The sequence below is a fragment of the Pseudomonas sp. Irchel 3H3 genome (assembly GCF_900187635.1).
GTDB lineage: Bacteria > Pseudomonadota > Gammaproteobacteria > Pseudomonadales > Pseudomonadaceae > Aquipseudomonas.
Map to the genome: position 1 here is coordinate 1 of NZ_FYEC01000014.1, position 54,755 is coordinate 54,755.

60 protein-coding genes and 5 pseudogenes (1 of these 65 running past the window's edge) are annotated in these 54,755 nt (G+C 57.8%); 23 read left to right on the forward strand and 42 right to left on the reverse strand.

Features of this window, described 5'->3' with window-relative positions; all coding sequences use genetic code 11:
* A partial coding sequence (locus CKW24_RS16075; RefSeq protein WP_095169168.1) for a dipeptide ABC transporter ATP-binding protein occupies positions 1 to 824 on the forward strand: 824 nt, incomplete at its 5' end.
* 16 nt (positions 825 to 840) lie between these two features.
* Here the strand turns inward: CKW24_RS16075 and CKW24_RS16080 are convergent.
* Positions 841 to 1,758 carry a carbohydrate kinase gene (locus CKW24_RS16080; protein ID WP_095169169.1) on the reverse strand — a complete coding sequence of 306 codons (918 nt, stop codon included), beginning with the start codon at positions 1,756 to 1,758 and terminating at the stop codon, positions 841 to 843.
* 104 nt (positions 1,759 to 1,862) lie between these two features.
* Positions 1,863 to 3,428 carry a carbohydrate porin gene (locus CKW24_RS16085; protein ID WP_095169170.1) on the reverse strand — a complete coding sequence of 522 codons (1,566 nt, stop codon included), beginning with the start codon at positions 3,426 to 3,428 and terminating at the stop codon, positions 1,863 to 1,865.
* A gap of 169 nt (positions 3,429 to 3,597) precedes the next feature.
* Here CKW24_RS16085 and CKW24_RS16090 point away from each other — a divergent pair, with 169 nt between their 5' ends.
* From CKW24_RS16090 to CKW24_RS16115, 6 genes are all read left to right on the forward strand, one after another.
* The gene (locus CKW24_RS16090; RefSeq protein ID WP_095169171.1) at positions 3,598 to 4,872 is read left to right on the forward strand and encodes an ABC transporter substrate-binding protein; all 1,275 of its coding nucleotides are present in this window, start codon (positions 3,598 to 3,600) and stop codon (positions 4,870 to 4,872) included.
* Positions 4,873 to 4,892: 20 nt separating this feature from the next.
* Positions 4,893 to 5,855 (forward strand): carbohydrate ABC transporter permease, encoded by a 963-nt coding sequence (locus CKW24_RS16095; protein WP_095169172.1) that lies wholly within the window; start codon positions 4,893 to 4,895, stop codon positions 5,853 to 5,855.
* Positions 5,852 to 6,694, forward strand: coding sequence for a carbohydrate ABC transporter permease (locus CKW24_RS16100; protein WP_095169173.1), 843 nt, complete (start codon positions 5,852 to 5,854; stop codon positions 6,692 to 6,694). Before CKW24_RS16095 ends, CKW24_RS16100 begins: the two co-directional genes overlap by 4 nt.
* Before the next feature lie 27 nt (positions 6,695 to 6,721).
* Positions 6,722 to 7,867, forward strand: coding sequence for an ABC transporter ATP-binding protein (locus CKW24_RS16105; protein ID WP_095169174.1), 1,146 nt, complete (start codon positions 6,722 to 6,724; stop codon positions 7,865 to 7,867).
* Entirely contained in the window at positions 7,864 to 9,363 is a 1,500-nt protein-coding gene (locus CKW24_RS16110) for a sucrose-6-phosphate hydrolase (RefSeq protein WP_095169175.1), read from the forward strand. Before CKW24_RS16105 ends, CKW24_RS16110 begins: the two co-directional genes overlap by 4 nt.
* Positions 9,364 to 9,438: 75 nt before the next feature.
* The gene (locus CKW24_RS16115) at positions 9,439 to 10,467 is read left to right on the forward strand and encodes a LacI family DNA-binding transcriptional regulator (RefSeq protein WP_095169176.1); all 1,029 of its coding nucleotides are present in this window, start codon (positions 9,439 to 9,441) and stop codon (positions 10,465 to 10,467) included.
* An 84-nt stretch (positions 10,468 to 10,551) separates the two neighbouring features.
* Here CKW24_RS16115 and CKW24_RS16125 read toward each other — a convergent pair whose 3' ends face one another.
* Complete coding sequence (locus CKW24_RS16125; protein ID WP_095169178.1) at positions 10,552 to 11,439, reverse strand: LysR family transcriptional regulator; 888 nt, start codon at positions 11,437 to 11,439, stop codon at positions 10,552 to 10,554.
* A gap of 116 nt (positions 11,440 to 11,555) precedes the next feature.
* On the opposite strand from CKW24_RS16125, the gene CKW24_RS16130 reads away from it, so the two are divergent.
* From CKW24_RS16130 to CKW24_RS16170, 7 genes are all read left to right on the forward strand, one after another.
* Entirely contained in the window at positions 11,556 to 11,975 is a 420-nt protein-coding gene (locus tag CKW24_RS16130) for an ester cyclase (protein ID WP_095169179.1), read from the forward strand.
* 3 nt (positions 11,976 to 11,978) lie between these two features.
* Positions 11,979 to 13,034: an SDR family oxidoreductase gene (locus CKW24_RS16135; RefSeq protein WP_095169180.1), complete on the forward strand. Its 1,056-nt coding sequence runs from the start codon at positions 11,979 to 11,981 to the stop codon at positions 13,032 to 13,034.
* Positions 13,035 to 13,102: 68 nt separating this feature from the next.
* The gene (locus tag CKW24_RS16140) at positions 13,103 to 13,645 is read left to right on the forward strand and encodes a histidine phosphatase family protein (protein WP_095169181.1); all 543 of its coding nucleotides are present in this window, start codon (positions 13,103 to 13,105) and stop codon (positions 13,643 to 13,645) included.
* Positions 13,646 to 14,050: 405 nt separating this feature from the next.
* Entirely contained in the window at positions 14,051 to 15,043 is a 993-nt protein-coding gene (locus CKW24_RS16150) for an HNH endonuclease (protein ID WP_095169182.1), read from the forward strand.
* Between the two features lie 497 nt (positions 15,044 to 15,540).
* The gene (locus tag CKW24_RS16160; protein WP_095169184.1) at positions 15,541 to 15,897 is read left to right on the forward strand and encodes a type II toxin-antitoxin system RelE/ParE family toxin; all 357 of its coding nucleotides are present in this window, start codon (positions 15,541 to 15,543) and stop codon (positions 15,895 to 15,897) included.
* Positions 15,894 to 16,196, forward strand: coding sequence for an XRE family transcriptional regulator (locus CKW24_RS16165; protein ID WP_095169185.1), 303 nt, complete (start codon positions 15,894 to 15,896; stop codon positions 16,194 to 16,196). The genes CKW24_RS16160 and CKW24_RS16165 overlap by 4 nt, the downstream gene beginning before the upstream one ends.
* Positions 16,197 to 16,259: 63 nt before the next feature.
* Positions 16,260 to 16,535 carry a hypothetical protein gene (locus tag CKW24_RS16170; protein ID WP_095169186.1) on the forward strand — a complete coding sequence of 92 codons (276 nt, stop codon included), beginning with the start codon at positions 16,260 to 16,262 and terminating at the stop codon, positions 16,533 to 16,535.
* Between the two features lie 114 nt (positions 16,536 to 16,649).
* Here the strand turns inward: CKW24_RS16170 and CKW24_RS27925 are convergent, their stop codons facing one another.
* Positions 16,650 to 16,913, reverse strand: a complete 264-nt coding sequence (locus tag CKW24_RS27925) for a hypothetical protein (RefSeq protein ID WP_143501222.1) — start codon at positions 16,911 to 16,913, stop codon at positions 16,650 to 16,652.
* 260 nt (positions 16,914 to 17,173) lie between these two features.
* Positions 17,174 to 17,416: pseudogene (locus tag CKW24_RS16175) on the reverse strand (transposase domain-containing protein); the annotation flags it as partial.
* Between CKW24_RS16175 and CKW24_RS16180 the strand changes: the two are divergent.
* The 5 genes and pseudogenes from CKW24_RS16180 to CKW24_RS16200 all read left to right on the forward strand — a co-directional run.
* Positions 17,408 to 17,762, forward strand: a pseudogene (locus CKW24_RS16180) (tyrosine-type recombinase/integrase); the annotation flags it as partial. The pseudogenes CKW24_RS16175 and CKW24_RS16180 overlap by 9 nt on opposite strands.
* A 325-nt stretch (positions 17,763 to 18,087) precedes the next feature.
* On the forward strand, positions 18,088 to 18,297 hold the full coding sequence (locus tag CKW24_RS16185) for a hypothetical protein (protein WP_095169187.1): 210 nt from the start codon (positions 18,088 to 18,090) through the stop codon (positions 18,295 to 18,297).
* 221 nt (positions 18,298 to 18,518) lie between these two features.
* Positions 18,519 to 19,406 (forward strand): hypothetical protein, encoded by an 888-nt coding sequence (locus tag CKW24_RS27930; RefSeq protein WP_143501223.1) that lies wholly within the window; start codon positions 18,519 to 18,521, stop codon positions 19,404 to 19,406.
* Positions 19,407 to 19,781: 375 nt separating this feature from the next.
* Positions 19,782 to 20,150, forward strand: a complete 369-nt coding sequence (locus CKW24_RS16195; RefSeq protein ID WP_256585486.1) for a hypothetical protein — start codon at positions 19,782 to 19,784, stop codon at positions 20,148 to 20,150.
* 29 nt (positions 20,151 to 20,179) lie between these two features.
* Positions 20,180 to 20,787, forward strand: a pseudogene (locus CKW24_RS16200) (SOS response-associated peptidase).
* A 236-nt stretch (positions 20,788 to 21,023) separates the two neighbouring features.
* Here CKW24_RS16200 and CKW24_RS16205 read toward each other — a convergent pair.
* The 36 genes and pseudogenes from CKW24_RS16205 to CKW24_RS16380 all read right to left on the reverse strand — a co-directional run bounded on the left by CKW24_RS16205 (position 21,024) and on the right by CKW24_RS16380 (position 52,060).
* Positions 21,024 to 22,511, reverse strand: coding sequence for a hypothetical protein (locus CKW24_RS16205; protein ID WP_095169309.1), 1,488 nt, complete (start codon positions 22,509 to 22,511; stop codon positions 21,024 to 21,026).
* Positions 22,512 to 22,882: 371 nt separating this feature from the next.
* Positions 22,883 to 23,344, reverse strand: a pseudogene (locus CKW24_RS16210) (DUF2514 family protein); the annotation flags it as partial.
* Entirely contained in the window at positions 23,341 to 23,835 is a 495-nt protein-coding gene (locus CKW24_RS16215) for a glycoside hydrolase family protein (RefSeq protein WP_095169191.1), read from the reverse strand. The pseudogene CKW24_RS16210 and the gene CKW24_RS16215, both read right to left, overlap by 4 nt.
* A gap of 66 nt (positions 23,836 to 23,901) precedes the next feature.
* Positions 23,902 to 24,045: pseudogene (locus CKW24_RS28455) on the reverse strand (glycoside hydrolase family 19 protein); the annotation flags it as partial.
* Positions 24,046 to 24,053: 8 nt separating this feature from the next.
* Positions 24,054 to 26,738 carry a tail fiber domain-containing protein gene (locus CKW24_RS16220; protein ID WP_095169192.1) on the reverse strand — a complete coding sequence of 895 codons (2,685 nt, stop codon included), beginning with the start codon at positions 26,736 to 26,738 and terminating at the stop codon, positions 24,054 to 24,056.
* A gap of 56 nt (positions 26,739 to 26,794) precedes the next feature.
* The gene (locus CKW24_RS16225) at positions 26,795 to 29,851 is read right to left on the reverse strand and encodes a host specificity factor TipJ family phage tail protein (RefSeq protein ID WP_095169193.1); all 3,057 of its coding nucleotides are present in this window, start codon (positions 29,849 to 29,851) and stop codon (positions 26,795 to 26,797) included.
* On the reverse strand, positions 29,817 to 30,224 hold the full coding sequence (locus CKW24_RS28460) for a C40 family peptidase (RefSeq protein WP_095169194.1): 408 nt from the start codon (positions 30,222 to 30,224) through the stop codon (positions 29,817 to 29,819). Before CKW24_RS28460 ends, CKW24_RS16225 begins: the two co-directional genes overlap by 35 nt.
* Positions 30,225 to 30,226: 2 nt before the next feature.
* The gene (locus CKW24_RS16235; protein WP_095169195.1) at positions 30,227 to 30,706 is read right to left on the reverse strand and encodes a DUF1833 family protein; all 480 of its coding nucleotides are present in this window, start codon (positions 30,704 to 30,706) and stop codon (positions 30,227 to 30,229) included.
* A complete protein-coding gene (locus CKW24_RS16240) occupies positions 30,703 to 31,155 on the reverse strand; it encodes a transposase (RefSeq protein WP_095169310.1) in 453 nt (150 codons plus the stop codon). The genes CKW24_RS16235 and CKW24_RS16240 overlap by 4 nt, the downstream gene beginning before the upstream one ends.
* A gap of 12 nt (positions 31,156 to 31,167) precedes the next feature.
* On the reverse strand, positions 31,168 to 35,319 hold the full coding sequence (locus CKW24_RS16245; RefSeq protein ID WP_095169196.1) for a tape measure protein: 4,152 nt from the start codon (positions 35,317 to 35,319) through the stop codon (positions 31,168 to 31,170).
* 78 nt (positions 35,320 to 35,397) lie between these two features.
* On the reverse strand, positions 35,398 to 35,559 hold the full coding sequence (locus CKW24_RS28265; protein ID WP_177440671.1) for a hypothetical protein: 162 nt from the start codon (positions 35,557 to 35,559) through the stop codon (positions 35,398 to 35,400).
* Between the two features lie 95 nt (positions 35,560 to 35,654).
* Positions 35,655 to 36,170: a hypothetical protein gene (locus tag CKW24_RS16255; protein WP_095169198.1), complete on the reverse strand. Its 516-nt coding sequence runs from the start codon at positions 36,168 to 36,170 to the stop codon at positions 35,655 to 35,657.
* A 47-nt stretch (positions 36,171 to 36,217) separates the two neighbouring features.
* Positions 36,218 to 37,387 (reverse strand): phage tail tube protein, encoded by a 1,170-nt coding sequence (locus CKW24_RS16260; RefSeq protein ID WP_095169199.1) that lies wholly within the window; start codon positions 37,385 to 37,387, stop codon positions 36,218 to 36,220.
* 60 nt (positions 37,388 to 37,447) lie between these two features.
* Positions 37,448 to 37,846: a phage tail terminator-like protein gene (locus CKW24_RS16265; RefSeq protein WP_095169200.1), complete on the reverse strand. Its 399-nt coding sequence runs from the start codon at positions 37,844 to 37,846 to the stop codon at positions 37,448 to 37,450.
* Complete coding sequence (locus tag CKW24_RS16270) at positions 37,843 to 38,187, reverse strand: HK97 gp10 family phage protein (protein ID WP_256585487.1); 345 nt, start codon at positions 38,185 to 38,187, stop codon at positions 37,843 to 37,845. Before CKW24_RS16270 ends, CKW24_RS16265 begins: the two co-directional genes overlap by 4 nt.
* A 45-nt stretch (positions 38,188 to 38,232) precedes the next feature.
* Complete coding sequence (locus CKW24_RS16275) at positions 38,233 to 38,616, reverse strand: glutamate 5-kinase (protein ID WP_095169202.1); 384 nt, start codon at positions 38,614 to 38,616, stop codon at positions 38,233 to 38,235.
* 2 nt (positions 38,617 to 38,618) lie between these two features.
* Complete coding sequence (locus CKW24_RS16280) at positions 38,619 to 38,996, reverse strand: hypothetical protein (RefSeq protein ID WP_095169203.1); 378 nt, start codon at positions 38,994 to 38,996, stop codon at positions 38,619 to 38,621.
* Between the two features lie 3 nt (positions 38,997 to 38,999).
* A complete protein-coding gene (locus CKW24_RS16285) occupies positions 39,000 to 39,278 on the reverse strand; it encodes a hypothetical protein (protein WP_095169204.1) in 279 nt (92 codons plus the stop codon).
* A 49-nt stretch (positions 39,279 to 39,327) separates the two neighbouring features.
* Positions 39,328 to 40,296 carry a major capsid protein gene (locus CKW24_RS16290; protein ID WP_095169205.1) on the reverse strand — a complete coding sequence of 323 codons (969 nt, stop codon included), beginning with the start codon at positions 40,294 to 40,296 and terminating at the stop codon, positions 39,328 to 39,330.
* 9 nt (positions 40,297 to 40,305) lie between these two features.
* The gene (locus CKW24_RS16295; RefSeq protein WP_095169206.1) at positions 40,306 to 41,052 is read right to left on the reverse strand and encodes a DUF6651 domain-containing protein; all 747 of its coding nucleotides are present in this window, start codon (positions 41,050 to 41,052) and stop codon (positions 40,306 to 40,308) included.
* Between the two features lie 133 nt (positions 41,053 to 41,185).
* Positions 41,186 to 42,247 carry a phage minor head protein gene (locus tag CKW24_RS16300; protein ID WP_095169207.1) on the reverse strand — a complete coding sequence of 354 codons (1,062 nt, stop codon included), beginning with the start codon at positions 42,245 to 42,247 and terminating at the stop codon, positions 41,186 to 41,188.
* 3 nt (positions 42,248 to 42,250) lie between these two features.
* Positions 42,251 to 43,630 carry a DUF4055 domain-containing protein gene (locus tag CKW24_RS16305; RefSeq protein ID WP_095169208.1) on the reverse strand — a complete coding sequence of 460 codons (1,380 nt, stop codon included), beginning with the start codon at positions 43,628 to 43,630 and terminating at the stop codon, positions 42,251 to 42,253.
* Between the two features lie 2 nt (positions 43,631 to 43,632).
* The gene (locus CKW24_RS16310) at positions 43,633 to 45,120 is read right to left on the reverse strand and encodes a terminase (protein WP_095169209.1); all 1,488 of its coding nucleotides are present in this window, start codon (positions 45,118 to 45,120) and stop codon (positions 43,633 to 43,635) included.
* A gap of 2 nt (positions 45,121 to 45,122) precedes the next feature.
* The gene (locus tag CKW24_RS16315; protein WP_095169210.1) at positions 45,123 to 45,722 is read right to left on the reverse strand and encodes a hypothetical protein; all 600 of its coding nucleotides are present in this window, start codon (positions 45,720 to 45,722) and stop codon (positions 45,123 to 45,125) included.
* Positions 45,723 to 46,149: 427 nt separating this feature from the next.
* On the reverse strand, positions 46,150 to 46,455 hold the full coding sequence (locus CKW24_RS16320; protein ID WP_095169211.1) for a hypothetical protein: 306 nt from the start codon (positions 46,453 to 46,455) through the stop codon (positions 46,150 to 46,152).
* A complete protein-coding gene (locus tag CKW24_RS16325) occupies positions 46,456 to 46,644 on the reverse strand; it encodes a hypothetical protein (RefSeq protein WP_095169212.1) in 189 nt (62 codons plus the stop codon). It abuts the gene before it with no gap.
* A gap of 57 nt (positions 46,645 to 46,701) precedes the next feature.
* On the reverse strand, positions 46,702 to 46,896 hold the full coding sequence (locus tag CKW24_RS16330; protein ID WP_095169213.1) for a hypothetical protein: 195 nt from the start codon (positions 46,894 to 46,896) through the stop codon (positions 46,702 to 46,704).
* Positions 46,897 to 46,899: 3 nt separating this feature from the next.
* On the reverse strand, positions 46,900 to 47,229 hold the full coding sequence (locus tag CKW24_RS16335; protein ID WP_095169214.1) for a phage holin, lambda family: 330 nt from the start codon (positions 47,227 to 47,229) through the stop codon (positions 46,900 to 46,902).
* Between the two features lie 504 nt (positions 47,230 to 47,733).
* Positions 47,734 to 48,315, reverse strand: a complete 582-nt coding sequence (locus CKW24_RS16340; protein WP_095169215.1) for a hypothetical protein — start codon at positions 48,313 to 48,315, stop codon at positions 47,734 to 47,736.
* On the reverse strand, positions 48,312 to 48,893 hold the full coding sequence (locus tag CKW24_RS16345; protein ID WP_095169216.1) for a recombination protein NinG: 582 nt from the start codon (positions 48,891 to 48,893) through the stop codon (positions 48,312 to 48,314). The genes CKW24_RS16340 and CKW24_RS16345 overlap by 4 nt, the downstream gene beginning before the upstream one ends.
* A gap of 199 nt (positions 48,894 to 49,092) precedes the next feature.
* Positions 49,093 to 49,557, reverse strand: coding sequence for a recombination protein NinB (locus CKW24_RS16355; RefSeq protein WP_095169217.1), 465 nt, complete (start codon positions 49,555 to 49,557; stop codon positions 49,093 to 49,095).
* A 1-nt stretch (position 49,558) separates the two neighbouring features.
* On the reverse strand, positions 49,559 to 50,365 hold the full coding sequence (locus CKW24_RS16360) for an ATP-binding protein (RefSeq protein ID WP_095169218.1): 807 nt from the start codon (positions 50,363 to 50,365) through the stop codon (positions 49,559 to 49,561).
* Positions 50,355 to 51,161, reverse strand: a complete 807-nt coding sequence (locus CKW24_RS16365) for a phage replication protein (protein WP_095169219.1) — start codon at positions 51,159 to 51,161, stop codon at positions 50,355 to 50,357. The genes CKW24_RS16360 and CKW24_RS16365 overlap by 11 nt, the downstream gene beginning before the upstream one ends.
* A gap of 195 nt (positions 51,162 to 51,356) precedes the next feature.
* A complete protein-coding gene (locus CKW24_RS16370) occupies positions 51,357 to 51,569 on the reverse strand; it encodes a hypothetical protein (RefSeq protein ID WP_095111156.1) in 213 nt (70 codons plus the stop codon).
* Between the two features lie 19 nt (positions 51,570 to 51,588).
* Entirely contained in the window at positions 51,589 to 51,783 is a 195-nt protein-coding gene (locus CKW24_RS16375) for a hypothetical protein (RefSeq protein ID WP_256585488.1), read from the reverse strand.
* 37 nt (positions 51,784 to 51,820) lie between these two features.
* On the reverse strand, positions 51,821 to 52,060 hold the full coding sequence (locus CKW24_RS16380) for a YdaS family helix-turn-helix protein (RefSeq protein WP_095169220.1): 240 nt from the start codon (positions 52,058 to 52,060) through the stop codon (positions 51,821 to 51,823).
* 101 nt (positions 52,061 to 52,161) lie between these two features.
* On the opposite strand from CKW24_RS16380, the gene CKW24_RS16385 reads away from it, so the two are divergent.
* The 4 genes from CKW24_RS16385 (at position 52,162) to CKW24_RS16400 (ending at position 54,691) form a co-directional block, all read left to right on the forward strand.
* A complete protein-coding gene (locus CKW24_RS16385) occupies positions 52,162 to 52,965 on the forward strand; it encodes an XRE family transcriptional regulator (RefSeq protein WP_095169221.1) in 804 nt (267 codons plus the stop codon).
* Between the two features lie 3 nt (positions 52,966 to 52,968).
* Complete coding sequence (locus CKW24_RS16390; RefSeq protein ID WP_256585497.1) at positions 52,969 to 53,103, forward strand: hypothetical protein; 135 nt, start codon at positions 52,969 to 52,971, stop codon at positions 53,101 to 53,103.
* A gap of 140 nt (positions 53,104 to 53,243) precedes the next feature.
* A complete protein-coding gene (locus CKW24_RS16395; RefSeq protein WP_095169222.1) occupies positions 53,244 to 54,236 on the forward strand; it encodes a hypothetical protein in 993 nt (330 codons plus the stop codon).
* Positions 54,233 to 54,691 (forward strand): Panacea domain-containing protein, encoded by a 459-nt coding sequence (locus CKW24_RS16400; protein ID WP_095169223.1) that lies wholly within the window; start codon positions 54,233 to 54,235, stop codon positions 54,689 to 54,691. Before CKW24_RS16395 ends, CKW24_RS16400 begins: the two co-directional genes overlap by 4 nt.
* A gap of 47 nt (positions 54,692 to 54,738) precedes the next feature.
* Here the strand turns inward: CKW24_RS16400 and CKW24_RS16405 are convergent, their stop codons facing one another.
* On the reverse strand, positions 54,739 to 54,755 hold the final stretch of the coding sequence (locus tag CKW24_RS16405; protein WP_095169224.1) for a DUF1654 domain-containing protein. It continues 301 nt past the right edge of the window; 17 of the gene's 318 nt are visible here — the last part of the coding sequence; its start codon lies off the right edge, out of view; the stop codon is at positions 54,739 to 54,741.

A 54,755-nucleotide genomic window follows, 5' to 3' on the forward strand; every position in this document is an offset into this window, starting at 1 on the left:
GCTCGTTGAAAATCGCCGGCCAGGAAGTCACCGGGGCCAACAAGGCCGAGCGCAAGCAGTTGCGCAAAGACGTGCAGATGGTGTTCCAGAGCCCGTACGCGTCGCTCAACCCGCGGCAGAAAATCGGCGACCAATTGGCCGAGCCGCTGCTGATCAACACCAACTTGAGCGCTGCCGAACGGCGCGACAAAGTCCAGGCGATGATGAAGCAGGTCGGCCTGCGTCCCGAGCATTACCAGCGTTATCCGCACATGTTTTCCGGTGGCCAGCGCCAGCGGATCGCCCTCGCCCGGGCAATGATGCTGCAACCGAAAGTGCTGGTGGCGGACGAACCGACCTCGGCGCTGGACGTGTCGATCCAGGCCCAGGTGCTGAACCTGTTCATGGACCTGCAGCAGGAATTCAACACCGCCTACGTGTTCATCTCCCACAACCTGGCGGTGGTGCGCCATGTGGCCGACCACGTGATGGTGATGTACCTCGGCCGGCCAGTGGAAATGGGCCCCAAAGAGGACATCTACACCCGCCCCCTGCACCCCTACACCCAGGCCCTGCTGTCGGCCACACCGACCATCCACCCGGACCCGGACAAACCGAAAATCAAGATCGTCGGCGAACTGCCCAACCCGCTGAACCCACCGTCCGGCTGCGCCTTCCACAAGCGCTGCCCGTACGCCACCGAGCGTTGTAGTACCGAAGAGCCGGCCTTGCGTTTGCTCGACAGCCGCCAGGTAGCGTGTCATTACGCCGAGCAATTTCTCGAGGGGGCGGCCCGACAAACTGCTGCACGGGTATCTGTAGCTCTGCCACTCAACGCGTCCTAGCTTGCCGACAGACTGTTCACCTTGAGTCGTTGCGGTCGAGCAGTTGCAGCAGACTGTGCACATCCGTCAGCGCTGGCGCATGGGCGCCGGCATGGCGGCAAGATATGGATGCGCAAGCCGCTGAAAATCGCAGGCGCGCGCGCAGGTCGGAGATCCCCAGCAACTGCGCCGCCAGCCAACCGGCCATGCACGCGTCTCCTGCGCCCACCGTGTCTGCCACGTTCACGGCAATCGCCGGCTGCTCGAATTGGCTGTCCGGGGTGTGGAGAATCATCCCGTGCTCGCCTCGAGTAAACAGGATCTGCGCGTGAGGATTGAGCGCACGCAGCTCATCCATTGCCTGTTGTTCGGACAGTCCTGGATAGATATGCCGAAGGTCTTCGTCGGAGAGCTTGATCATGTCGGCAAGGGCGGTCATCGTCGGGAAGGTCTGCTCGCGATAATGGCTGTCCATCAAATTGCGCCAGTTTGGGTCAAAACTGATCCGCTTGCCCGCTGCCTTGGCCTGCTGAGCTATGTTCACCAGCCTGCCGGCCAGTGGCTGTCGCGCCAGGCTGATGCAACTGAAATGACACAGTTGCGCCTGGTCAATCCATCCTTCAGGCATCAACTGCGGATCAAAAAACAGATCGGCCTCTCCCGCAAAAAAATACTGTGGGGGGCGGCTGGATGGAACGATGGCGACCAAAGGCGTGCGGTCTACCCGTTGGATAAACCGCCTATCCAGCCCTGCCGCTTGCGACTGCGCCACGATCTCGTCACCCAGTGAATCCATGCTCACCGAACCTGCAAAAGCGCAGCTAACACCCAAGCGACTGAGCGCGCGTGCCACGTTCCAGGGCGCACCACCCGGGTAGCCCTGCCACTGTCCAGGAGTGCCCTGGACAAGGTCGGTCAGCGCTTCGCCAAATACGACTGCGCGAGGCAATCCCATGCTCATTTCCTCAATGCTGTGTTGTAGGTAACTGCTGGCCAACTAGCTTGGACCGTTAATCACTGACGCACTATGCCTTGCTGTTGGCCGGACGGGTTCAGATATTAAAACCAGGTTTCCATCTGGATGCCGTACTGCCATACGCCACCTGCATTGAAGTCCGACTTGCCGAAGGAGTCAGCGGTACTGTAGCTGTCCAGGTCCGACGACCAGTCCATGACACTGGCGAACACGCGCAATTCTGGACGTGTGAGCAGGTCGCCAACATCCGGTTTGAACGTCGGGGCAATGGTGAACTTCCAGAAGTCACCGTCGACCGCATTCCGTTGCAGGTAGCCCTTGGGGTCGAGGTCCATGGTTTGCCAGCTCACTTCGTAGGCCATCTCGAAGTTGCGGTTGATTTCATTGGCCAACCGTACGTTCAGGGTCATCCAGCGGTAATCGTCACCCTTGACGTACCGGTCCTTGCTTTGCTCGGCCAACAGGCTGGGGCCGATGCGCCAGCCTTGTGCGATTGGCGTCTCACCGTAAACCGCCAGTCGCAGAGCGCGGGCGTCGTCGATCAGTTCGCCATCCGAGCCGATATTCTTGACCTCTGCCCCCAGGCCTTGCCCGTAGAGCAGCGCCGTCTTGAAGAAGCCTTGCCGGCCGAAAAAGTCTTTCTGGTGATTGGCCAGCATGCTCTGCAAACCGGAATCCGCAGGCGACAGACCCGCTTCATTGCTGCGGATGGAAATGTCGTTTTTCTTTGCCCCAATGGCATTGAACATCCACTGCCACTGCCCCCTGTCGAAGAACTGGTTGGAGGTCAGGATGTAGCTTTCCACATCGGCATCGACACCGTCCTCACTGAAATCGCCGTAGTTACGCCCGACCAGGGAGTAATTCGAACGCCAGTCCTGGTTCATCTGCACATCGTAGATGCCACCGCCGGTGCCGGCCAGGAAGACCACGTCCGAGTCCAGCCAGTGGATATCGAAGTTATCCCGGTCGAATCGTTTGCCTGCCCACAAGGTGGAGTTCTCGAACACTGAGTTGCCCTTGAAGGCGGCGAGATGATCGAGTTCGGTGAACACCTGACGCACGTTGAGGTTGCTCTCGTCGGCCGTCCAGTCATTGGAACTCTCCACACCGTCGGCGATGGACACGGTGAATTTGGCCCGGGTGCCGTTTTGCGCATAGGTCTCTTTCGACAGGTCTATGCGCATGTACGTGTCGTCTTCGTTGCCAAGTCGTCCGACGGCACCACCGACTGAACCGGCCGGGGTTGTGTAGGGACCGCCGCGACCACCACCGAGCCCATCGTTGACCAGCAATCCGGAACGGGCATAGCCCTTGAAGCTGAAGCCGTCGGTGAGGTGTCCGCTGCTGCCCTGCTTTTCCAGGCTTTGCTGACGGGCTTCGAGTTTTGCCACACGGGTATCCAGGGCCGGCGCCGAACTGGCTGCAGCCGTCGACGCTGCTGGCTGCAAGGCGGGAGTGGCAAGCTTGAGCTGTTGCAATTCCCTGGCAAGTGCCTGGGTTTGCTGCTCGGCAGCGGCAGCGCGTTTTTCCGCGGCACTGGCACGGGCTTCAAACGCGGCCATGCGTTGTTCCAATGTCGCGGCCTGGGAGGTTGCCGCCGAGGTGCCAAGCACACCTGCGAGTAGCCAGCTTGATGCTTTCTGCATGTCGATTTCCTGTGTTGTTTTTATTGTCGTTGCTGCCGTGACTGGGCTCTTTTTCGCGAAGGGTGATTTGTCAAAAACCACGAAAAAAAAGATGCCTCATCGCAAATTCGCTGTTACATTTGGCGATGTTAACGTTAACTTTTATAAAAACAAAAATAAAGGGGCCTTTATGAAACTGCTCAAATCGATCTTTCCAGCAGCACTGTTCACCCTCTGTGCCGGGCTTCCATCCCTCTCGAACGCAGCCGATCTGACGATCTCCTGCGGTGCGGTGGGTGCGGAGTTGCAACTGTGCAAGGAGGCTGTCGAGGCGTGGTCAAAACAGACCGGTCACCACGTCGAGGTGGTTTCTACGCCTAATTCGGCAACCGAAAGGTTGTCGTTCTACCAGCAGATCCTCAGTGCGCAGTCCGCCGACATCGACATCATTCAAATCGATATGGTCTGGCCAGGGATGTTGGCCAAACACCTGATGGATCTGCGCGAGGTGCTTGCAGCCAACGCCACCCAAGGCTATTTCCAGGCACAGGTGGATAACGCCACGGTGAACGGACGGCTGGTGACGATGCCGTGGTTCACCGACTCGGGCCTGCTGTATTACCGCAAGGACTTGCTCGAGAAGTACCACCTGCCGGTTCCCCAGACGTGGGAGGAAATGACCGCGACCGCCAGGAGTGTCCAGCAGGCAGAGCGCACGGCCGGGAATCCCAATGCCTGGGGTTACATCTTCCAAGGGCGTGCCTACGAAGGCCTGACCTGCAATGCGCTGGAGTGGATCAGCAGCCATCCGGAAGGCGGGCTGGTCAATTCACGAGGCGATATCGTGGTCAACAGCCAGGCCTCGAGAACGGCGTTGACCCTGGCCAAAAGCTGGGTCGGCGACATCTCCCCACGGGGCGTGCTCAATTACACCGAGGAAGAAGGTCGCGGCGTATTCCAGTCGGGCAATGCGCTGTTCATGCGTAACTGGCCGTATGTCTGGGCCTTGGTACAAAGCCAGGACAGCGCAGTAAAAGACAAGGTTGGCGTCGCTCCCCTGCCCCGCGGCGGCGACGCTGGCAGCCATGCATCGACCCTCGGTGGTTGGGGCCTGGCGGTGTCGCGGTACAGCGCCCAGCCAAAACTTGCCGCCGAGCTGGTGAGCTACCTGAGCAGTGCGCAAGAACAAAAACGTCGTGCGCTGATCGGCGCCTATAACCCGGTTATCGAGTCGCTCTACCAAGACCCTGAATTGCTCGCGGCAATGCCTTACTACAGCCAGCTGCACAGCATTCTCAACGCTGGAGTGATGCGCCCCGCCTCGATCACTGCCGATCGCTATCCACGAGTCTCCAATGCGTTCTTCGATCGAGTACATGGCGTACTGGCGGACGAGTTGCCTGTCGATCAGGCGCTGGTCGACCTGGAAAGCGAACTCACGCGCATCAAACGCCGGAACTGGTAAGTCAAAGGAAGGAAATCAGCATGTCTGTCTCTGCTACCCACGCCCCCGGTGACGAGCTCCTGCTCACCCGGGAAACGCCCGTACAACGTCGCCGAGTGCGCGCCGCCTGGTTGTTCCTGACACCCATGCTGCTGTGTCTGGCCCTGGTGGCAGCCTGGCCACTGCTGCGCACATTCTGGTTCAGCCTGACCGACGCCAACCTGGCGGACACCGATGGCGGATCCTTCGTTGGCTTGAGCAATTACCTGTTCCACAACGGTTCGTCCTGGTCGGGCATCCTGGTCGATCCTCAATGGTGGAACGCGGTGCGTAACACCTTGCATTTCACCGTGGTGTCGGTGGGCCTGGAAATCGTCCTGGGACTGCTGGTGGCGTTGCTGCTCAACATCAAGTTCACCGGACGCTCAATGGTGCGTGCGTTGATTCTGATTCCCTGGGCGATTCCGACCATTGTCTCGGCGAAAATCTGGTCGTGGATGCTCAACGACCAGTTCGGCATCATCAATCACATGATGCTCAGCCTCGGCCTGATTGACGCGCCCCTGGCCTGGACGGCCGATGCGGATCTGTCGATGTGGGCGGTGATCATCGTCGATGTCTGGAAGACCGTGCCTTTTGTCACGCTGCTGATGCTGGCGGCCTTGCAGATGTTGCCGAGCGATTGCTACGAGGCTGCCAGGGTCGATGGCATTCACCCGCTGAAGGTGTTCTGGCGTGTCACGCTGCCGCTGCTGATGCCCGCGCTGCTGGTGGCGGCGATCTTCCGCATCCTCGATTCGCTGCGGGTGTTCGACGTTATCTATGTGCTGACCTCGAACTCATCGAGCACCATGAGCATGTCGGTCTACGCCCGCCAGCATCTGGTGGAGTTCCAGGACGTTGGCTACGGCAGCGCGGCTTCGACGCTGCTGTTCCTGGTGGTTGCGGTCATCGCCCTGCTTTACCTGTACCTCGGACGTCGTCAATTGGAGGTGCGCGCATGAGCCCGCGTCTACTGAAAAAAGCCCTGTTGCGCCTCGGGTTCTGGTGTCTGATCGGGATATTGCTGCTGTATGCGGTCTTCCCTTTCTACTACGCCATCGTGACGTCGCTGAAGCCGTCCAGCGCCTTGTTCGAGGTGAGCTACTGGATCAAGAACCCCGACTTCTCCAATTATTCGGCGGTCCTGCATCAAGCCTCATTCCTGCAGGCCATCGGCAATTCGCTGGTGGTTGCCCTGTGCGTGGTGGCGCTGGCGCTATTCCTCAGCCTGACCGCCGCCTACGCCTTGGGCCGGGTCAAGTTCCGTGGCCGTGGCACGGTGTTGATGCTGGTCCTGGGGGTGTCGATGTTTCCCCAGGTCGCGGTGCTGTCAGGGCTGTTCGAGGTGATCCGCGCGCTGGGCCTGTACAACACGTCCTGGGCGTTGATCCTGAGCTACACGATTTTCACCCTGCCCTTCACTGTCTGGGTGCTGACCACGTTCATGGGACAACTGCCCCATGAACTGGAGGAAGCGGCAATCATGGACGGCGCGTCCCCCTGGGTCACGCTGACCCGAGTGCTGTTGCCGCTGCTCTGGCCCGCACTGGTTACCACTGGCTTATTGGCGTTCATTGCCGCGTGGAACGAGTTCCTGTTTGCCCTGACCTTCACCCTCACCGACACGCAACGCACAGTGCCGGTCGCCATCGCCTTGATTTCCGGCGGCAGCCCCCACGAGTTGCCTTGGGGGTTGTTGATGGCGGCCTCGGTGATAGTCACCGTCCCACTGGTGATTCTGGTGTTGATCTTCCAGCGCCGAATCGTTTCCGGTCTCACTGCCGGCGCGTTAAAGGGTTGATGCCCAACAAAGACAAGGAACAGCATCGTGATCAAACTGAAACTAGACAACGTCAACAAACAATTGGGCGGCGCGCGGATTCTGCGCGACGTCAGCCTCGAAATCGCGGCGGGTGAATTCGTGGTGTTCGTCGGTCCTTCGGGCTGCGGCAAGTCGACCCTGCTGCGACTGATCGCCGGACTGGATTCGATCTGCGGCGGCGACCTGCTGATCGATGGGCAGCGAGCCAACGACCTGGAGCCACGCGAACGTGGGGTCGGCATGGTGTTTCAGTCGTATGCGCTGTACCCGCACATGAGCGTCTACGACAACATCAGTTTTGGTCTCAAATTGGCCAAGACGGAAAAGAGCAGCCTGCGCGAACGCGTGCTGAAAACCGCGCAGATCCTGCAATTGGACAAACTGCTGCAACGCAAGCCAAGGGAACTGTCTGGAGGACAACGCCAGCGTGTGGCCATGGGCAGGGCCATGGCGCGGGAACCGGACATTCTGTTGTTCGATGAGCCGCTCTCCAATCTGGATGCATCCTTGCGCGTACAGATGCGCAACGAAATCGCCCGGCTGCATGATCGGCTGGGCTCGACCATGATCTATGTGACCCACGATCAGGTTGAAGCGATGACCCTGGCCGACAAAATTGTCGTGCTCAATGGGGGTCGCGTCGAACAGGTCGGTTCACCGCGCGAACTCTACGAGCGCCCGGCCAGCCGCTTTGTCGCCGGCTTCCTGGGTTCGCCCACGATGAATTTCCTGCCCGCGCTCCTGCAGGCACCCGGTGAACACAGCCAGGTCGATACCGGTATCTGGGGCGCCACGTCCCTGCCCTTCGACAGCTCAAACCTGGCGCCGGGCACGCCGCTGAGCCTGGGGATTCGCCCGGAGCACATGTCACTCAAGGCAGCCACGGGCAGCAGCGGCATCGCCGTGACCGGGGTTGAATACCTGGGCAGCGAAACCTATGTGCACCTCAAGACAGCGCAGGACGAACCGCTGGTCTGTCGTTGCGAGGTCAGCGCCGGATGGCAGGTCGGCGATCGGGTCGAGCTGCGACTGGAGGTCGCCCATCTGCACCTGTTCGACGCCGACGGCAGCGCCTTGAAGCGCTACCCACAGACGATTGAAACCCCATCGGATGGCGTCCCGTTGCGCTCGGCACGAGCAGGCGCCCTATGACTGAGTCCTTGAATCCCATGAACGCTCCCATGCCTGGCGCCCTCGAGCTTGCGCAGCATGCGCTGCGTGACGGCCTGTCTCGCGTCATCCACGATTATCGACCCGGGTATCACATTGCCCCCCCTGTGGGCTGGATGAACGACCCTAACGGGGTGGTGTACTTTCGTGGCGAATATCACGTGTTCTATCAGCACTACCCCTTCGAAGCGAAATGGGGCCCGATGTATTGGGGGCATGCAAAGAGTGCCGACCTGGTCCATTGGCAGCATCTGCCCATTGCATTGGCGCCCGGCGATGAGTTCGACCGAGACGGTTGTTTTTCCGGGAGCGCGGTAGTCTGCGGCGATACCCTGGCGCTGATCTACACCGGGCATACCTGGCTTGGGGAAGTCGGTGACGAGCGTTGCATCCGTCAAGTCCAGTGCCTGGCCACCAGCAGCGACGGCAACCGGTTCGTCAAGCATGGCGTCGTCATCGAGAGCGCGCCGCAAGAAGATATCATGCACTTTCGCGACCCCAAGGTCTGGCAGGAGAATGACTGCTGGTACCTGATTGCCGGCGCCCGCCTGGGCAATGTGCCGTTGCTCCCGCTGTACCGTTCCACGGACCTGCATACCTGGGAGTTCCTCGACTATGTGTCCAGCGGCAGCGAGGGTGATGGTTATATGTGGGAGTGCCCGGATCTGTTCCGCCTGAACGGACGCGATGTGCTGCTGTACTCCCCGCAAGGCATGCATCCCCAGGGCTACGAACGGCTCAATAAGTACCAGACCGGTTATCGAGTGGGCCGACTCGACAGCGAATGGCACTTCACGGGCGGGCCGTTTATCGAGCTGGATCACGGCCATGATTTCTATGCCGCACAAACCCTACTTGCCGCCGACGGTCGGCGCCTGGTGTGGGCGTGGCTCGACATGTGGGAAAGCCCGATGCCGAGCCAGGCCCATCACTGGTGCGGCATGCTCGGTTTGCCGCGCGAGCTGGAACTGTGTGCCGATCGCCTGTACATGTATCCGGCACGGGAACTCACCGCTCTGCGCCAAGCGCCATTGCCGGGCACGCCGTGGTGGGATGAATCGGGAACCCGCTGGGTGCCGGAAGTGAAGGGTGACATGCTCGAAATCCATGTGCATCTGGATCTGCTCGGCTGCACCGGGCAGGTGGGAGTCGCCTTGCGTTGCAGTGAGGACGGCCAGGAGGAAACGCTGCTGTACTACGATGCGGCCCTGCATCGTCTGGTGCTTGACCGCAGCCGCTCGGGTGCGCAAGTCAGCGGGCAGCGCAACGTGGCGATAGACCCGGCACAAGAGCACCTGGAACTGCATGTGTTCCTCGATCGCTCGTCCATCGAGGTGTTCGACGAAAACGGTCAATTCACCCTCAGCAGTCGCCTTTATCCGCGGCCAGACAGTCTGGGCGTGAAGCTGCTTGCCAGTGGCAGTGGCGGGCGCGTCTCCATCCCCAACGCTTGGCCTCTTGCCTCGGGCTGGTTATGAGCCGCGTCATTGGAGTCGCGAGAAGCGCGGGCCCTGTGGCATGATCGCGCGTCAACCTGACAGGTTTCGCCTCGCATGACTTCAGTGAAAGACGTTGCACAGCTGGCCGGCGTGTCCCTGATGACGGTTTCTCGAGCGCTCAATAATCCGGAAAAGTTGAGCCCCGAAACCCTGCAGCGGGTGCGCCAGGCGATTGATCAACTGCAATTCGTGCCGAGTTTGTCGGCGCGCAGAATGCGCGGTGACAATCTGCAGTCGCGAACCATTGGTGTGTTCGCGCTGGACACCGCGACCACACCGTTTGCGGTCGAGTTGCTGCTGTCCATCGAACAGACCGCACAGCAAGCCGGCTGGAACGTCTTTATCCTCAACCTGTTGAGCAACCCGCCCACCGACCAGAACATCGACCTGATGTTGTCGCACCGTCCCGACGGCTTGATCTTCAGCGCCATGGGCTTTCGCCAGGTGAGCATTCCGGAGCGTTTGAAGAGCAAACCCCTGGTACTCGCCAATTGCCTGGCAGATGACAGCCACCTGGTGAGTTATGTGCCGGACGACGAATCAGGCCAGTATCGAGCCGTACACCATGCGTTGAGCCAGGGCTATCGGCGCCCGCTGTGTATCAATCTGCCCAAGCAAAGCCTGGCCTGGGGCCTGCGACAGAAAGGCCTGCAGCGTGCCTGTCAGGCATTCGGCCTGGCGCCTGACTCACTCCTGCAATACGACCTTTCCGATCATGACGCCTATGGTGAAACCGCAGCCATCCTCGACCGGCACATCCTCGACGGTCGCCCGCAATTCGACATTCTGATCTGTGGCAACGACCGTATTGCCTTTTGTGCCTATCAGTTGTTGTTCGGCCGCGGCCTGAAAATCCCCGACGATGTCGCCGTGCTCGGCTACGACAACATGATCGGTATCGCCGAGCTGTTCATCCCGCCCCTGACCACGGTGCAACTGCCCTACTACGAGATCGGTCGCCAGGCTGCCCGGCACCTGATCGAGACCCTTGAGGTATCGGGAACCCAGCCGGTTGATTGTCCATTGGTGGTCAGGTCATCTCTCCAGGAAACTCAACTTCCCTCCCCTGCTGGAAAAGCATGAGTTGGCGACTGGGATTCTCGGCATGATCAATGGTTATCTGGGTGACCGTGACTCGGGGCTGTCGCGGGAAAACACCCGGCGACTTCAGAGTCGCACTGGGTCGCTTTCAACGCACAGGGCTTCGAGCAGTACCTGCTCCAAGATAGCGAAGAAGCATTTGATGTGGGGCTGCTTCAATGCCTGAGGGCGGGTCACCAGGTAGACGTCCATATCGGGTAGATCGATATCCGCAAATAACTCAATCAAGTCTTTCGCCAGGACTCGAGGCAGCACGGCGACTCCCAATCCCTCTCTCACCGACTCGAGTTGCACGGCGAATGAACTCACGCTGATCTGCGTACGTTCCAAACCCGCCGCCTTTGCTGCACGCATTTGCGGCAACATGTCTTGAGGAGGAAGCAAGGCGATATTGCCTGCTGTGGCCGGGGTCAACTCAGGAAAGCGCTTCAGGTACCCTGCAGCAGCGAAGATGCCATAGGCAAGCTTGCCTATGGGTCGATAAATCAACGATGGCTCGCCCAGATGTACCGTGCGTACAGCAATGTCGGCCACACCGCGGACAATCTTGTGAAAGTCGGCTGAGACCAGCAACTCTACCGAGCAAAGCGGATGCGCAGTGGTGAAACGACGCGCAGCCTCCAATACCCGAGAAGAGAACCCCTCTCCCGCACTGACCAGAACACTGCCAGATAGCTCGGTCTGCACACCGGACAAATCAGCCACTGCTTGACGCCTCAGGCCTGCCTCCGCAGCGAGTGCGACATCCACCAGAGATAAACCCCGCGAGGTCAACCGACATCCCTCGACACCACGTTCGAGGAGTGGCTCGCCCAGAGCCGCCTCAAGTTGGCTCAGGCGACGAGACAGGGTAGACGCCGCGATACCTAGCAACTGGCCCGCTTGAAGAAAGCTGCCACGCCGCGAGACTGCCAACAACAGCCGCAGATCATCCCAATTTGCTTGCACCGCCATGCGCTCTTCCTTCCTTGGTTTGCAGATATGCAAATCCATTATGCCGTAGTGGTTGTTTTTCAGGAGAGATCTCAACGGTATATCTACTGGCCTTTGAAACAACGGGAATGGACTGTATGACTACTGGCCCCAACGACTATGCGCAACGCGCCGCGGCAGCCTTCAATCGCCGCGATGTAGAGACAATGCTTGCACTGGTGCATGAAGACTTTATCTACCTCGATAGCATGGGGATTCAAGTCGGTCGCCAATCCATGCGCAAACGCGAGACCGCGATTTTCGACGCACTGCCCGATGCGCAAGTGACTCTCACCCCATTCATGGTCGCGGACGATCGTTTGGCGTTGACGGCCTTGCTGAGCGGCACCTTTACCGCCCCGCTGGTGCTGCCTGGCCGGGTGATTGCCCCCCACGGACGGCCTATCACCCTCCACTATGCTGCGCATTTCACCTTCAAGGATGGGCTGGTGATCCGTGAGGAGGCGTTCTTCGACAGTGCTGTGTTGATGCCGTTAGCCCAACAGGGGGAGAGTTAATCCATGCGCAACGCATTTGTTACTGGCGCAACCGGCTTGCTGGGCAACAATCTGGTACGAGAACTGATCGCTCGTGGCTACTCCGTCAAAGCCCTGGTCCGCTCCAGAGCCAAAGGTGAACAGCAGTTCAACAAACTGCCGAAGGTGGAACTGGTCGTTGGGGACATGGCCGACGTCAGCGCATTCGCACCATCGTTGCAAGGTTGCAATGTGGTGTTTCATACCGCGGCCTTTTTTCGCGACAACTACAAGGGCGGCAGCCACTGGAAAGAACTGGAAAAGGTCAATGTCATTGGTACGCAGGACCTGATTGATCAGGCCTACCGCGCCGGTATACGACAGTTTATCCACACCTCTTCGATTGCCGTGCTCGACGGTGCGCCTGGCACCTCCATCGATGAGACGTGTCTGCGCGCCGACGCCGACGCAGACGACTACTACCGCAGCAAGATACTCGCCGACCAAGTCATCTTATCGTTCCTGGAAGCACATCCTGATATGCATGCCTGCATGGTGCTGCCTGGTTGGATGTGGGGCCCCGCCGACATCGGTCCGACCTCCTCGGGACAGTTGGTACAGGATGTCGTGAACGGCAAATTGCCCGGATTGATCCCCGGTAGCGTCTCAGTGGTCGATGCACGTGATGTCGCTCGGGCGCTGATAGCCGCCGCCGAACATGGGCGGCGCGGCCAGCGCTATCTCGCGGCAGGCCGGCACATGACGATGCGCCAGTTGGTACCTATCCTGGGCCGTATAGCGGGGGTCAAAACACCCTCGCGCGAACTACCGCTCGTGCTTCTATACACCTTGGCGGCTGTGCAGGAGATCTATGCGCGTCTTACCGGCAAGCCCATACTGTTGAGCATGGCCACCTTACGCCTGATGATACGAGAGGAGTACCGCACCCACTTCAATCACAGCAAGAGCGAACAAGAACTTGGCCTCAGTTTCCGGTCGCTAGAGCTGACAATCACTGACACCGTAGCGTGGTACCGCGATCACGGCTGGTTTGAAAAACACAATGCGCGGACCTCGAACAAAAACGCTCGTTCGACATAGTCGAAAAGTAACTTTCAAAGCGCACCAGACAAGGAAGTAAATTCACTGTGAACAGGGAAATAATTCTGATGCGACATGGCCAGCCACAACTGGCAAACGTCGATAAAGTCTCAGCACTCGAGATGCAAGACTGGATCGAACACTACAACCGATCCGAAATCACCCAGCAGCCGGTTCCGGATGCCAGTCAACGACTCGCTGCATCCGCTACGGTGATTGCTTCAAGCACGGCGCCTCGTGCGCGTAGCTCCGTGCAAGCGCTCGGGCTGAAACCGGTACTGGTCGACGCCGTTTTCTGCGAAGCCCAACTACCTTTTGGTCATTGGAAACGACCACGGCTCTCGCCCTTTACCTGGGCATTTATCCTTCGAATCTTATGGCTTTGTGGCTACTCAGGCAGCGTCGAATCGGCTAACACTGCGAGGCTGCGGGCCAGCAAAGCCGCTGAACTATTGCAGTGTCTTACTGGCGAAGGATCCGTCCTGCTGCTCGGTCATGGCTTCATGAACCGAATGATCGCCAAACAACTGGTGAAAGATGGTTGGGTTCGCCATACGCGTAACGGTAGCCAGTATTGGAGCGCAGCGGTGTACCGGCATGTTGGTGTGTAAGTAGCGCTAGTTGATCGAGCGTAAGTGCCTGCCGAACCCCGCCCCCTTCCACACGGGCCTGGTCCAGAACAGTGCTGGATTCGCAGGCATTTAACTAAATGGGCTCGCAAGCATTTCCCGCACGGCACTTACAAAGCAAGACTCACCAGGACGAGCAGGTAACAGACTGAACTCGACATCCGGCAATTCCGGTAAGTGCTGTGCCGATCGACATACCCCTGCCCCAACCGGAATAGCCGACACATTCAAACAGGCGACTCCCAACCCTGCCAATAGCGCTGACTGCAACCCCGGGCCGGATGCAAAAAGCCCAGCGCGGGGCTGAGTTGGGGATTTCTTGGTTGGATTTCGGTCAAAAACAGCTAACCTAGTTTTCCAGGTATTTATTACTCGTCAAGGAACGTCATGCGCACAGACGATCGCTTCAAGCAATCGGTCATTACAGTATTGGCCAAGAGAGCAGGAAATCGATGTGCCAATCCTGGATGCGGCGCCCTCACAAGTGGCCCTACTAGCGAACCCACCGGCTCTGTCAACTTGGGTGAAGCCGCACATATATATGGAGCTAACCCCGGTTCAGCGAGGTATGACGAAAAAATGGCGTCCTCTGAACGAAGCGCTATTACAAATGCCATATGGTTATGTGGGAACTGCCACAAAAAAATTGATGACGACCCAAGTAGGTATCCGTCAGGCCTACTATTTGAATGGCAGCGCGAGCATGAAAAGCTTATTGCTGACGAGGTTGGTAAAGCCGCAGCAGAGGTTAGGCATAGGTACGAAAAGCGCCACCTTGAAGAATTTGGTAGGTTGAGTTATTTGGCCGAACGCCTAATCATCGATAAAGACCCATATTGGGAATACTTACTCACAGCCGAAGTTTTACGATTTGAAATAGCCCCTTCATTGCAGCGATGGGAGGCATTAAAGGGTGGGCTATACACAAAGCCCACCCAGCGCGTACATAAAGATGAGTCACTTTTATGGCTCAGTGACAAATCTGAAGAAATTCAACTAATCGTAGAGGCCTTTCGCAAGCTAACCAATAATGAACTAATGAAAACCTGGGGAGAGCCCGGTATTGCAGGAAGCGACGTAGATATCGTCAGAATATGCAGACTCTACGGAGAGCTTTGCGCTAACACTTTACTTTGGGAAGAGTCCGTTTGTTTTACAAGTGTAGATGAAGACTTCTCGACCGTTCGAGACCTATACATTGGCGTAGCCGGTTCGGTCATTGAACAAACGGCCAAAATACCTAAATTCTTAACCGACATGATAGCTTCTCGCCCCACTTCGGGGACATATGAGCTAATTTTTATTATTGAGTTGCCTGAAGGGTGGGCCGATAAGGTTGCAGCAGCATTCAAAAGGGTCGAACGATCTTTTCGTCACTAAATATAATATCAGCCAAAATGCCAGCTATTTAACCGCAAGACTTCCAATATTACGTATAGGTAACAAGGGTTTGCACGGCTAACAACTCTACACTCGCACAAGCTGGAGAGCATATGGTAGACACCAACTTCACCTTCAAATGCCTAGGCCACACAAAGCGAGATGACGGCTTGATTGGGCGATACCACCTGGAAGTGACCGACAGTCGGAGCGGCAAGACCGCGACGATCTCTGTTGAGCCCAGGCACCTTGCCTCTGCCCGGAGCATGAAAAGGATCCTTCTAGATCGATGCATGTTCTACAGGGCAATACGCGCTGAGCATGACAGGATGCTACTTGAGATTCTTGATCCGCAGTCTGCAGCAATCCACGAGTAGCCGGGCCCGCCGGGCTTTTTCACGCATCACTAGCCGAATTCGCCGCCGAATTAATCACCGCATTCATCTCCGCATTCAACTCCAGGTTGAACAAAGCACCATTTTTGGTACACTCACCGCATGAGCGAAAAGCCACCAACACTGAACGTCAGTTTTTTTCGCACGGAAGCGGGTAACGAACCGGTGCGCGAATGGCTGACCGAAATCCATCGCGATCACAAGCGAATGATTGGAACTGAAATCAAAACCGTTCAATACGGATGGCCAATCGGAATGCCGGTTGTTAGAAAGCTCGAAAAAGGCCTGTGGGAAGTCAGGGTAACCCTGATCGACACCATAGCTCGCGTGCTCTTCACCGTAGACGGAAACATCATGGTTCTGCTTCACGGTTTCATCAAGAAGAGCCAAAAAACACCAGCGTCTGACCTGGAAACCGCCAGACAGCGCAAAGCGATACTAGAGAGGAACAAGCAATGAACCAGCACATCGGCTCCGATTTCGACGACTTTCTTGCAGAACAAGGTCTCGCAGAGGAAGTGTCTGCTGCTGCCCTCAAGCGCGTCATCTCTTGGCAGATCGCTGAAGCCATGAAGAGCCAGAAGGTAACAAAGAAAGCCCTGGCTGCACGCATGCACACCAGCCGAACTGCTGTGGACCGTGCACTCGACCAAAATGATCCAGGAATGACGCTGGCAACCCTGTCGAGCGCTGCCCGAGCACTTGGACAGCGCGTAGAGGTGCGACTAGTGCCTGAGCACGAAGCAGCCCACCCATAGCCTCGCGATCCAATCCGATTAAGACCAACCCCGCTGGGCTTTTTCATTCCCAGAGGTCGGCATATGCAGCATAATTTCGCGAAGCTTAGACAAGCACTTCAAGATCCAGCCGACGGACCCTACGCGCTCATCAAAATGCGTGAGCGTCTCATCGAGGCGCTTCGTGACTTTCCAGCAGAGCGCTATCAGGTCGCCGACCTGCTACTGGCACAGGGACGACCTATTAGCCAGAATTCGCGCAGGGTGATCGGCTACCTCATCGAAGCGCTCGAAAATAATACGATTGATCCTGGCGACATCCTTGATTTGGCCGAAATGCTTAGACTCATGTACGGCTAAACTGCCAGATGCAAAAAGCCCAGCACTAGTCTGGGCTTTTTCACATCAGGACATGCTGATTCTCAGGCCACCGCAGCTATCAGAATTCGCATGTCGTAGCTCTCGTTTTTTTGATCATTGCCCGGCGCCCGCGAGATTTACGGTACGGTTGAAATCCAATAGTGCCTGCCAGGCATTTGGCTGGCAGCCAAACATGTTGTCACACCAAAGCCTTGCAGAGATTTTGTGCTTTCCAGAACCCAGCGCATCTTGGGAAATTTGCGCCGCCAATGCAGGGCTGTTTGGTATCGGGTTGTACGTATCGAAGTAGTCGGCACCGTAATTTTGAATTTTCGTGCCGGCATGCCTCAGCACCCAGCCGCGCGCCGCCGACCACATTACCTGACACTGGTTTTCACTGGTGCAAACAGGCGTTGTTCGTTGGGCCCCCGCCCTCTAAGCATCAACCTCTTGTGTATTTGCGCAGCCGGTCAGAAAAGCACACCCCAAGACGAAAGCTACCGTGCGGAACATTTGTCACCTCCTTGATTTTGGGTGCACTGTAGCACTGCGCCATCATAAGATCGAACTGCTCGAAACCTCCCAGCAGCGCGTCACCTGGCCAGGCATCCAGTGTCCGGGCATCCCGTCTTGCGCAACTAAACCGATCGCCACCTATGCGGCAGCAGCTCCGCAATCTCACTTGCCCGCTGCGTCGGCAGACGCGTGAGGATGTCCTTCAAACAAGCATACGGATCATGCCCGTTGAGTTCCGCCGACTGGATCAAACTCATGATCGCCGCTGCCCGTTTTCCGCTGCGCAGTGATCCTGCGAAGAACCAGTTCTTGCGCCCCAACGCCCAAGGCCGGAGCTGGTTCTCTGCCCAATTATCAAGGAGTGGGTTTTCCCTTACAACGGCAACGCGATTCACCGGATGAATGACTCAGCCTGGAAGAAAGCGCGGGTGAGAGCGGCGAAACTCTGGCAGGAGGAAAACCTTCGCCCTTCTCACCCAGGTTATGCATCCATAAGGATCCACGATCCTCAAGCACACATTTGGCCGACGGCTACGAGCAGCAGGCGTCACCGAGGAAGACCGAAAGGCACTTCTGGGCCACAAGAACGGCAGCATCACCAGTCACTACTCGGGCGCTGAGCTCGGGCATCTGATTGAAGCTGCAAACATGGTATCAGCAACCGATTCGCGTGGACCGGTCCTGACAATCTTGAAGAGGAAGCAGGCGTGAAAAATCGAGAAGTCACGCAAAAGTCACGCGCATGAAAAAGGCCAATGCTGTGAACATTGGCCTAAGTCATTGAATTATATGGTCGGGACGGAGTGATTCGAACACTCGACCCCTAGCACCCCATGCTTGAAAATGGGCGCAATCCACAGCAATCGTTGAGTCTTCTGCTGGTGCTCGCTGCAAACGGTGCCGTACAGAGCCAGACCAACATTTGCGAATCCCCGAGAAAGTCCCCACACCTTTTTATCCCTCCCATCGGCGTCCTGCCGAACGAACACCACTTCAAATCCCCCTGCTACGCTGAAAACTCCACGGAGGATTCGCGATGCCCAACTCAGACCTGCTCCCTTCCCTGCTCTACAATATCAACGAAAACCAACACGCCTTGGAAGCCGCCATCATGGAGCTCACGCTCTGGGTCGAGCAGCGCGGCTCAGCAGAAGTCGCCGGTAACGTGCGCGGCGCGTTGCAAACGATCGATAGAAATGAAGAATTCATCAAGATGACGCTCGCGGTACTCATTACACCGGATTGAGTGCAATCAGCGAGAAGCGGATATCCACTAGGGACAACTACCGGCCATGAACAGACGATCACCAATTTTGTTTTCGGACGATGGCGCAGGTGGTGGGATGACGATTCGCGAACGTTGGCTGCAGGGAGTTACGAGTGAATTACAGTCTGACTAGGAATCTTGACGTTGACATAGCCAAACCGACTAAAATTACCACTTCACCTTTTCTATGATGCTGATCTATGACTATTGAACGCACGAGCAGAACCAAAATACGTGAGATAGTCACTGCACTAAACCGTGCCGACCTGACTGCTATCGATTACGAATATCTCCTGACTCAAGTGGGGGTCTTGATCAAGGGCATTCCCATGATGGCGCAATCTGTGCCTGTAGGAACCTCTCTGTATCGGGGGGTAATTTACCCCGAGAAGCCAAGTAAAGTGAGTTATCTAGGTAGTCCACCCGCCGAATTGGTGACCAGTTTTCAACGTTGCAATGGTCCAGGCAAACCAATGTTCTATGCAAGTGCCGACACCGCTGCAGTATTTTCTGAACTGAATGCGAATATTGGCGATATAGTTTATCTATCAAGCTGGACTGTTGATCGAGAATTTTTATACTTCCGAATTCCACCCGGAGCAGGCAAGGAAATGGAGGAGGATGCCGCTTTCTCAAAAATCGAGACGTTTTTTGAGACGCGGTTCGCTCAACCTATTCATGAGACGTTTTCAGCACAGTACAAAATGACTGCCGCTATAACCGAGAGATTATCCACTGGTGGCGTCTCCGGCCCTTTTGAATCGCTGAACGGACTGACCCTAGGTGCTGTTGTATACCCATCGGTTGCACATACCACACGCTCCGATAATATTGCAATTCAAACGGTTGTAGCACAGTCATGTCTGCGGCTTTCCAATGTCCGTGCAATTGAGATTACGGAACGGCAAGCTGAGTCAATAACCGTGCGAGAGATCGATTTCAGCACCACCTTTGAGGATGGACATATAAAATGGCTGGGCCGTTCGATGCAATGGACTTTAAATCCCGGAGAGACTTTCAATTTCACCGTTGAGAACAACATGTGGGTAGCGCGCTCCGCGGACGGCACTATCATACATCCATCGTAGAAAACAAACGCAGCGTAGGCAATCTTCGGTACTTCGTTGAGTGGGGTACGTAACTATGAACACCCGAGCGGACGTTGACGCATAGGTGTCGGTGTCGGTGTGAGGGAAGAGTGGAGCAGAATTACACCGCGATTCTAAAGGGGTAAGGCAAAGTAATCAGGGCCAATGAAACCGGGCACTTCCTTACTTAGGGATACCCGATTTTAACCTGCTTTACACGTCCATTGATACAAAAATTGGTACGAGATTCATTCCCTCCTCAGGCGTCCTGCCTACCGTTCGTCATTCCAAATTGCTACTGCTCGTTGCTCAACCCTCGCCCAATCTCCGCGACTCGATTACTGTATATAAAAACAGTATCAGCAAGGCATCCCCATGGACCCTCTCGAAATCGAAGACACCTCTGACTGGCTTGGCTCGCCCACCGAGCTGGAAACCTGCCAGCACTACCTCCGCATGCTGGAGAACGAAGTGCAGGAACTGACACTGCAACAGCGCAAAGCCAAGGAGGACATCTTCGGCTTGGTCCAGATGCATGCAGAGGCGTCTAACGAGCGCGATCGGTTACGGGTGGAAATCAGACGTTTAACGGCCAAGCTTTCGGATGCCATGCGAAAACTAGGTGCAATCGATACCACTACCAGCGCGCAGTTGACGGCGAAGGACCGGTTGATCAGCGACCTCTATGCCAGAATTGTCGAACTCACTGGAGTCGAACCGTACACCCGCCTTCCGGGTAACTAAGCTTGTAGCCACCAAGGGAGGATCTATAAATGTGTGGAAGACTTTCACAGTACCGAGGTATCCACGACTTCGTCGCCGCACTCCGCATGCCGGGCGCCCTGGTCAACTCCGTCGGCGACCAGCCACTGGAGCGGTACAACGTCGCCCCAACGACTCAGGTAACCCTGCTTCGCTTGGAGGGTGAAACACTCCACGCTGATCCAGTGCGCTGGGGATGGCGCCCACACTGGGCGAAGGATCGAGCCGCGCCGATAAACGCCCGCATCGAGAAAGTGGCCAACGGCCCGTTCTTCCGAGCGATCTGGCCGCACCGAGCGATCACACCGATCGACAATTGGTTTGAATGGGTGGATGAAGGCGGGCCGAAGAAACAGCCCTACATGATCCGGCGACGGGATCGTGATCATCACCGCGGACAGCGCCGGCTGGGATGGTGGATATTCACGACCGGCGCCCGGTTGTGCTCGCACCAGAGCTGGCCCGTGAATGGCTTGACCCGGCCACGCCCAAAGAGGCGGCAGGACAGATGGCCCTCAACTTGGGAGAGCCATCGGACGCCTTCGAGTGGTACCGGGTGAGCACTGCAGTCGGCAATGTGCGCAATCAAGCCCCTGATCTGATCCAGCCGATTCAGTGACGGGCCTTACCATCAATGCCAAGCGCTCGCCGCTGGCACTCCTGCACAGCTTCAATCAGCGACTCAGTAGCCATCAATGACTATTGAACTTCGTGGCGCCGACGTATTGGGCTCCTCGCCTGCGGCATCAATGGCTCGCTTAAGCTCTTGCCAATCTCCAAATACCCGCGCTATTCGACGAGAACGGCTCGAGTCGCGCGCCCATTCAGGCGATGGTGCATTCTAACGATGAGCAGTTAAGGAGTACCCATCGGAAAATAACCGGCATGAAGCCTGATATTTTTTATAATTACCTTCTTTGGTTTTCCGTCCGCCGCGAGATTGACCCTCACGAAAACTGAATCTTTATGATTAGTATTTATAGATAAAAACTGCTGCGTGACGAATATTTTCTCCCATGAGCCAGCAGTATTGGTAGGAGAGTTACGATGATGATACCCGGAGTCACCATACCCGCCGAGAGTCAAGTAAATTTTTCCATCACTTGTATAAACATCAGCGGATAATGTCAGATACTTACCCAAAAGCGACTCATACTGTTTTTTACTTACTTTCAATGCTGAGCTGAGATAAATATTTTTGGCGTTCGCAGTCGAGAGATCTATTTCAAGGCACTCAAAGCTGCCATTTACAATCAGATCTGAGTCCGCTTCATTCCTGACCCACCAGAATTCATTTATATTCTGATTGTTTTGTTTAGCGCTAAGATCCCCAGTGGTCTTTAGATGATTGACAGATATTAAATCATCACCGATAGTAGGGATCGGAGTGCAAAGTCTCCAGCGCTCACCGTCAAAAAAACAGGTGCCGCCAGTTAATTTTCCTTCCGTGTAAAATCCAATATTCGAGAAGAATACTTCTTTACCAGCCTGCTGATAAAGGTAACGATTCTGCCATGATATGGCATTCCCGGAGTGATCAATCGCCCTGTATGGATCATGAATCTTAGAAAGTTTGCGCTCTGCTCGGAGCTGGCGCTTATTAGTTTTGTCTTCCGGGACCAGATCCAAAAGGAGCTTTTTTAGGTCAAGCTCTTTCCTGAATGAGGCCAGCAGATCCATAACGGCATAAACATATCCAACTTCTTTACCAAAAAACATTACATGAGAGTCCACATCCAGAGTCTGAACTATCAGCTTCTTATTTGGAGGGGACGACCTTGTCAACAGCTCAACATTTATTGTATCAATCTCATCGTGACCATGAATTAGATATACAGCCGAGTCACCCCATTCCGTATCTGAGATCTCATCTAAATTTACGTGATTTCCGCCGATATCATTGATATGTTCAATAAGCTCAGGCCACGCATAATCTTTTGTCACATCTAAATTTATCTGTGGATTGGAGGCAATAGCGTTAGCATTTAGTTTGAACGCGTGAAATATTGCACCATAGCCAGACATCGACGAACCGAAAAGAAATATTGACTTCGGATCATAGTTTTTCACAAATACATTCAAAACACTTCCAAATGACGAGCCTAAATCATCATCCAAATACCAAGAGTTCTTAGGATCTGAAATAAAAAGCAAATCGCATTTTTGATCTTCCAAAAAAGAACGAAGAGCCATATATTTCCCACCTTGGTTGTGAGCGCTCATCACAACAAGCAGTCTTTCAGACCTGAGGCCAGCCTCAGCTGGAACAAACAGAACTTTCTTTCCTAGAACAATCTGTTCGTGATCTGCAACTAGCTTTGCGATGTCTAACGTTTTACTCATAACCTGCTCTCTAAATTTGGCACAAACCACATCCATGATAAAGTCAACTACTGCGGCAAGCTTTTAGCCTTAGTAGAGATTCAATGCGCACTTCGATTAAAGCTGAGTATTTTGCTTAATCTAGGAAGCACAGAAAATGACCAATTTACTACGAGATGTTCGGTGTATTGGCGATTTTGTAATGACTGATCTTGGTTCTCAGTTTTCGCCTACCTTAACACGTAATGAAGGCTTGCTTGAATCGGTAAGCTGTTGACTTTCCGGTCGAAACACGAAAAAAGACAAATTCGCCTCATGTGACCCGCCTCCTCCATTCCTTTCGAGGAGTGAGGAAGGACCTCACCACTCTGATCGGCTAGAGCGCCTGATAGGCATGCCTGGCCTGCTATTCGACTTCGCTCAAACGCTTCTGCGAGGCTACCCGCCATTCGGCCAGCTTCCTCAAGCAGTCTCCCGAGCACCATGACGGCGTACTCTCCTGCCTGGCGCTGTTGGGTAGCGATGGCATCGTAGGTGGCTGAATGCCCTGCGAGCAGCCGGTTGATTTCCCCACGCAGCCCACCAGCAGCAGACTCAGCAGCAGCGGCGCGCCCATTGGCCAGTTCAAGCTGTTTCCTCGCACTGCTCTCTTCCTCATCTACCACTTCCTGCCGGCGAAGCTCTTCTTTTCGGGCCCGCTGTTCAGCTATGGCCCAGGCCTGCTTGTCGCTGGTATTGCGCGCAGCCCGCCTGCCCTGCCACTCGGCATCCATCGTCGCCCGGCCGTGCTGGTCGCCCCAATACGACGCTACCGCTACCAGCAAGGCCCCAGAGCGCCAGGGCCACCCGTTCAAGCCAGCCTCCCGCCGGCCGCGATGTAGTGCGCCAGTAGATCGTCCAACTTGCGCTCATGCTGCCCGTATCCGGCGCATGGCAGACTGGCCCAGATGTTCCGACACTTCGTGATCGCGGCCTGGATACGCCCGGCGTGCATGCCTGCCAAGGCGCCCCGCTCCCTCACAAGGTGCAAGGCCAGCGTGTCCTGACTGATAGGTCCGAAGTCCGGCAGATTGAGCAGGTCTCGGTAGTGCGGCCAATAGCGCTGGAGTTGCTGGTAGCGGCCGGCGGCCGTGGACCTCAAGCCTTTATTGTTCACGGTCACCAGCACGCCAGGATGGGTGCTGTAGCTCTTGAATGTGTTCGGGCTGTCGATGCCGCCCACCACCACGTCATAGCCGTCGTCTCGGGTGTGCTTGCTGGTCGACGTGCCCTCAGACCAGGCTAGCATGTCGAGGAATGCGAGCGCATTCTTGCTGCCCGCCAGAGAATCAGAAATTCGAGCCATGGTTTCTCCAGGCAATACAAAACCCGCTGAAGGCGGGTATTGGTGTTGTGGGGCGGCTCAGGCCGGAACGCGGACAATGAACTCCGCAGTACGCAGGCAACTGTTGATCTTGAAGCGAGCCATCGCCCGATTAGGTGCAGGAAAAAAAATGCCCGCGACTGGGCGGGCATTGGGGAGGCTATGCAGCAGTTGCTGCTCTGTGATTGACATAGTTTCACCTAAAGTGTGCTTCGATTAATGCTGGACATTGCCTCAAGTGCAGCAATGCGATGCTCTTGCTTGGCAAGCATCGCTCGAAGAAATGCTGTTTCAAAAATCAGACATTGCTCATACCTCAGTCCAAGCCTAGATCCAGACTGCTCAAAATCCTCATACTCCTCTTCAAACTCCTCCATAACCGGCACCGGGTAAAGCTCAGGGGTACCGGAAGCATCCAGAACAACCACGCCGTGCTCATCAACAATCTGCACCATGTCCACAGCAGGAACTTCAATCATCTGCTGGCGCATCACCATAACCGGGTGGCCGTCGACGATCTCCACAGAGCGAGCCTCATGCGGAACCAACTCAATTTTCTGACGGGTTGAGTGACGAAACCTTATCACTGGCTTGCGCGCTGGATCTTCGCACCAAAGAGCGTAGTGGGAGGCATCTAGGTCGTAGGAGGCAAAAACGTCGCGGACCTCCTGAGCAATGAAACCGACGTTCAGGCGCGCCTTACTCAATCCCTTGTTGTAGATAGAGTCATTCCACTTAAACACGGTGTGACGGACATCACCCCACGCTGCAAGCTCTCGATCGGTAAAATTTCCTTGTGCGCTCAGCAATCCCTCCTCAAGAACCCGTTTTGTTTTGAGCGTTCCGTCCGAGGTATTGATGATGTTGTTGGCGCCGAAAAATTCCTTTATGCGGAACGATCCTGATCCAATCTGGTTGGTGTTATCAGAGCCTGGACGAAGAAACATATCGGCTTGAATATCCCATGCTTTTACCCCACCAATGGCAATTGCAATGGTGTTGGCTGTCGTCCGGTAGAACCCCGTGGTCGGATCAGATCCAGAAAGACGAATAGATGGATCTGTTGCTGAGCTGCTACCGGAAACGACTCCCACAAGACGGTTTGCTGTAAGGGTCCCCGTTGTGGTTAGGTGTAAAGCAGTTGAGTTTTCGTAACGTTGCTCAAACCGGTTACCGCTCGATAGGTTTAACAGCGAGGTCCAACCTTTGGAGGCACCGTTTATGTCCGCGGTAAGCTGAAGCGCCGGATTTCCCCCGCTAGCGCGAAGAAAAACCCCTTTGCCATTTGATGCCAGCCCTAGGTTGCCATATCTCGGGTCTGAGTGAATAAAAACGCCGCCGCAGTTATTCGCCGCCTGGTATAGACCATCGAGTCCGACGGGGTTCAAGTGACGGCAGTCATCAAAAACGATCCCATAGCTATTGGCAGTGAAAATAGGCAGCGACTTCGTAGCGCCGACAGACCCGGGGATAATTGACCACTCAAAAACCATTTCTTTAAACACTGCGGTGTTGCAATGGTCCGTAATGATTGGGTTATCACAGTAGGTTCTGATGGACCCGGACAAATAGTGCCCGCCAATAGAGTTTTGCGGCGGCGAGAACGCCGGGGCGTTACCGTCGATGTAAACCCCGCAGGTCCCCCACTGGTTGTCGACTATTGAGCGGCTGTGATGGTCGTTCGCGTAAATCTCCCCGGCATACCGGGTCCCTGACAGACCGTCAACCCCGTTACCACAAATGGCCAGACCCATATCCCCGGAGGTTGAGCAAGTTTCGTCAAAGACCATGTAGTCGACATCTTTTCCGTAAACGAACGTTCCAGCTTTTTTCGGGTATCCGAACACTACATGATTCGAATGGTGGGTCCACCCAGTGGTAGCATAATAAAGAACGTCAACAGGATCCCTTTTGTCTCCGGCGACCGAAGTCAAGTTGCCCGCCGTGTCATATACGTCCATATCCTGGACAAACGCTACACCGCTAATATGAGGGGTCCCTGCGGCGGGGTCGTCCATGATGCCGAAGCTGAACGACGCAAACCGGTCAGTTCGGGCCGTCGTAGTCGTGGCGGTTTCAGGGCCACTGAACCAAACCGAGCACCCCGGCATGAGGTGCTTGTACCCTGGGCGCATAAATTTTTTTGCGTCGCCTTCCACCGGGAAGGCTCCAAGCTTCGGTGCAAAGGTGCCTTTCCACATCGACTTTCGCACAAACCCATAGTTGGCGCTGTACTTGCCGTCACCCAGGTCTAGAACTTTCCCGTGCTCGTAGCACCACGCGTCCGCAATTTTCAATTGCGCGTCGTCGTTGGTGTAGTAGTCACCCTTACACCAAATTTTGGCAGAAACGGAGTCCTGTAAAAAATCGGAAAGCTTGCGACGTATGGCGCCCGTCATCGGCGAAAGAAAAGCAGTCAAGGTAGCGCCATCATCTCCGGCCAACTCGGACCGCAAAGCAGCGTCCCCCACAGCCTTCAGTGTCGGCTCATCCGCCTCCCAGTCCCCTGTCAGGACAAACGGTACGGCTCCCGGCTTGGCCCTGTAATACTCACCCAGATACAGAACTAGCTGGGTGGCGCGGTCCACGTGCACACCTGCCGCATAATAAAGCGGAGGGAGCTCATAGCCCATGTTGTCCATCTGGTCTAGGAAGTCGAGGTCTCGCTGATCTTGAGCAGTATTGAAATCGTTTTCTCGTTGCGCTTGTGCCGCAGCAAAGGATGCTTCGATGCCCGCCCACGACAGGCGACTGACGCCTCTACGGTCAGCCCAGTGTTGATCCGTGCCATTTGTAGCGAGATCAATGTTTCCAGCGTTGTCGTGGAGATCGAACGGACTGCTAGAGCCATCGGGCTCAACTGGGTTTCCGGTGTTGTATCGCATGTTTTCTCCGGGCACAAAAAAACCCGCACTTGGCGGGCTTGCTCGATAGGGTCCGGTCAGGCCGGGGGGAATTGGTCGTCGTAGGTGTAAACGCGAGCGTCGTATGGCATGCCCTTCATGGCGACGTTGCCGTTTGCTGGGTCGGTACTGGTGATCAACGTCGGGTAGGCCCAACGCGTTGCCGGCCCGAACAGGATGTGCGGCGGCTCTAGTGGGCCATCGACCACTGGCGTAAAATCGAGCGCGTCAACTCTGGCCGTGTAGGCATCCACCTGCGTGGCGACCCAAGGCCCTGACAGCGTACCGTCGAGGCGTCGAACGCCAATCCGGTGCTCTCCCGCGGCACTCCAGTCGAGCGGTTCGGATGAGCAAAGAAGCGTTCCTGCTCCCGTAACGGTGAAGTCCAGCAGGATGGCGCTCTGGCATCGCTTCGGCGCGTCATCTGCAACCGCCGCGAAGCTGAGATAGCCGCTGTTACTTCCATCCATCTCGGTTTCCCAGCTGAACACGTCGGTGCGGAATTTCTGGTGACCACGCCGACGCATACCGAGGCGCCAGGCCCTGAACTCTTCGCTCACACCTGGCAGCTTGAGTTTCTCTACCTTTGTGCCTAGATCCCCAGGCCACCGGCACTGAACCGTCTCCCACGCCCATGTCTTGGTCGAGAAGTACTCAACGTCGACACCATCGAAGTCATTGATCGACGGCATGGCGCCGCTGATTTTGAGCATCTTGGTCATGTTCTGCGGCGAGTAGGTCTGCGTCTTCGGCCCGTAACTCACATCGAAGGCCGCGCGCGCAGAGTCACGCACCGGCCGGAGCAGTCCGCGAAACGTCACCAGCTCGCCGAATCCGCAGGCCAGGGCGTTGTTGACCATGTCCCTGACGGTAATGGTCGCGTCGAGCGTATCGTCGTAGGTGTCGCCACGGGCAACGCAGGTGTTGTGGAACGCATACCACTCGGGCAGATCCAGATCATCATCCGTGTAGCCGCGCGCCTTTAACTGGTAGATGCACCAGGGCACGATGTCACGAGTTGGCCCGCTACCGCCCTCCATGAGAGAGAGAATTCGCGTGGCCTCCCCGCTCACCTGGCTCTCCGATTGCGCGGAAAGCCGATCGCCTCCACGGATATTGCAGGTCATCACAGTGAGCCCAGGGTAGCTTGTGGGCGAGTTCTGCATACGGCCGCGCAAGTCGGTCCAGGTCGCGTCGTCGCGTGCCTCGTCGTTAATCCGGCCTGCTCGATCCTTATACAGCTTGCGAACCCTTGCCTCGGCTCGCATCGGATAAGGCAGCAACACCCGTGCAGTGAAACCTTGTGCGTCAAGGGATCCGCCCCAGTTCACTTGCTCGAGCACAGTCCACGCCCCAGCCACGTCCATGTCGCGGTACTCGAAAGCATAGTAAGTCGGGATATCGTAAATCTGCCCCTCCCGGCCAATGCCGCATAGGCCGCTGGCATAGGTAACAGACCACTCCAGCTCGATCACCTTTTCGTTTTCCGGGCAGCACGCTACTGGCCCGCGGTAGCCACCCTGCAGGTTCGAGGCATCCAGCGTGATAAGGCCGTTAACGGTCTGCATGGTGTTGAAGCCAGGCCAGCCTGAGTCGGTTGCGCCGGACGACGTCAGGCGCTCGACCTCCAGCAGATTTGTGCTGTAGGCGGTGATCCTGTAGCGCAGACCTCGCGGGCCGATGGTAGCCAGGCCCTGCCCTAGCGCCAGGCCAACGACCGGCGAGCCGCCGTCGTAGTTCAGGGTCATCTCGGCCGGCTGCTCTGGCGTGCCGCTGGTTGTTGCTGTACCGGTCACGCCCACCGGGGAAGACCCAAGGATGGTGGAAGATCCCGTTGCCGTGATTGCCTGCCCGGCGAACGGTGTCAGCTCGACGAAGCGAACTCGCCCGCTGCTCTGCTGCGCCTGGATGGGTGAACCGCTGAGTTGGGCATTTAGCGCAGTCACCAGGCTGGCCAAGTCGGTGGTCGCCGTGCTCAGCGTAACCGGATAGGTCGAGCCGGCACGCCCCAGACTGAAGCTGAGCGGTGTGACGTTGAAGTCGTAACGGCTCGGCGCTGCTGAACCGATGAGGGTCGACGCCGTGCCGGGATCAGCAGGCACGGCCGGGCTGTATGGCGTGTAGCTGTGGACAACGTACAGCCCAGCATTCGCCCCGGCCACCTCAATCAGCATACCTGCGGTCGGGTTCAGCATTTCCAGCGAGCCACGGATTATGTCGCGCCCGGCGCCGCCGTCGATCACGGTGTAGGTATACGGGGCAAGCACTCGGATGATGATGCCGTTCGACCAGTCCGCTGGGAACTGGCCGGAGCCTGCAGGTACGCTGATCGTATCGCTTATGAACTGGTACGCTGACGCAGTCGCCGACCTGGCCAAATCGGTGGCCATGGTCAACTCCAGGCCGGCCGAGCCGCTGGAGCTTGCGCCAACTTCGGGTGCATTAAACCAGTTGATGTGCGCCGGATCTGCCGATAGGTCGGCACCTGGTGGGTAGATGGTGAAAGCCGCGTCCGACCCCAATGAAATCAGCGGCGTCTCGCCAACCTTTACCTTCGAAAGCGGTATGTCGTACTCGCCTTCGCCGATGTAGAGCAGCATTTCCACGCGCTGGTCCCGCGGCGCGACATACACACGACGAGGCTGGGCGAGGTACGAGCCGTAGGTGCGCTGGTGGCCCGCGATCTGCCGCACCGGCTCGCCCTGTTTGACCTTGTTGCCCTTGGCACTGGCCTCTGCGATCGGGTCGCCCTGCTGGGTGCCTGCGCTCGACGGCATGCCCGGCATCTTCGGCATCAATGACTTCAGTGCCGCCTTGGCGCCCTTGAATAGTGCGAAGGTGATGGAAAATGGGTCGGTGCCCTTGGGTTCGCGGTAGATCTGCAGCAGATCCGACGGCTTGAATGTGACCTTGTGCCAGAGGCGCTGCTCGATCACTTCATCGTTGAGCGCAATGCTGATTGGGGGACTTTCCCGACGCTCATAGGATGAAGCCTGCTCCTTCAGCCACTGCTCGATGGTCATCCGGCGATCGGTCTTCCAGATGCCCAAAGGCGCAGTTTCAGACAGCTTGTTGGGATAGAACTCGACGGTCACGGTAATACACCACCCTTGGGTAAGAGGCTTCGAATTCGCCGGTAGTCCGGAGGCATGCGCCGCCGGGGTTTGTGTCGATGACCTTGAGGCGCCCTTCGATATGGAGGACGGTCCCAACGTGAAGCAGGGCCTCGCCGCGCAAGACCGCAGCTATTGCCCCAGGCTCAGGTGGACACTCCTCCATCGAGACTCGAAGCGAGCGATATGCCTTGGTGTTCTCGCGGATCTTGTCCTTGCCCACCGAGCCAAGGCTTGGCAGCCAGGGCAGCCCAAACAGGTCATGCCGGATGACTCGGCAAAGCCCCCAGCAATCGAAGGCAATAGGACCCCTTGCACCCTCGCGATACGGGGCGCGCATGAATTTCTCGATCATGGTTAGGTGTACTTCAGGCCAGGGGCCAAGGTGGTGGTCAGGATGGTGCGCAGACCGTTTGTATTGAGCAGGTCGTAGAAGCCGGCGGTGAGCTTGGCGATGTCATCCTCGTAATCACGACTGAGCAACGTCATTCGGTAGCGCTCGCTGGGGAACGACAGGTCTTCGGCCAGGTACCGACGAAAGGTGATGATGAAGCGCCGCCCGGCGGCCTTCGCTGCCTCCACCACCTCCTGAACCTCGCCCGTCACGTTGTCCATGCCGAGAACCAGGCTCTGGAATCCGCTGTTGTCGTTCTTGGGTAGCGCCAAGTCCATGGACATCGCAATGAAGGTCAGGGTTCGGCCGTCCTCTGTGGTGCACACCCTGTCCTCAAAGCCGGAGCAGTAGAGATGGGAGACAGAGCCACCCTCCTCCCGCGCCTCAATGGTGTCGACCAACTCCCCGAGGCCCGATGCGTAGCACTCTTCTATCAGGCTCATGCTTCAGGCCACTCCTTGTTCACTGCCAGGTCAATGATGTTCTTGTTCAGCCAGTACTGAGGGAATTGCTCCCATGGCGCCGGAATAAGCGGGCGCCCCTTCAACTGGACCGCCGCGGAGTAACGCCAGCGCTTGACCTGCGTTAGGTCAGGGCCCTGGTAGATTCCCCTGAAGTGCGCCTGGTAGGTCGTGAAACCTGCGGGGGTCTGCAGGCGGATCTCAAACCAATCCAGACCGTTTCTAATCGTCCGTGCATACCAGGCCTCAAAGATCCCCGCTTCGTCCTGACTGAAATTGAAGTTGATTCTCACCTCAGTCGGGACATAGCTGTGTCGAACCCGATATCGCGTTCGCCCCGTAACCATGGGCGTCGCCCGCATCGGATCGACCGTATTCAGGCCGTATCCCTCCTGCAGAGGAAGTGGCAATTCTGCCGGGTACTGAATCATTGCCATTCCTCGTTAGGTGCCCTTCCTGGTGAGCCCGTAGGCACTTTCAAGCGCTTGCGCCCGATCGCCTCCACCCCAAATGTCAGCGACAAAAGCGTCGACCTGCACACTTCCGTCGTCACGAGTGCTCTGCTCAACCGTTCCTGCCCGGCTTTTGTCTTCGACCAGGCTCACGTAGACGTTCGCCTGCTGAGTCGCTGAGCTGCCGCTGGCGGCTGTCGTAGTGGATGATGTGCTTGCCCTGCCCATACTGAGCCCGGCAGGCATGGCATCGCCCCGACGCATAGCCTCGACTGCCGCCACTCCGCCGAATCGGCTGATATCGGCCTGAGACCAGACCACTTCGCCCTTGTGGACGACGCCGGCGGGCTGATTGACTCCTCCAGGGCCGGTATAGCCGCCCTCAGAGAAGCCTTTGATCAGGGCGAAAGCCGCCAACAGACCAGCGCCGCCAACTACCGCAGCAGCACCGAACGTACCGATGGACGCCACCAGAGCGGCAGGCAGCCAGGACGCTAGCGTTGTACCGGCTGCCGCGACCTGCGCGGTTGTGGTTGTGGCTGTTGCCGCGAGAGATGAGGCCGTGGCCACGCCATCAGCCGCGACCTTTGCCGTTGTAACAGCGGCCTCTTTGCCTAGTTCGGCGGTCATTTCGGTTGAAATTCCGGCCATCTTGGCGATGTGCAAAGCCTGCTCGGTCTGCCCAAATGCGAGCTTGATCCCCTGCAGCACAAGCCACTGAGCGCCCATCTGGCCGAGTCCATCTAGAACCGTGCGCGCTAGGCTGTCGAAGACGCCGCGAGTCACCTCGCCGAAGCTCTGACCATCGAGAGCCATCTTGCTGAATGCGCTTCCATAGCCTGACGTGACCACGTCCAGCGAGTCGGTCATGATCATTTCGGTCTGGTAGGCCACGTCCGCGACCTTAGCGTGGTAGTTGTCCCGCCCGGCCGTGATGCCATTCATCCAGTTGGCTTGCGCGGCATCAACCTGTGCCCAGCCGTTCTCCATGATGGCGATCTGCTGGGGGAACATCTCGTTGGTGATATCGATCTGCGCTTGCAGGGCCTGGCGCTGCTTGTCGCCTTGGGCGTTCGCCAGTTCGGTGCGCAGTTGTAGCAGCCGGTCGTTGGTTTCCTTCTCCAGCTTCAGGCGCTCTTGTGCTCGCGAAGCCTGCTCGCTGCCCATGCCGATTGCGTCTGCTTCGGCATTGGCCGCATCCTGCTGGTTCTGCAGTTGCTTGAGGATCTGCGCCCGATATTGCTCGGCCTGAGATAGCTCACCCGTCTTGGCGATGACCGCGGCGTAATCCCTCGATGCCTGGCCCAGCGCAACACCATATTGCTCCTGGGTGATCTTCCCTTTCGAAAGCGCGAGCTGCAGCTTCTCCTGTGCTTCGGTCAGGTCTCGAACAGCCTGCGCTGCCGGGTCTGCCTTTTTGTAGAGAGCACTGAAGGCACTCAACGCAGCACTCAGCGCACCTTTTTCGCTTGGCCCCTTTGGGGTTTTCGTGGGCTTGTTTGGCGTGGTGCCGGCAACAATTTGCGCCATCTGCTCTTCGGCCAGTTGTTGAGGCGTTTTTCGCTTGGCAGCCGGCGCGGCCGGGGCGGTACCGCCATTTGTCAGCAGCCCGTAACCACTGAGGTTTTGCTCGGGCTGATTGACCAACAGCAGATTTCTTCCCGCGGCCAGATTGATCGACTTGTCGATGATCCGCTGCATAGCGTTGACTTGCCGGGTCGCGCTCTCTTCGGCAGTTTTCGCGGTGTCGTTCAGTGCCTTCTTCTGCGCGGCGGCCGAATCCTCGGCGGCCTGCATGGCGGTGTAGCTCGCCACCAGCAGAACCTTCAGGCGCTCCTGCTCTGCCTTGTTGTTCTCCTTGACCGCATCCTGATACTTGTTCAGCAGGTCCGTCTGGGCGGCGATGGCTTTGGCCTGGGCCTGCTGCGCAGTGCTGGCGCCCATCTTGATAGCGGTATATGCCGCTTCGGCCGCAGCGTTGGCGCCAACCAGGTCGCGCGCCTTTGTCAGCTGATCAATGTACTTGTCCCACGCCTGCGTGCTGGCGCCATTGGCCTTGCTGGTTGCGTCTTGCGATGCGGCCAGCTTGCCGTTGTTGGCCGACAGATCCTGCGTGTGCTTGCTGACGGATTGAAGGCGCTCGGCATAGCCGTCAGCCGATTGAATATTTGTGTCATACCCGGCCGCAATCCCTTCCAGAGACGACTTGAAGTCACCTGTCAGGCCTTGCGTCGATTGCAGCCAAACAGTGACATCGTCCAGGGTTTTCTGTCCGGACTTCACCTGCGCAATCATGCTCGACAGAGTCGACAGATCGGATACTCGAGCTGCGCCCACGGAGGTGATCGCATTCTCGGCGATGTTTCCGTAGTTGCTGGCCGCAGCCGATGCCTGATCGAGCGCCGCCTGTTGTGCCTCAGCCCACTTCGACGCCTGATTTCGCTGCTGGGCCGCGGTCAGGCTGTCAAACTTCTTGACCGTGTCGTCAATCGTCAGGTTTTGATCAATCAGCGACTGCGTGCCGGTGTCTGCGGAACTGCTGAAATAGATGTAGGCAGCGGCAGCGGCGGACAGCCCCAGCGTTACCAGGCCAAGCGGGCCGCCAATGGCTGCCATGGAGGCGCCGCGAACTGCTGCGCCACGAGACTCGGCGGCATTGAGTGCGTTCTGTGCGGCAGCTTGTGCGCCCAGGATTGCCGCACCTTCCGTTCGGGCGGCATTGAGCGCCACGGTTTGCTGCCCGACGACTGCGCCGGTCGCCAGCTCGGCCTGTCGAGCCGCTGCAAGACGGGCCTCGGCAGCTGTGAGTTGCGAGGTAATTGCCGCCTCAGCCGTGCGGATCTCGGCGAGCCGGGTGTGCGAAGCTGTCAGGCCGGCGTTGCTTATCTGCGCCTTCTGCCGCTGAATCTCAAGGTTGCGGTCGGCGGCAAGCTGAGCAGATACGGCCTTCAGCTGTTTAAGGCTAGCCAGTTCTGTCTGCGCAGTAGCCATGGCTTCGCTACGGGCGTAGATGCCTCGCGCCAAGCTGGCCTCAGTCGAAGCCACAACCACGCTCTGTATCGCGACGGCCTCGGCGACAGCGGCTACTTCTGCCTGGCGGGATGCAATGATCTGCTGATTGGCGGCGACGGTATCGGCCAGGCGAGCCTTTGCCGCAAGCGCCAGCGAACTGACCAGACCGACGCCAACCTTTGTGGCATAGGCGCCGGTAATCGCCATCAGCGCATCGGCATTGGTGGCGACCGCTTTCAGGCCGTCCCCGCCGATTGCCACGACATTGCCAAGGCCGGTGGCGATAGTCTGAATGCCGCTGATTACCTCAGGCTTTGCCAGAGAGTTGGCCAGTGCATCGACCGAACTGATCAGCGGATTAATGTCGATCTGGCCGACAGCAGCCAGGAAGTTGTTTTTCAGCGCCGTCGATGCCTGCTCGAACCGGCGCGGCATGCGATCAAGCTCTGAGTTGAGCGAGGTCAGCGATTTAAGCAGGGCGTTGGTCACGACCTCGGCAGTGATCTTGCCGTCGGCGGCCATCTGTCGAATCTGGCCGTTTGTAACGCCGAGGTATTCAGCCAGGGCACGGGTGATGCGCGGCCCTTGTTCCATCACCGAGTTCAGCTCTTCACCGCGCAGCGTGCCAGAAGCGAGGCCCTGCGACAGCTGAATAGCGGCGTTCGATGCCTCCTGCATGGTGGCGCCGGAAATTACGAATGCCTTGTTGATGGCATCGGTCACGCCAAGCAATTGCTCCGTGGTGTAGCCAGCGCCTCGGGTGGCGTTGGCCAGCCGGGTATACAGCGAAACAGTCGACTCCAGCGAGCTGCCCGTGTTGTTCGCCATCGTCAGCAGTTTCTGGAAAGAATCGCTCGCTACCGAATTCGACGAGCTAACTAGCGCCAGAGAGCCCTGCATGGACTTGAAAGCATCGGTCAGTCGGATGATTTCACCAACCACCCGGCTAGCGCCAAGGGCAGCAAACGCCGCACCCGCGGCCCGCGCCGCAGTGCCGGCGCCATCCATGGAGCGGGAGGCCTGATCGCCGACAACTACCAAGTTGTTCAGGGTGATGCGCAGTTGCTCGCCATTGCGCTGAGCCTGCCGCGAATCGATGATGATATCCAATCGGCTGGACTGCTGAGACATGACGTTCTCCACAATTGACAAACCCGCCGAAGCGGGTCTTGTTTAGCTCTTCGTCCACCAGGTCCGACAAGCGTTTAGCTATTTTTCTTCGGGCTTGTTTTTCACTGCCCATCGGTCACGAAAATCATCGTCGAGAGCGAAGATCACAGCGTCGAACTCTTCGCGGGCATATTGCTCACCGTAGGCTGCCAGGTAATCGTTCAGCGCTCCGACAGAGAGGGGGACCGGCGCGCCGTTCATGCCGACATACTGACGACCTCGGCTGACGACGTAATAGGCCTGAAGAATGTCAGCCGTTACCCCGTCCGCCTCTGGCGGTTCAGGAATATCGATCCTCAGCTTTTCGCGGACTTTTCTTTTGCGGTCGTTTTCCGGGCCCGCCCACTCGGCTGCCCAGCGGTAGGCGGCAAGGGCTTTTCCACTGTGTCGGCCACCTGCTCCTTCTGACGTAGAGCAATGGCGTTGGCGGTCTGCAGGACGAGGAAGTAAACCTCAGGCATCTGCTCGATCAGCACGACACCGCGCTCAGCTGTATATGGAGCTGGAGTGCCAGGGTCTTCCGCCTCGGCAACGCCTTCCCAATCCAGGATCAGGTGCTTGCACGCCAACTCAACGAACAGAATGTCCGGGTCTGGAATCTCCAGCGGGGACTTCTTGAGGATGTCGAACTCTTCAGTTCCAACACCCATCTGGCGCGAGGCAAATTCCAGGTGGCGCTGAATCTGGCGAAAGTCGCTGGTGTAACCGGATCTCGCCGAGGAGCCAACCAACAGGCGCAGACCCGGGGCCGGCTCAATCCATCGGGTGGACAGTGTGTCCATCGGGTCTTTCTTCTTCAGAATGAAGGCCATGCGGAATCCTTGTGGCCGCCCCGACTACAGGGCGGCGGTCGTGAGGTTTAAACGGTGACGGTGATGTTGCGGGTGACCGTCTTGGTCGGATCGGACACGCTGGTGGCGGTCGCTACGGCCGAGCCGGCGGCGATGCCAGTGACCAGACCGGACGGCGAGATGGTCGCCTTGGTCGGATCGCTGATCGACCAGGTGACGGCCTGGCTTGCACCTGCCGGGCTGACGGTTGCGGTCAACTGCTGGGTAGCAGCTACGGCAATCGACACGGAGGCCGGGGCGATCGCAACGCTGGTAGGTGCCACATACGGCGCCCGGGTGATGGTCGGCGGCGTGCGGCGTGCGGCCACATTCAACTGAACCTCGATCACGTCGGTGGCTGCGCCGTCCGGCCAATCACCGTTGACCTCCATCTCCGGCAAGTTGAAGGTGTAACGACCGTCGCCGTTTTCAAGCGTGAAGCTCAGCGCGATCGAGCCGCCAGTCTGCTGCTTGATCCACAATGCGTACGATGCAGCGGACCACGCGATGGTGATCGATCCGGTTGCACCGAAAATCGTGGGGATGACGTTGCCAACGAATGCGCCGTTGTTGATGCAGCGCTGGGTTTGGACGTTGTTGTCGAACGTCAGGTCCATGGCGCTGATGCAGGTGCCGCTTTCCGGTGTGGCTTCAACGCCGTCCAGGGTCAGGCTGGTGAAGTTCTTGAAGTTGAAGCGGTCGGCATTCGCCTCGGGCGCAGCGCTGGCAAAATACGGGGTAGCGTCGGCCTTGCCTTCCCAGCCAATCGCCGTCAGGTTGGTGGCGATGGTGATGTCGCCATCGGTGCCGAAGGTGAAAGCCATGCTGGCGACCTGGGCCCCGCGAGCGATCGAGGACACCAGCACGTCACTGGCGAACGATGCCAGGGAGTAGCTGATGCGCTCATCACCCATCGTCAGGACGTTGCCAGTCCAGCGGCTGCCGAAGCAGGACTCAAGGAAGTCGTCGATCGCGCCCCCATAGCGCCACTTCTGACCGATCTCACCAGCGACATCAACAGTGGTCGCCGACGTGCCTTGCGACATGCGGGTCTGGGAAATCTCGTTGTTCTCGGCGGTGTTCTGGGTCGGGCCCAAGCCATACGAGGTGCGGATCAGTTCTTTCCAGCCTGTGGCCGGGGTCACGCCCTGCGTCACCTCTTCGACGTAGGCCGTTCTGTTCTTGGCGCCTGAACTCATGGGGTGCTGCTCCTATCGATAGGCGTAAAAAAACCGCCTGTTGGCGGTGAGTGGATGGGCTCAGTGCGCCCGGTAGGGAATTTGGATATTCACCTGGTACCAGCCCAGCCCGTCGTCACCAAGGGTGGCTGCGGACGCGGCAAAGCAGTCGAAGCCGCCCTCGCTGTAGAACTCGAAGTGCCTGACCAGCGTGTCGGCGGCGCGGGTGATGGCCAGGGTTCCTTTGTAACTCGGTACGAACAGCTGAATGACGACGATCCCAGTGCGCTGAACGCAGGGCCCGAGACCAACCTCAGGAGTGCTGGACAGGCCGGGGATGTCGGCCAGGCGCGCCCAGATCGATTTGCCGGCCGGGTCAAATGGCTGACCATTGTTCGGATAGTCGACATTCGCCACTGGAACCCCCGCCCACTGGGTCATGCGCGTCATGACGATGCTGCGGATCTGCTCGAAGGTCATTGGCTGGCCCTCGCCACGCTGTTGAATGCTGCGCCGAACATACCGGCCGGGGCCTTTTTCGAGTAACCGTCTTCAAGGCGCTCGATGTATGGCAAGTTGTTCTGCAAGTAAACAACCGTATACGGCTCAAGACCACTCAGGCGCGTCACGCCCTCCAGGATCGTAGCTCCTCCATCCTTGTCATAGCGATCAAGAACCTGATAAACCGGCGAGCCGATGCTAACGATGGTATTCCCTCGAGCCCGGCCGGATAGCACCGGCATTCGCATGGTCACCTCGTTTAGCAGCTGAATCGCGATGGTCCTGATCTTCTTCGACAAGTCCTGCTCTACCGCACTCATAAACAGGCTCGGCGGCACACTCCACCCTCTGCCTCGGGCCATAGATCACTTCCTCAGCTGAATCTGGTAGGTGGCGGACGCTGGGTCAACCTGCACGCCCTTGACCAGGTAGCTGACGCTCTTGGTTCGGTCGGCCAGGTCGGGCACCGTGATCGTGTGACCCTCGGCAGGCCGGTCGGTGGCCTCATTGGTCAGCGCGATCAGCTGCAAGTCGCCGGACAGGATGTTGATATTGTCGATGCGCTTGGTTTCGTACTTGGCCAGCACGCCGCGCCCGGTATAGGTCACAGTGACAGCAGTTGTCGTTTCCTCGACCGGGTCATAGACGCCAACCCCCTGATACGAGCCGGTGAACGCCGACACGGCATCGGCCAGCTTCCCGTCGAACGCCTTTGCCAGCTTGCTCTGAAGCTTTGCCTGTAGTCCCATGCTCAGCCCCTCACCATCGGAATGGAATTGGTGCCGGTGGTCCAGGGGGAGATCAGTGCCAAGGCGAAGTTCTCCCCAGCAGACAGCGCGACAGAGCCCTGAACGTAGGTTTCGCTGACGGACGTGCCCGAGGTAGCCGATACCGTCTCGCTGACCGTCTCGCGCTCGGTGGACTTGTACAGGCCGCCCGTAGAGGCGACCTTTGCAGCTTGGGCACCGGCCTGCTTGATCTCGGCCGGCACTTCGGCGGGGACAGGACGCTTAATCTTGCTGGTAAGCCAGGCGTTGGCCTGCATCACAGACATAACCGGATCACCGGCACCCGCCCAGCCCGACCCCAGCAACGCGTCAACGTCTGCAACAGTGATGAAGTCGGTCATGGGTTATTCCTGGCCGGCCTTGTCGAGCAGCTCAGCGAGGGCTGGCCGCTCGGCTTCAGCATCGAACTGGATGCCTTTCTCGGTCAGCTTCACCTTGATCTCTTCGACCCTCAGGCCTTTGGACGGCTTGCCACCACCCGATGACCCCTTCTTCATCGGCTCGGGATGCTCGTAGTCATCCGGCGCGAACTGGGCGTCGATGACCTTGTAACCCTTCTGGCGCAGTTCAGCCTTGCGCTCAGCGGTAACCGGGTGCTTCTCGTAAACGACTTTCTCGTCCATGGTGGACTCCTGGCGGATGGATCAGGCGACCCAAAGGCCGCCGTCTCGATTACTTGGTGGCGTCACCGATGGTGATAACGCCAGCCGAGGCCTTGATGCTGTTCGCAACCAGATCCCAGTTGGTGCCAGTGGCCAGCTCGGCGCTGGTTGGCGACTTGCCGCCGTTGGCGGTGTCCCAGGTGTAGCCCTTGAGACCCATGCCGAAGGTGTAGTCGGCCTGCATGGTGGTCTCGATGCGCTCCTTGCCGTTGGAGGTCTGGATGTTGGTGATCAGGTCGGAACCATCCATCACCATCGCAGCGCCGTCAGCCAGACTCAGCACCTTCTGTTTGTTCGGGGTGCCAGCCTCGTACAGGGCGGCGGCGTCGGTGATGATCACAGCCTTGCCCAGGATGTCGACCACCTGCACACCACTGAAGGTGAACAGCTTCTCGGCGTTGACCAGGTTCTTGCCGATCAGCTTGTGGTACATGGCGCCGGTCATTACCTGAGCAATGAGGCGCTGCGAGGCATCACCGAACAGTGCATGCGCGTTGTTGATGGCGACGTAGTCCACGCCGGCAGTGGCCGACACGTCGTTGGTGGCAGTTGGCTGGTTGCCAATGGCGGCGACCAGAGCGGCGATGGCGGTGTTCAACTGGTCCGACATGATGGCCTCGGACAGGTTGCGGCTGATCACTTCCAGGGCTTCTTCCGGGTTTTTCTGAACCCACGACAGCTGCGAAGGCTCCCACAGGATCGGACCGAAGCCGCCTGCGATCTTCACCGAGTCGTATTGCTTCTGAGTCAGCGGGGTTGCAGCTTGCGCGCCGTTGGCGGCATAGCGGTCAACACGGCGCTGGGCACTGTGCAGGCCAGCCCAGAACGACTCTTGCAGGAAGTCGCCGTCGATACCTTGAGTGGTAAGGCGGATGGAGCCAGCGGAGGCGGCGTTGAATTTCTCAACATCCTGCGCCAGGGTTTCGATGGTGGTTTTCTTCAGGTATTCGTTGAATACCTTCATGTTCGACAGGGACATAGGTGCTCCTTAGCTTGTTGCGGTCATGGCTTTAATGGCCGCTACGCGATCTGCTTTGCTGCCGCCAAAGTTGCCCTTGGCGCCGGAATTTCCGCCACCACCGCCTTGAGCGCCGCCGCCATTGGCATCGGAACTCTTCAGGATGTGGTCGCGGTGCGGGTACTGCGAAACAAGCGTCTCGATGGCTTCGTCGAAGTCGGCCAGTTCACCTGGGCGAGCGCGGCTGAAAATCTTCTGGCCCTGAGCGTCATAAGCGACGACCTTGCCTTCCTCGACCTTCAGGTTCTGACCGAAAGTGGCCTGAACCATGTCGACCGGCACAGCCAACTTGTCGGCGATGTACTTGGAGCGGGAGAAACTGCCGCCGATCTTCTCGGCATACAGCTGCTGCTCGTAGGTCTGCGCCTTGCCGTTGGCTTCGTCCAGTTGGGTTTGGAACGCCTTGCTGATTTCGGCCTTCACGCGCTCGATCTCACCGGCATCCACCAGTTTTTTCGCATCGAGATTGGCGACAGTCTCCAGCGCCTTGATGGCTGCTGCTGGGTCGGCGATACCTTCAAAGGTCTTTACCAGGCCCTCGGCAGTCTCGGCGCGGGTGCGGTGCGACTTGGCCTCGGCGTTCAGCCGGGTGATGGTGTCGCGGGTGCCTACGGCATCAAAAGCGATGTCTTTTCCGTCGTCACCGGTAAATACGGGCTTCCCATCCAGGACTTCCGCGTACTGCTTGCCATCCACTTCAACGATCTTGAGCTTCATTGTTTCTCCTAGCAGGCCATCCGGCCCAGTGCGCCCCGCTCATCCGAACAGACAGGCATAAAAAACCCCAGCGAGTGCCAGGGCTTGAATTTGTTCGCGACACGTTTTGTGCAGTGTCATTTCGTGTCGCGGATTAGTTGAGTCCTGCGCGCGCAAACGCCTCAGGCACCATCTGCCTAAGCTGATCCAGCGTGCGCGGCTTGAAGTTGTTGCCGATCTGCAGGTCAGCGAACTGCTCTGGCGTCATACCGCCATCGCGGAACAGCTTCGCCCGGGCCTTGCCGATAACCGTGTCCTGAAAGGCTGCTGGCTGCGTCTTGATCCACTCGTAGTAGCTGGTGTCCGCCTGGACCTGGCCGTTCATGCTTGATCGGTCAGCCAGCGCGCCCAGCGACGGCGCATCCTTGAGCAGCAGAATGAAGCTGGTCCTGCAGCGAATGTGGAACGGTGGCCGCGGCCCTTCATCAAGCGCGTACTCGGTGCCGTCTGCAGCCCGGCAGTAAGCTGTCGTCCGGCCGTCCAGCGTGGCGATGATCTTCACGCCCCGCAGGATGTCGCTGTTCTGTTTGGCGAACTGATTGCGCGCCTGGCTGGCGACGTGCTGAACCGCAGTGCGCGTGACTGCATCGGCGTTGCGGCTTGTGATGGCCAACAAACCGTCCGCGTACTTCATGTCCCTGGTGCCGCGCAGGGTGCGAATGATCTCGGAGTTTGTCTTGCCCTCGAACCATCCCTGCCGAATCGCACCGGTTACCCGGGACCGCTCGGACTTGCTCCAGTCTTCGATGAAAGGTGTGAGCAGCTTTCCACCGTCAGCACCCTTGATGCCGAGAGGTGATCTGAAGGCTGCCGTCTTGAGCGTTGATAGCGCAGGGATGGTCGCGGTATGGCTCGACAGCGCAGCGCCGATCACCGCCGCCTCAGTGCTCGCCTGCCAGGCTGCAACGTCCATCAGATCCAGCTGCAGCTGATCGGTGTACTCACCAAGGATGGCGCCCAGCGATTCATCCACCTGAACAAGCATGGCTTCAAGGCGGGCGCGCTTGAACTCGGTCAGTTCCGACTTGCCCAACTGCTCGCGCAATGATCGGTCAATCTGCCTGAGGAACGGCGCAAACTTCTCGACCTCGCTGGACTTGAGGCTTTCCAGCAGCACCGCGTTGCGGATCGTGTGGCTGATCTGGTCGCTGCCCATGGGTTAATCGTCCAGGCTCACGCCTTTGCTGGGTTGAGTTTGTATGCGCGCAAACTCCTTCGGCCAATCCAGTTCGTCGCTGATGACGCCTCGGCGCTGCATTTCGGAGTAGAGCGTTTCGTCGCTGAGCTTGCCGGAGTTGGCCATGCTGATCAGGTTGGGCAGTGACACTTCAGGCGCGAAGTCGCTGTCGAAGTTGCCGCGCATTTCGACGTGGCCACCGTCAGGCAGGCTGCCGTAATCGGCAAAGATCTGCAGGAGCTGAGCAATGCAGTCAGCGAACTGACCAGCCAGGCGAGCCAGCGGGGACAATTCCTGCGCCGCTTCCTCGTTGGCCTGCGCCGCCGTCTTCACGGCCTGCTTGTCCTTCTGGAGCAGCTTGGCCCCGGCCATACGCATATCGTCGACCAGATCGTTCAGCGAGTCGCGGCCAGCGGTGATTGCTGCTCCGGTGTGCTCGACGTACTTGGCGTTGCCGTCCTTCGGCATGCGGGTCGCGCTGGCCGAACTGATAGTCAGCTGGAATTCTTCGTTGTCCGTGAACACGAACAGCAGCGGGACGCGGGCAACGTGCAACAAGTTGTCCTGGTCGCTCTGTGACTGCCAGTGCTTGACGTTCAGGTGAGCCAGTTCGAGCAGTGGTGGCTTAGCCGTCATTGGCCCGGTGCGGCCCGTGTAGAACGTCACCCATGGAATGTAGGTGAGGCTGGTCGAGCCCTGATCGTTTTGCTCCCATGCGCCGCCATTCTCGGCCTTTCGATAGGTGCGCCAGCTGCCAGGCTCCAGCACGCGGACCTGATCCACGCACTTGACGCCGAAGTTACCGTCTGCGACCTCGACCGACTCCATATAGCGAACCTGCATCAGTTTGCCACCGTCGAATCGCCAGCCGAGCACCTGGCCCGGCCTGATGATGACGGCGTAAGGGCGAACCCCAGCAGCGGCTTCCTCTGCGACGGTCTTGTACAGCTTGTTGCCTTCAGCGTCGCGGGTCGGCTGATGCTCGATCATTGCGTGACACAGGCCTTTAGCTAGCGCCTCGCGGAACCACTCGACCGACCACGAATTGATGTCGTTGCCGCCCAGGTCGATGTCGGCGGAAAGCAGCTTGATTGGCTCAGGCACGTCCTCGCCCAACTGAAGAGGCTCAGCGAATACGCGGGAAGTGTTGCTGCTGACCGTCTCAGCGTAGGCCGGGAGCAGCGTGGACAGGGCCAGGCGATCTTTGTAGGTGTCGTCAGCCTCGGCCGGGTATTGCGGCAGGAGCTTGTTGCCAGCCTTGCGCATTGCCTGAGTTCCGCCCATCAGCGGATCAACAATGGCCCAGTGCTCGCGCATGCGCTCAACCGCCGGCAGGGCGATGCTTGGGTCGTCGTTGCTCATGGTTAGATTCTCAGGGATGTGGTGGTAGTTGGTGCTGGCTTGCGCTTGGTCATGGCGACGGCGAAGTAACGGAAGGCGTCGGCGCCGTGCGAGGTGCTGTCGTGCAGCGGTCGATCCTTCCAGCACCCGCGCTTGTCGTCCCACTCCTTGCGGTAGCCCTCAAGGTGGGTGATGCCTTCGTCGCACTTCTCTTCATCGAACACGCAGCGCGGCAGGATCTCCCGAGCCGCTTCAATGCCAGTGTCCACGCCGATCTTCGGGACAACCTGAAACTTCAGGCTGTATTTCACGCCGTCGATCTCGTAGCCCTCTTTGGCGATGTCCTTTCGGCTCTTGGCATCGCTACCGAACTCGCGGTTTTCGATGTCGTGCGGCCCCCAGTGCTCGGAATAGGTGTAACCCTTGTCCTTGAGCACCTTCATGTAGTGGCGCAGGCCTTCGCCGCTGTTCTCGTAGTAGTCGATGACGTGGTACTCGGTGCCGACCTGACGCACGAACCATATGGCCGTTGAGTCGCCGACGCCGATGTCCCAGATAGTCATGACCGGCAGGTGCGAGTTGTTCGGCAGCTTTCCGATGCGCCCTGCTGCATAAAGCTTGGTGAACTGCTGGGCGTAGTAGGCTCCCTCGATCGACTGCTGGAAGGCTTCGGCCGGGATCGATGGGTATTCCCGCTTCATGTCATCGCCGAGGGTCTTTTCCTTGGCGGTGTACCAGGCGCGCTGCCCCGGGTTCGTCTGGATGCCGTGCTTGGCCTCCAGGTCGTTGAAGTAGTCGGTCAGGCGCTGTGGGATAACCGCCGTCGCCGGGTCCAGCCAGTACAGCGGGTTACGCCACCAGCTGAAGAAGAAGAATTTCCAGTCGAGCAGGCCCAGCGGAGTACCGGACAGTTGCTGCTTCTCGGCGCTCTGCGAGTAGTCAAAGAAGTAGCCGGCCCGGCCTTCTGCCGTCGACTCGATGGTGACAAAGCAATCTGCTGCCACCGCCTCGAAGGCGCCGGTGACGATCTCCCGCGCCTTGTGCGGATACTTGGCGCAGATCTTCCCGAACTCGGATACGTGCAGATACCGTAGAGTCCCACCCCGGAAGGACGTGGACACGTAGAGCGATCCGCCTTTGCTGAATACCAGCTCGCCCGCCGCGTCATTGCGTGCCGGGTTGGCCGCCTTGATCTCAGCCGGCAGGTTGTCATAGGCATACTTGACCTTCTCCCGAAACAGGCGCTTGGCGTCCGGCAGGGTGTGAGCGATCAGTGCGCACTTGGCAGCCTCGAACAGCGCAGCATCCAGCTGGACGATACAGACCAGGGTCGTGAACCCAAGCTGACGAGCCTTGAGGATGATGTTTCGGGTGTGCATGCCCTGGAAGTAGTCGATCTGCTCCTGCGTCATGCGGAAGCGGACCTTCTTACCGTTCTTGTCGGTAATCCAGTAGAGATTGTTCAGGCGCCAGAATCGATCCCTGAGCAGCTTCTTGTGCTCGGGCTTCATGGTCAGGCGTCCTTCGATAATTCGTCCATCAGGTTGGACAGTTCGTCCACATCGGAGGATTGCTCCTTGTCGTCCAGATTGAACGCCTGGCGCTCCAGAACCTGAAGGTTCTTCATAGCCGAGGAAAGCTGAAACAGGGTCTTGGCGTTGCTTGGGAGCGAAACGGCACCGAGCATATTGGCCCGCCGCATGCCATTGCTGTCATCCCGCGTCTCTACCTCGATGGCATCCTCGATGGATTCGCGCTGCTGAATGGTCGTCAGCAGATCATCCATCAATAGGTTCGCAAGGTTCGAGGCTTTGCGAATGTCTCGGCGGTGACTGCGAACAACCGTCGCGCCCTCTTCTGCCGCCTCTTCGACGATCTCAGCGTCTCGCTCAGGGTTCGCACATTGACCGTCGCGAACCTCTCCGCGAACCAGCTTGTTGCGAACCTCCTTTCGTACCTGCTCGGAGAGGTCTCGAACCCACCCAGAGGCCTTGGCCTTCTTACGGATTGCGGTGTCGCTGATTCCATTCCGATCAGCGATGGTCCTGATGGAAAGCGCGCCGGCCCGGTAGGCTCGTTCGATCGCCTCCCAGTCGAGTTGCCTGGTTGTCATAGGGGCTCTCGGAGACTTGAAATGATGGCATGATGCCGGTATTGGTAATACATACCTACTCGGAGATTCACGGATGACCCCGCTCAAATCCCTTCTTGCTGTTTGCGCATTCGGCCTTGCATGCACTACATCCTTTGCAGCCAATACGCCTTATGGCTCCTGCTCCGATAGCGCCCAGTCATACCAAGACCGCTATCAATCGACGATGCGAGCTAGTGACCTAGTGTGCTATCAAAAGGCATTGGAGCGGGAACTCGGCGGAAACTCGAACTACGCCTGCGATGAAAGCGCCGACCATTACCAAGCGGCATACGAGGCCAATCAACGATCCTCAGACCTTGTTTGCTATCAGGAGGCCCTAGAAAGAGAGCTAGGTTAAGAGGCTGGAAAGCTTGGCTTGGCGTGCTGCACTCACCTGCAGCACGCCTCACTCAAACCAGCCGGTGGCTTCTGTACCACATCCACGGCAGAACACTGTGCCGCTGGCCTGCAAGCCGCGCCGCATGATGAAGAAGTCCTCGCAGCCGCAATTGCACTTGTAGCCCTCATCCCCTACAGATGGACCAAAGGGCCACTTGAATACTCCCCTGGCTGAACCGCAGGACGGGCACTCCAGATTCCGCTGGCCCGCCGGCGCCACTGCCACCCATTCATGCTTGCAGTGGGTGCAGATGGCCTCTCCGGCTGAGTGCGGCTCATCGGGGCGCTTGAACTCCAGCACCTTGACGCTCATTCAACTCACCATGATGTTTGTCTGCAGTTGGGCGTGCCCATGCAGAAGGGATACGACTAGACCTTGAGGCAGGCCAGCAGCCTTGGCAGCATCGATCGCCTTGGCGATGGCACTATCCAGTTCAGTGACCGCCTTGTTGATGGCAGGACTGAGTGGCAGGGCGTGATGCAGGCGAGTGACGTTGCTCATGCTCTCTCCAATGTCGCGACACAAATTGCTGATTCGCCCAACCTCTCGCGGGTCTGGCTACTTGCTGAGCTTTGGCTGGAGGATCACCCGGGCAATCATCACCAGGAGGCCAAGCACCCCGTAGGCCACCGGTGGCAGCACGGCCTGCAGTTGCAGCAGTAGCTGCTCGGCGATACCCAGGGCAGCAATCGCGCCACCCGCCTGAACGCTAGTCATGCTCAGCGCTTGCTTCCAGTTGTCGATCAGTTGCATGGGTCACTCCTGCCGCTTAGGCAATTTGAAGTCGGTGAATCGGTCAGCCAGGGCGGCAACCTTCTTCACACCGAGGGTGCCAATGACAGCGCCGACGGCGGCTGCAAGGCTCGATGGGAGGTTGAAATACTCAAGCAGCGGGAATGCCCCGGCGGTGATCGCACCGCACAGGCAGGACTCAAGCAGGGCTTGCCGCCGTCCACCGCCGCCGTAGATGACGCGCAGGAAGGCGATCCAGCAAGACAACGCCGCCGCATAGAACATCGGGGCATGCTGGCTGAGCCAGGCCATGGCGATGAGCCAGGTGTCTGGTTTTTCAGGCATTGGCGGCATCCGGATTCCTCCCTTTCGGGGAGAGAGAATAGGTCCAGCACTCCCCGCCTCTCTCATTCGCTCGGAGCAAAGACAATGGCGTGGGTGCCAGATACGAAAACGCCCCTGCGAATGCAGAGGCCCTGAATAGGTGCGCGTGTCTTCCCACGCTGCTAGCCAAAGACGTTCACAACGCCGACGCCCATTGCATCGGTCTCGCTGATCCAGTCTCGCGCCACCCTGACAGCATGGTGAGGTAAGGGTGCGCGGGCTGCCGGTGTTTTGTCGTAGCACTGCACTTGCCGGCTTATCAGTGTCCAGGCCTTCCGTGAGGCCGTCCTGGCTGCGGTGAATGAGTCAGCTCCAGCGGCACTCCCAGCTCGGAGCAATGGGTGTGGCTGTGCCGAAAACGAAAAAACCCGGCGCGAGGGCCGGGTTTTCTTGGATCAGTGAGTAAGTTGCCGAAGGCAAAACTCTAACAGTGGCGAAATCATGCCACGAGCCGCACGGGAACGCAATAGGCCCTCATGCGGCCTCGCGCATCTCGTAAATTACTGCCGCTATGGGGCTGAGCGCACGACGGTCCAAATCCTCGCAGCACTCGAAGACCATATGCAGCACTCCACCCCAATCCCTCTCCCAGTTGCACGATTCCAGTCGCACGTCGTAGAACTGCCACATCCACGCCCGGAACTTCTCGGCGTTGGCGAGCGGGTCCTCGTTGGCCGACTGGCCGCCTTGGTGCATGTGCCGGTACCGGCGCATCACGCCCTTCACCACATACTCCAGCTTCTCGCGCTTGGCGGCCGTCATCCGGGGCGACTTGCCGACCACCATCAGGAACACGACCTCTTCGGCGGCTTCTCGGATGTCGTCGCTCTGCTCAGCGGCGTACATGAAGTCACCGAAGACGCGGATCTGCGGATGCAGCCGGGCGATTGCCGACTGGATATGCCCAGCCAGTGCCCCGTGTACCGCGTGGTTTGCCGTGGGCCCGCGCTCGGTGCTCTGCACCACCACGCCCAACTGCACAACGTCAGAGGTCTGGCCCGGGGCCGGGTTGTAGTTGCAGTCGTGCCATGCCTGGCGTGCTGAGTTGATCTTCATGCCGCTCTCCCCTTCAGCTCTCTTGTTTTTGCCCGGTAGTCGGCGGTCATCGCCTTCAACTCTTCGACGGTGTACTTCTTGGCCTCATGGGGGCCTTCCAGCCAATCAACGGCCTCGGCGCCGATCCGCGTCACCAGTGCTATTCGGTAGTTCACGATGTTCCCAGACAGCTGGGTGTTGCACGGCGAGCACTGGCGGTGGCAATTCAGCGGCTCGAAGCGCAATGCTGGGTTGCTACCGACGGTGCGGTAATGGCCAGCGTCATACTTGCCCTGGTGGTGCCGGCCACAGCTGATGCAAGGAAGCTCGGCGTCACGCTCGCGCACCCAAGCGTTGAAGGCGATCTGCGTATCTTTGAGGTGCTCGGCCCGGCTCTTCAGCTTCTCCTTGCGGACCTTGATCTCGCGGCGCTCGACCTGGGCCAGTGACTTGCGCGCCTTCTCCTGGTTCACGTCCTTGATGGCAAGGCCGCAGGTGTAGTTGCACACCGCCTGCCCGAGGCGCTGAGGCACGAATGAGGCCCTGCATGCTGGGTTGCGGCAGGTCTTGGGCTTGGGTTGCTTGCGCTCAATGGTCATTGGTACACGCTCCCAGGCTGTCCGGGGGCGTTACTGTCGGTGCATGCCAGATCGTGATCGCTCGCTCGAGGACACCGCTTGCAGCCGCACACCGAGCACAAGATCATTTTCACGGATGACAAAGGGAGCCATCCAAGCGGGCCTTTTGCACCCAGTTTGTGCTCGGCGATACAGCGATGGCATTCGCAGTTGAGTGGACTCATGCCGCCTCCCATTGCTCTGGCATCTGCCCTTTCGGCTCGCTCCAGGTGACGCCCTTGTCGGCGCCGAAGGCGTACATGCACTCGATCACGTCGCCCAGCTCAGCCACGGTCATGCGCTTGGTACTCTCCCCCAGCATCACTACGCCGCCGTTGATGCCCTGGGCCATGCGTATCTCCTGGCGAGCTGCTGCCGTCATCAGGGCCTTCCAGTCTTCGCTGTCGAGCTTCTGCATCACGCCATTGACCGGCCATTCAACCTGGCGAGAGATATCGCCCAGCATTGCCCACAGCTTGGCGTTCTGCTCCAGGGTGCGGCGGGACTTCACCGGACGGACGATCACCTCGACGGCGCCGGCGGCGGATAGCTCAGTGGCGAACAGGTAGGCCAGCCGCAACACCTCGCGAATCCGCGACGGTCCAGCCGACCAGAAGTGGCGCGGCTTGTGGATGACGTTGGTCATGTCAGAACCCCTCCTTGCCGCGCTGCGATTCCCACTCAAACGGGATAACGATCACCCCGCCCTCCCGAAGCCTGTCTGCGCAACGCTCACCGATAGCCGTAGCCAAAGCCTTCGCGTCGAGGTTGGAAACGATGACGGTGGGCCGAAGCTCTTCGTAGCGACCGTTGATGATGGCGAACAGGGTGGTCAGCTCGAAGTCGCTGGGCTTCTCCTTGCTCACACCGATCTCGTCGAGGATCAGCAACGAGGGACTGATGAGGCTCGCGAGAATCTGGCTTTCGCTCTTGTCGCCGGCGTGGTCATAGGTCGCACGGATGGCCTGCAGGACAGAGCCGATCGTGCGGTACACGGCGGTGTCGCTCGACTTGGCCATGATCTCGTTGGCAATCGCTACCGACAGGTGCGTCTTGCCGGTGCCGGGCTTGCCCAGCAGCAACAGGCAGCGGCCAGCAGCAGCGATTTGCTTGAACTCGGCGGCGTATCGCATGCAGGTCTTCAGCGCCTTTTGCTGCTCGGTGGTGTCGGCGATGTATCCGGCGAAGGTCTTGCCCGCGAAACGCTTGGGGATCAGCGCGGCGCCAAGCTTCTCAGCCATCCGCATGCGCAGGGCCAGGGCTTCCTGGGCTTCGGCGCGGGCGGCTTCTTCCTCGCGGCGGATTCGGCTGCACTCTGGGCACCCGGTCTTGAACTCGCGACCGAAGATCAGGTTCACCTGCTGCGGGAACTGGCCGTGGTCATCGCACACACCTGTGGTCTGCTGCGGCGCCGGGGTCGCGGCGGGCATCGAAACGATCTTGTCAGAACGCATAGGTGCCATCCTCCCGCTGAGTCAGGCCCGCGGTGTAGTCGCGATCAGCGAAACCGTTGTGGCGGGATTGCGGGAATTGGTGCACGTTGCTGGCAGACTTCACCTCGTCCTCCCAGCGCCTGCCGTTCAACCAGGTTGCTGGGTGCGGGATGAACTGGCCGCCGTCCTTGGTCCACTCGGTGCACACCACCTGCCTGGCCAAGCCTTCAGCGATCACTGCGAACAAGCCATCAGTGGCCTTGAGTTTCTTCCACGCCTTCTCCGCAGCAGCCTTGCCCTTCTTGTTCGGGTACAGCTTCCAGAACTTCGGGAACAGGTCATCGCTCGGCGAAGTCGGCAATGCCGGAGGCGTTGACGGGTTGAGGGGATCAGCAGTCAGGGATCCGGAATCAGGAATCAGAGAATCAGCCGGAGCGCTTCCGAGAATGGCAGAAGTAGTTCCGCCAAAATCGGTAGTGATACAACCCTCTGATGCAGAAGGGATAACTGACTCCGGTTCATTACGATGCGGGTTCTGATGTTTGTCGAAGTTCTCGACCTGGATGAAGCGCTTCCCGCCGACGGTGTAGCGAGTGATGAATCCTTCAGATGCGAGCCAGGCCAGCAACCCTTCGGTATCGATGCCATCACGATAGGGAAACAGCTCACCCTTGATACGCAGAGGGCGATCCTCAAGGCGCCCTGCTTTGTCAGCGAGCAGCCAGAGCCCTTCGAACAACAGCGTCAGCATTGGATCGGCCACGCCCAAGACTTCGTTCTTGAACAGGGCCGGTTTTATGTTTCTTGCGCGGGCCATGATCAGTGCCCTCCGAAAATAGGGACTGAACAGAAGCGCGACACGTTTTCAGAATTCGAAAAACGTGTCGCGACATTGGCAGGGGTATTGATCGATTCGGTTTGATGGTGCATGATTTGCTCCACAAGCGATTTAAGAGAGCCGGGTCACTACCCCGGCTTTTTTTCGTCTCGGATTTGGCAGAGGCCCTCTCAATTACCCTGAAGAGTCCCTGCAAGAGGCCCTGATTGGGGTCACCAACTGAAGCACCTTGGCCTTCCTCCGCCCAACGACTGAAAGCGCCCCTGCTGCAATGGACGCTTCCACCATTTCGTTCAATGCCCGCTCAAGGCTCCAGCCGTTGTTGTTCATCAACCTCTGGATTTCTTGCCTGTGAGCCGGCGGCAGCTTTTCAAGAATTACGGTCATTCGGCCCTCCAAAGGGGCTTCACCCCGCGATATCTTCTTGTTTGTCCTGCATGAGTTCGTCGATCACGCCGTTGGCAACGGCCCACTCGATGATTTCGTAGAGGTAGGTCGCGTGCTGCATGCGGGTTTTTGTGGCGGCCTTGCGCAGGATCCGATCCAGCACAGGTTCGAAACGAACCTTCACCGGAATGGCGCGCTTTTGATTGGGGTCCATGTACATACGGGTCGTGCTCCTGGCTGTTGAAATTGGGTTAAGCGGCAGATTTGGTTGGCTCAGAACTGCGCAGATAGGCCCAGTCGATATCGGGACGCATCACTTCACAGGTCACCGAACGCGAGGATTCACGCTCGATGCTGATAGCGAGAGCTGCACCCGGGCGCCGATAGCCATATGCAACCTGCTTGATCTGGCCGACGGTCGTCCCGCAGCTAGTCGCAAAGTCTTCAAGGGCCTGCTTGTCGAATGGCTTGATGTAGTCGTGCAAATTCATGGGTGCACCTCCGTATTGCCAGCCAGATTAGCAATTGCTAATCCTTCAAGCAATAGCAGACCGTAATTTACTGATTGCTAACTGAAAGCGATTATTGGCAAATGGACATCAACCAAACCCGAGTGAAAGCCCTCAAAGCCGTCATGGCCGGGGCATCCCAGAAAGACTTCGCCAATCAGCACGGCTTGGATGCGTCGTACCTGTCCCAAATTTTGAATGGGCACAGGAATCTCGGCGAGAAAGCGGCGGCGAACCTGGAAGACAAGATCGGCCTCCCGAAAGGAAGCCTGGTCAGCCCGCCCGCACCCGAAGAACAGGCTCCGATAACGCCAGCGGCATCTGCGACCGAACAGCTGAAGCTGGCTCTAGCAAAAGTTAAAGGACTGTCCGACGAGGCGCGGAACCGTTTGCTTGCTGTTGCGGATGAGCCCCAGAAGAGCAATGTTCTGGCGGGCGACTTCTCGCGCCCAGGCCAGGTTGGCGATGAAGTGTGGATTGCTCACTACGACGTACGCGCAGCCATGGGTGGCGGGCAGATTCCGCACGAATACCCCGAAATGCTTCAGGATATCAGGGTGAGCCCCAAGCATCTGCGCGAGATGGGTGTCACCTTCAAGGAGCACTTCCACCTCAAGATGATCACCGGCTGGGGCCAATCGATGGCGCCGACGATCAAGGACCGTGATCCGCTACTGGTCGACATCACGACCCGGGAGTTCACCGGGGATGGGATCTACCTCTTCTCCCACGACGAAATGCTGTACGTGAAGCGCCTGCAGAAGAAAGGCAAGGATCGCTTCAAGATGATCTCGGACAACAAGCACCACGATCCAGAAGAGATTCGCGTGGATGACACACATATCCTCGCTCGAGTTCTTTACGTCTGGAATGGGAATCCGGTGTGACCCATGACCCTCACCAAACCCAACCAAGACCTGAAGCGCGACCTGCAGAACATCGCCTCCGAAGTGAAGTGGTCGGCTGTCGAGCTGATGCGGATTGCTGAAATATTGAGCAAGGCCGGGGACGAGCATGACGCCTAGGCAGTAATCGGGCTCTACCAGATGATGCAGGCTGGGGAGGAGTGATTGGGGTGTGCTGATTACTCGGAATCAAAAATACCTGGAGCCAAAACTATCCTATTTGGCTACTGACTAAAGCCAAAAAATAGAACCTGGAAATTATGAGAAAGGGATTTTTTAAACATTTTGGATTTTCCGGGGAAGGCAATCCCCTAGGAGATCTTGGAACCAAGCTTAATAGCAGCCTGTATATTGTCATGACAGTGGTCGGCACCGTGCTTTTAGCTTTTGGGGGCGCATTTGCCAGCGGATTCAAGCTAGATGAAGAGTGGAGTGCAGCGACTACATTATGGAGCCATGCGTCAGTCATTTTTCGTTACCCTGTAGTATGGATGATAGCAGGCACCGGGCTTTCCGTACTTGGCGGAATAGGAAACTACATCGATTCGAATGCACAGAGGTCCACTATCGATTCTCTGAGGCTGCAGAACAACTCTATTCCGGACTTAAACAATGAAATAAACGGCTACCAAGAAACCATAGAATCACTTAAGTCGTCACTCAGACTTTTACATACAGAGCTCGTAACAACTCACCTAAAGGCCGCCTACAAGAGTCTAGGACTAACAACTCATGAGCGTGTGTCAATCTATTATGAGCACGGAAGTGATTTTTATCTTCTAGCAAGACATTCGAAAAATCCGGTTTATGCAAAATCCCACAGGCAAAAATTCGCCCTAAATCAAGGGGTCATCGGTCAGGCCTGGCAGCATCAGCAGCATGTCGAAAGGCATTGCCCAGGGTTCATAAACCGGGCAGAATACCTTGTATACATGGGAAAAACCTATGGTTTTAAGGATGCGCAAACCCTAGGCTTCGCCATGAAGAGCTGCAGATACGTGGCGATAGCCATATCTGACGCAGACTCTCACACAGGGGTTATCGTCTTTGAAAGCACCAATGAGGATTTTCTAAATGTTTCAGCTAAATGCATCGAAACCGAGATTGTCGCCTACTGCTCTGAGTACCAAGGAATACACTCAAAATTCCTACGCGATGGCTTAGAGCTAAATAGAGAGGCGCACATTAAGTCTGCGCCGGACTCAGTGGAGAAAGATTTTCTTAAAGACTTCAAAAAAGGAGGCGCCAAATGAACAGAACTCAAAACATAGTGGCTTACCTCTGCAGCAACTACCCACACAAGCATGAGCTATCCAAAGCCAGGCTCACAAAACTTGTTTATTTGGCCGATTGGTTTTCAGCCTTGCTTGACGAAGAGCAACTAACTGACATCCGATGGGTATTTAATCACTACGGCCCGTACGTAGACGATGTTGTCGACTCAGCCAAAGGAAGTCGATCTTTCAACATCCTCCACCAAGAAAACCATTATGGCTCTTCTAAGCATTTAGTAGAGTTTTGCGGCGACGACCGAGAAATTGATCTTTCCGACAGAGACGTAGAGATACTGGATGCTGTTATTGAGAAAACGAAATCAATGTATTTCAATTCCTTCATTGATTACGTTTATTCGACATACCCGGTAAAAGCTAGCGACAGATATGCTGTGCTTGACCTTGTCTCGCTAGCTAGAGACTTCAGCCGGTAGAGGAAATGATCGCTTAAGCCCGCCTAGCGCGGGCTTTTTTGTGGTCGTCAGAAAGGCGCTGGCT

Coding starts and splice junctions, on each gene's coding strand:
- CKW24_RS16340 (WP_095169215.1), bottom strand. CDS start 48,315: ATGAAGATCAACTCAGCACGCCAGGCATGGCACGACTGCAACTACAAC.
- CKW24_RS16240 (WP_095169310.1), bottom strand. CDS start 31,155: ATGATTCAGTACCCGGCAGAATTGCCACTTCCTCTGCAGGAGGGATAC.
- CKW24_RS16170 (WP_095169186.1), top strand. CDS start 16,260: ATGCAGCATAATTTCGCGAAGCTTAGACAAGCACTTCAAGATCCAGCC.
- CKW24_RS16380 (WP_095169220.1), bottom strand. CDS start 52,060: ATGAATTTGCACGACTACATCAAGCCATTCGACAAGCAGGCCCTTGAA.
- CKW24_RS16370 (WP_095111156.1), bottom strand. CDS start 51,569: ATGACCGTAATTCTTGAAAAGCTGCCGCCGGCTCACAGGCAAGAAATC.
- CKW24_RS16315 (WP_095169210.1), bottom strand. CDS start 45,722: ATGACAACCAGGCAACTCGACTGGGAGGCGATCGAACGAGCCTACCGG.
- CKW24_RS16095 (WP_095169172.1), top strand. CDS start 4,893: ATGTCTGTCTCTGCTACCCACGCCCCCGGTGACGAGCTCCTGCTCACC.
- CKW24_RS16360 (WP_095169218.1), bottom strand. CDS start 50,365: ATGCGTTCTGACAAGATCGTTTCGATGCCCGCCGCGACCCCGGCGCCG.
- CKW24_RS16305 (WP_095169208.1), bottom strand. CDS start 43,630: ATGAGCAACGACGACCCAAGCATCGCCCTGCCGGCGGTTGAGCGCATG.
- CKW24_RS16260 (WP_095169199.1), bottom strand. CDS start 37,387: ATGAGTTCAGGCGCCAAGAACAGAACGGCCTACGTCGAAGAGGTGACG.
- CKW24_RS16215 (WP_095169191.1), bottom strand. CDS start 23,835: ATGGCTCGAATTTCTGATTCTCTGGCGGGCAGCAAGAATGCGCTCGCA.
- CKW24_RS16295 (WP_095169206.1), bottom strand. CDS start 41,052: ATGAAGCTCAAGATCGTTGAAGTGGATGGCAAGCAGTACGCGGAAGTC.
- CKW24_RS16320 (WP_095169211.1), bottom strand. CDS start 46,455: ATGAGCGTCAAGGTGCTGGAGTTCAAGCGCCCCGATGAGCCGCACTCA.
- CKW24_RS16220 (WP_095169192.1), bottom strand. CDS start 26,738: ATGCGATACAACACCGGAAACCCAGTTGAGCCCGATGGCTCTAGCAGT.
- CKW24_RS16280 (WP_095169203.1), bottom strand. CDS start 38,996: ATGACCGACTTCATCACTGTTGCAGACGTTGACGCGTTGCTGGGGTCG.
- CKW24_RS28460 (WP_095169194.1), bottom strand. CDS start 30,224: ATGATCGAGAAATTCATGCGCGCCCCGTATCGCGAGGGTGCAAGGGGT.
- CKW24_RS16365 (WP_095169219.1), bottom strand. CDS start 51,161: ATGGCCCGCGCAAGAAACATAAAACCGGCCCTGTTCAAGAACGAAGTC.
- CKW24_RS16185 (WP_095169187.1), top strand. CDS start 18,088: ATGCCCAACTCAGACCTGCTCCCTTCCCTGCTCTACAATATCAACGAA.
- CKW24_RS16165 (WP_095169185.1), top strand. CDS start 15,894: ATGAACCAGCACATCGGCTCCGATTTCGACGACTTTCTTGCAGAACAA.
- CKW24_RS16090 (WP_095169171.1), top strand. CDS start 3,598: ATGAAACTGCTCAAATCGATCTTTCCAGCAGCACTGTTCACCCTCTGT.
- CKW24_RS16205 (WP_095169309.1), bottom strand. CDS start 22,511: ATGAGTAAAACGTTAGACATCGCAAAGCTAGTTGCAGATCACGAACAG.
- CKW24_RS16400 (WP_095169223.1), top strand. CDS start 54,233: ATGAACAGAACTCAAAACATAGTGGCTTACCTCTGCAGCAACTACCCA.
- CKW24_RS16300 (WP_095169207.1), bottom strand. CDS start 42,247: ATGGGCAGCGACCAGATCAGCCACACGATCCGCAACGCGGTGCTGCTG.
- CKW24_RS16080 (WP_095169169.1), bottom strand. CDS start 1,758: ATGGGATTGCCTCGCGCAGTCGTATTTGGCGAAGCGCTGACCGACCTT.
- CKW24_RS16325 (WP_095169212.1), bottom strand. CDS start 46,644: ATGAGCAACGTCACTCGCCTGCATCACGCCCTGCCACTCAGTCCTGCC.
- CKW24_RS16085 (WP_095169170.1), bottom strand. CDS start 3,428: ATGCAGAAAGCATCAAGCTGGCTACTCGCAGGTGTGCTTGGCACCTCG.
- CKW24_RS16265 (WP_095169200.1), bottom strand. CDS start 37,846: ATGACCTTCGAGCAGATCCGCAGCATCGTCATGACGCGCATGACCCAG.
- CKW24_RS16390 (WP_256585497.1), top strand. CDS start 52,969: ATGACCCTCACCAAACCCAACCAAGACCTGAAGCGCGACCTGCAGAAC.
- CKW24_RS16140 (WP_095169181.1), top strand. CDS start 13,103: ATGCGACATGGCCAGCCACAACTGGCAAACGTCGATAAAGTCTCAGCA.
- CKW24_RS16385 (WP_095169221.1), top strand. CDS start 52,162: ATGGACATCAACCAAACCCGAGTGAAAGCCCTCAAAGCCGTCATGGCC.
- CKW24_RS16100 (WP_095169173.1), top strand. CDS start 5,852: ATGAGCCCGCGTCTACTGAAAAAAGCCCTGTTGCGCCTCGGGTTCTGG.
- CKW24_RS16270 (WP_256585487.1), bottom strand. CDS start 38,187: ATGAGTGCGGTAGAGCAGGACTTGTCGAAGAAGATCAGGACCATCGCG.
- CKW24_RS16160 (WP_095169184.1), top strand. CDS start 15,541: ATGAGCGAAAAGCCACCAACACTGAACGTCAGTTTTTTTCGCACGGAA.
- CKW24_RS27925 (WP_143501222.1), bottom strand. CDS start 16,913: ATGTGGTCGGCGGCGCGCGGCTGGGTGCTGAGGCATGCCGGCACGAAA.
- CKW24_RS16375 (WP_256585488.1), bottom strand. CDS start 51,783: ATGGACCCCAATCAAAAGCGCGCCATTCCGGTGAAGGTTCGTTTCGAA.
- CKW24_RS16335 (WP_095169214.1), bottom strand. CDS start 47,229: ATGCCGCCAATGCCTGAAAAACCAGACACCTGGCTCATCGCCATGGCC.
- CKW24_RS16255 (WP_095169198.1), bottom strand. CDS start 36,170: ATGGCCTTCATTCTGAAGAAGAAAGACCCGATGGACACACTGTCCACC.
- CKW24_RS16245 (WP_095169196.1), bottom strand. CDS start 35,319: ATGTCTCAGCAGTCCAGCCGATTGGATATCATCATCGATTCGCGGCAG.
- CKW24_RS16195 (WP_256585486.1), top strand. CDS start 19,782: ATGGACCCTCTCGAAATCGAAGACACCTCTGACTGGCTTGGCTCGCCC.
- CKW24_RS16150 (WP_095169182.1), top strand. CDS start 14,051: ATGCGCACAGACGATCGCTTCAAGCAATCGGTCATTACAGTATTGGCC.
- CKW24_RS28265 (WP_177440671.1), bottom strand. CDS start 35,559: ATGAACGGCGCGCCGGTCCCCCTCTCTGTCGGAGCGCTGAACGATTAC.
- CKW24_RS16310 (WP_095169209.1), bottom strand. CDS start 45,120: ATGAAGCCCGAGCACAAGAAGCTGCTCAGGGATCGATTCTGGCGCCTG.
- CKW24_RS16395 (WP_095169222.1), top strand. CDS start 53,244: ATGAGAAAGGGATTTTTTAAACATTTTGGATTTTCCGGGGAAGGCAAT.
- CKW24_RS16330 (WP_095169213.1), bottom strand. CDS start 46,896: ATGCAACTGATCGACAACTGGAAGCAAGCGCTGAGCATGACTAGCGTT.
- CKW24_RS16345 (WP_095169216.1), bottom strand. CDS start 48,893: ATGACCATTGAGCGCAAGCAACCCAAGCCCAAGACCTGCCGCAACCCA.
- CKW24_RS16115 (WP_095169176.1), top strand. CDS start 9,439: ATGACTTCAGTGAAAGACGTTGCACAGCTGGCCGGCGTGTCCCTGATG.
- CKW24_RS16110 (WP_095169175.1), top strand. CDS start 7,864: ATGACTGAGTCCTTGAATCCCATGAACGCTCCCATGCCTGGCGCCCTC.
- CKW24_RS16290 (WP_095169205.1), bottom strand. CDS start 40,296: ATGTCCCTGTCGAACATGAAGGTATTCAACGAATACCTGAAGAAAACC.
- CKW24_RS16130 (WP_095169179.1), top strand. CDS start 11,556: ATGACTACTGGCCCCAACGACTATGCGCAACGCGCCGCGGCAGCCTTC.
- CKW24_RS16135 (WP_095169180.1), top strand. CDS start 11,979: ATGCGCAACGCATTTGTTACTGGCGCAACCGGCTTGCTGGGCAACAAT.
- CKW24_RS27930 (WP_143501223.1), top strand. CDS start 18,519: ATGACTATTGAACGCACGAGCAGAACCAAAATACGTGAGATAGTCACT.
- CKW24_RS16285 (WP_095169204.1), bottom strand. CDS start 39,278: ATGGACGAGAAAGTCGTTTACGAGAAGCACCCGGTTACCGCTGAGCGC.
- CKW24_RS16275 (WP_095169202.1), bottom strand. CDS start 38,616: ATGGGACTACAGGCAAAGCTTCAGAGCAAGCTGGCAAAGGCGTTCGAC.
- CKW24_RS16235 (WP_095169195.1), bottom strand. CDS start 30,706: ATGAGCCTGATAGAAGAGTGCTACGCATCGGGCCTCGGGGAGTTGGTC.
- CKW24_RS16125 (WP_095169178.1), bottom strand. CDS start 11,439: ATGGCGGTGCAAGCAAATTGGGATGATCTGCGGCTGTTGTTGGCAGTC.
- CKW24_RS16355 (WP_095169217.1), bottom strand. CDS start 49,557: ATGACCAACGTCATCCACAAGCCGCGCCACTTCTGGTCGGCTGGACCG.